The following is a 55,902-nucleotide window of genomic DNA, read 5'->3' as shown; positions in this document are numbered from 1 at the left end:
CGACCGCCTGCGGCCCGCGGAACGCGGTCACCAGCTCCCGGTACCGATCGGCCACCTCCAGCCCGACGATGTACGTGCCGTCCTCCCGGCGGATCACGTACCCCTCGTACGCCAGGGTGCGGACCAGGTGGTATGTGGTGGCCACGGTCAGCTCGCAGCGGCGGGCGATCTGCTTGACGGTGAGTCCCCTCGGCGCACGACCGACCGACTCGAGCACTCGAAGCGCGCGGGAGACACTTCGGATCAGGTCCGAAGGTTCCGCCAAGGGGTCGCGCACAACCACCTCCGCCGCCGGGGACTTACACCATATGAAAAACCGGCCGAGTGCGAAATGCCTGTTCGTATCGAGGATGCCAGATCAGTGGTGGCGGACCGTGTACCGACAGACACGATCAGCTGCCAAAACGTGACGGCGTAGGTTTGCCTGGAAATGACTGACACCGCGCTGCAGCCCTCGCCCCCCGCGTCCCAGGGAACCGTCCGCGCCAGCGCGGGCGCCATCGCCACCACGATCGCCTGCGTGCTGCCCGTCTTCCTGCTCGGCGGGCTCGCCGTGCAGATGGGCCACGACCTGCACTTCTCCCCCGCCGGCCTGGGCCTGGCCGTGTCGGTCTACTTCGGGATCAGCGCGCTCGCCTCGGTCCCCTCCGGCGTGCTCGTCGAGCGGTACGGCCCGGCCGTGGTGGCCCGCGCCGGCATCCTGCTCTCCGCCGGCTCGCTGCTGGCCGTGGCGGCGCTGGCCCGCTCGTACCCGGTGCTGGTGGTGCTGCTCGGGCTCAGCGCCGCCGCGAACGCGCTCGGCCAGCTCGCCAGCAACGCGGCGCTGGCCCGGCACGTCCCCGCCCACCGGCAGGGGCTCTCCTTCGGGGTGAAACAGGCCGCCATCCCGGTCTCCACCCTGCTGGCCGGCGCGGCGGTCCCGACCATCGCGCTGACCGCCGGCTGGCGCTGGGCGTTCGTGGCCGCCGCCGGGGCGGCGCTGGCCGCGCTGCCGGCCGTGCCCGAGCAGGAGCGCGACCAGGAGAGGACACCCGCCGCCGGTCGGGCGGGGCGGGCGACGGTGGCGCTGGTGGTGGTCGGCCTGGCCGCCACCCTCGCGGCGGCCGCCGCGAACACGCTGGGCACCTTCGTGGTGGACTCCTCGGCCGGGCGAGGCCTCTCCCCGGCCCTGGCCGGCCTCACCCTTACCCTGGGCAGCGCGGTCTGCGTGGTGGCCCGGGTCGGCGCCGGCTGGCTCGCGGACCGCCGGGAGAGCGGCCACGTCACGCTGATCGCCGGCATGCTCGTGGTCGGCGCCGTGGGGCTGGGCCTGCTCGCGCTGACCGGCTCCGGACCGCTGGTCGCGGGCGTGGTGCTCGGCTTCGGCCTCGGCTGGGCCTGGCCCGGGCTGATGAACTTCGCGGTGGTCCGGCTCCACCCGCAGGCCCCGGCCGCCGCCACCTCGATCACCCAGACCGGGGTGTACGCGGGCGGCTGCCTCGGCCCCCTCGGCCTCGGCGCCGTGGCCGCCCACCTCGACTACCCCACCATGTGGGCGGTGGCCGCGGTGTCCATGCTCCTGGCCGCCGTCCTCATGCTCACCGGCGCCCGCCTTCTGACCAGTCCGGCCTGACCCGCCCCTCCCGGCCCAGCTCCGGTGATCGCCGTGGCTCGGGCGGGCGGCGACGTGTGGGTCAGCCGGTGCGGTCGGCGATGTAGTCGCAGAGGGATTCGAGGGCGCGGCGGGCGGGGCCGTCCGGCAGGGGGGCGAGCTGTGCCCGCGCGTCCTCGGCGTAGCTGCGCACGGTCTCCCGGGCGCGCTTGAGCGCCGGGGACTCGCGGAGCAGGCCGAGCGCCTCGGCGTGCAGCGCGTCGTCGACCAACGGGCCGGTGGCCAGGATCTCCCGCAGCCGCACGCTCGCGGCGTCCGAGTCGTCGGAGGCCAGCGCGTAGAGCACCGGCAGGGTCGGTACGCCCTCCCGCAGGTCGGTGCCGGGCGTCTTGCCGGACTGCAGCGACTCGGCGGCGATGTCGAGCAGGTCGTCGGAGAGCTGGAAGGCCACGCCGATGATCTCGCCGTACCCGGCCAGGGCCTCGGTGTGCTCGGCGGACGCGCCGGCGAACATGCCGCCGAACCGGGCCGACGTGGCGATCAACGAACCCGTCTTCTCGGCGATGACATGCAGGTAGTGCGCGACCGGGTCGGTGCCGCGCGGGCCGACCGTCTCGGCGATCTGGCCGTGCACCAACCGGGCGAAGGTGCGCGCCTGCAGGCGGACGGCCTCGGGGCCCAGGTCGGCCGCGGTGCTCGCGGCCCGGGCGAAGACGTAGTCGCCGACCAGGATGGCGACCGAGTTGGTCCATCGGGAGTTGGCGGTCGGGGCACCCCGGCGCACCGCCGCCTCGTCCATGACGTCGTCGTGGTAGAGCGTCGCCAGGTGGGTGAGCTCCATCACCACGGCGGCCGGCACGACCTGTTCGTTGCGCGGGTCGCCGAACTGGGCGCCCAGCGCGACCAGCAGCGGACGGAACCGCTTGCCGCCCGCGTCGAGCAGGTGACGGGACGCCTCGGCGATGAGCGGGTCGGCACTGGCCACGGTGGCCCGCAGCTCGCTCTCGACGCGCTCCAGCAGGCCCAGCACAGACGCCTCGACGCGCGGGTCGGCGAGGTGCAGGCCGATCGCACCGAACTGACCCGTGCCGTCCGGACCCCGACGACCGCCGGAGCCGGTGGCACCTGAACGCTCACTAGCCGGAATCACCACGTGTTCAACCATGCCACACCCGTTCGACCTGCCCGGCGAGGGGGATACGGACCGGGGGCCGGTACGCCACGGCGTACCGGCCCCCGGTGGGACGACCTCGGTCATCGCACGAATTCGGCGGCCCCGTTGGCCAGGTCGAGCAGAGGCGCCGGGGCGACACCCAGGACCAGCGTGGCCAGCACGCCGATGACCAGAGCCGCCGAGGTGAGCGCACCCGGCACGGTGACCGTCGGGGTGGATTCGCCCGGCTCGGAGAGCCACATCATGACCACCACCCGCAGGTACGGGAAGGCCAGCACCATGCTGGTCAGCACACCGGCGATCACCAGCCACGCGTTCCCGCTCCCCCACGCCGGGCCGAAGACGGCGACCTTGCTCATGAAGCCGCTGGTCAGCGGGATACCGGCGAAGGCCAGCAGGATGAAGGTGAAGATTCCGGCGAAGAACGGCGAGCGGCGGCCCAGCCCGGCCCAGCGGGACAGGTGGGTGGCCTCCCCGTCGGCGTCCCGGACCAGGGTCACCACGGCGAACGCGGCGATCACCGAGAAGCCGTACGCGACCAGGTAGAACATCGTGCCGGAGAGCCCGTCCTTGCTCGGGGCCAGCACGCCGACCAGCAGGTAGCCGGCGTTCGCGATCGACGAGTACGCCAGCAGCCGCTTGATGTCCGTCTGGGTCACCGCGAGCACCGCACCGACCAGCATGGTCAGCACCGCCACCGTGCCGAGGACCGGGGTGAAGTCCCAGGCGGCCCCGGCGAAGGCGACGTGGAAGACCCGCAGCAGGGCGCCGAAGGCGGCGACCTTGGTGCAGGCGGCCATGAAGCCGGTCACCGGGGTCGGGGCGCCCTGGTAGACGTCCGGCGTCCAGACGTGGAACGGCGCAGCGGCGGCCTTGAAGAGCAGGCCGATGGCGAGCAGCGCCATGCCGGCGTAGAGCAGCGTCGGGCTGGACGAGGAGTCCGTGACCGCGGCGTGCACGGTGGCGAAGTCGACGCCGGCCGGCCGGCCCGGGATGCCCGAGGTGAAGCCGTAGATCAGCGCCACCCCGAACAGGAAGAACGCCGAGGCGTACGCGCCGAGCATGAAGTACTTCAGCGCGGCCTCCTGGCTCAACAGCCGCCGGCGGCGGGCCAGCGCGCAGAGCAGGTAGAGCGGCAGCGAGAAGACCTCGAGCGCGATGAACATGGTGAGCAGGTCGTTCGCCGCCACGAAGATCAGCATGCCGCCGATGGCGAACGTGGCCAGCGGGTACACCTCGGTGGTGCCGCCGGCACCGTCGGCCTGCCGCCGGTCCTCCGCCGACTCGGCGGTGACCGCGGCGTGGGCCACGAAGGCTCCGCCGCGCTCCACCGAGCGCTCCCCGATGAGCAGCAACGCCATCGTGGCCAGGATCAGGATCGCGCCCTGAAGGAAGAGCGTCGGCCCGTCCACCGCGATGGCCTGGCCGGCGGTGAGCAGCCGGTCGTCGGCGTTGAGGATCACCATGGTCAGCGCGGCGAGCACCGCCAGCAGGGCGAGCGCGAGCTGCACCCCGTTGCGCAGGCGGCGCGGCACGAACGCCTCGACGAGGACGCCGACCAGGGCGGCGCCCAGCATGATCAGGATGGGAGCGAGCGCCGCGTAGTCGAGCGACGGCAACTTCAGCTCGGTCACTTTGCGGCCTCCTGGACGCTGCCGACCGTCGGAGCAGGGTCGGTCCTACCGACGTCCTGCATGGTCGCCTTGACGGCGGGGTTGATGACATCGGTGACCGGCTTGGGGTAGAAGCCGAGCAGCACGATGAGCGCGATCAGCGGGGCGACCACGATCTTCTCGCGCAGGGTCAGGTCACGACGCATGCCGTCGACCTCGGTCAGGGCCGGGTTGAGGGTGCCCTGGGTGGTGCGCTGCACCATCCACAGCACGTACGCCGCGGCCAGGATGATGCCGAGCGTGGCGATCACCGCGACCGGCTTGTTGGTAGTGAACGTGCCGATCAGCACCAGGAACTCGGAGACGAACGGCGCGGTGCCGGGCAGCGCCAGCGAGGCGAGACCGGCGAAGAAAAGCACCCCGGCCAGCACCGGGACCAGCTTGCCGGCGCCGCCGAAGTCGCTGATCAGGGCCGAGCCGCGGCGGGCGACCAGCATGCCCACCACCAGGAAGAGCAGGCCGGTGGCCAGCCCGTGGTTGAGCATGTAGAGCACCGCGCCGGTGCCGGCCTGGGTGGTGAAGGCGAAGATGCCGACCCCGATGAAGCCGAAGTGCGCGATCGACGTGTACGACACCAGCCGCTTGAGGTCGTTCTGCCCGACCGCCAGCAGCGCGGCGTAGATGATGCCGATCACGCCCAGCGCCAGCGCCCACGGGGCGAACCACTTCGACGCCTCGGGGAAGAGCGGCAGGCAGTAGCGCAGGATCCCGAAGGTGCCGACCTTGTCCAGCACGCCGACCAGCAGGGCCGCCGCGCCGGCCGGGGCCGCGCCACCGGCGTCCGGCAGCCAGGTGTGGAACGGGAAGAACGGCGCCTTGATCGCGAACGCGAGGAAGAAGCCGAGGAAGAGCCAGCGGGCCGTGTTGACGTCGATGTCCACCTGGCTCAGCGCCTGCCAGTCGAAGGTCTTCCCACCGACCACCCAGAGGCCGATCACCGCGGCGAGCATGAACAGACCGCCGACCAGCGAGTAGAGGAAGAACTTGACCGCCGCGTACTGCCGCTGGTGGCCGCCGTAGCTGCCGATGAGGAAGTACATCGGCACCAGCATGACCTCGAAGAACACGTAGAAGAGGAAGACGTCGGCGGCGGCGAAGACGCCGATCATCGTGCACTCGAGGACGAGCAGCAGCGCGAAGTAGACCGGCACCGAGCGCTTGGACGACTCGGCGTCGTGCCAGGACGCCAGGATCACCAGCGGCACCAGGATCGCGATCAGCATCAGCATGACCAGCGCGATGCCGTCCACCTCGAAGGTGAAGTTGACGCCCCAGCGCGGGATCCACGCGTACGACTCGCGGAACTGGAAACGGTCACCGTCGGCCTGGAAGGCGATCCACATCACCACCGACAGCACCAGCACCAGCAGCGACCAGCCGAACGCCACCAGCTTGGCCAGGTCCGGCCGGCGGCGCGGCAGCAGGGCCACGACCAGGGCGCCGACCAGCGGTGCCACGGTCAGCACCGAGAGGAACGGGAAGTTGGACATTATTCGGCCTTACCTCCGTCGTGACTGCGTGGCCCGCCGGCGGGGGCGGCCGCGTTCAGGTCGATCACGCCAGCCACCCCGCCTGCACCGCCAGGAACGCCGCCAGCACGAGCAGCGCGCCGGTGAGGATCGAGGTCGCGTACGACCGCACGAAACCGGTCTGCAGCCGCCGGAGCCGGCCGGAGCCCCCGCCCACCGCGGCGGCAAGGCCGTTGACCAGCCCGTCGACGCCCCGGTTGTCGAGGAAGACCAGCGCCCGGGTGAGGAAGATGCCCGGCTTCTCGAAGACCGCCTCGTTGACGGCGTCCGTGTAGAGGTTCTTGCGGGCGGCGGTGACCAGCACGCCGGCCGGCTGCGGCTCGGTGGCCGTGCCGTTGCGGAACAGCGTCCAGGCCAGCCCGGCGCCCAGCACGGTGACCACCAGCGAGAGCACGGTGATCAGCCAGTGCGCGAGAACGGGCTCGTGCTCCGCGTGCTCGCCGCCCAGGCCGGCGGTGGCGGTCAGCCAGTCCGGCACCGAACTCTTCATCAGGAAGCCGGCCGCGATCGAGCCGATCGCCAGCAGGATCAGCGGGACGGTCATCAGCCTCGGCGACTCGTGCGGGTGCTCGATGTCCTCGGTCCACCGCTTCGGGCCGTGGAAGGTGAGCACGAAGAGCCGGGTCATGTAGAAGGCGGTGAGCCCGGCGCCGAGCAGCGCGGCGCCACCGAACAGCCAGGACGTCCAGTCCCCCCGCTCGAACGCGGTCGCGATGATCGGCTCCTTGGAGAAGTAGCCGGACAGCGGCGGGATGCCGATGATGGCCAGCCAGCCCGTCATGAAGGTCAGCCAGGTGACCTTCATGTACTTCGACAGGCTGCCGAAGCGGCGGATGTCCACCTGGTCGTTCATGCCGTGCATGACCGAGCCGGCGCCGAGGAACATGTTGGCCTTGAAGAAGCCGTGCGCCAGCAGGTGCACGATGGCCAGCGCGTACGCGCCGCCGCCCAGGCCGACGCCGAGGAACATGTAGCCGATCTGGCTCACCGTGGACCAGGCCAGCACCCGCTTGATGTCGTCCTTGGCCGCGCCGATGAGGCAGCCCATCAGCAGGGTGATCGCGCCGACGCTGACCACCACGAGCTGGAGCGTCGTGTTGGCCGAGAAGATCGGGTTGGAACGGGCGATCAGGTAGACGCCCGCGGTGACCATGGTGGCCGCGTGGATGAGCGCGGAGACCGGGGTCGGGCCCTCCATCGCGTCCGGCAGCCACGCCTGGAGCGGGAACTGGCCGGACTTGCCGGTCGCGCCGAGGAGCAGCAGCAGACCGAGCACCAGGACGGTGGTCTTGCTCAGCTCACCGACGTTGCTGAACACCTGGTCGTACTGGGTGGTGCCGAGCTGGGCGAACAGTACGAAGATGCCGATGGCCAGGCCGGCGTCGCCGACCCGGTTCATCAGGAACGCCTTCTTGCCGGCGGTGGCCGCGCTCGGCCGGCCGTACCAGAAGGAGATCAGCAGGTACGACGCCAGACCGACGCCCTCCCAGCCGAAGTAGAGCATCACGTAGTTGTTGCCGAGCACCAGCAGCAGCATCGCGGCGACGAACAGGTTGAAGTACCCGAAGAACCGCCGCCGGCCCTCGTCGTGCGCCATGTACTCGACCGCGTACAGGTGGATCAGGAAGCCCACCCCGGTGATCAGCAGGACGAAGACGGCGGCCAGCGGGTCGAAGAGCAGACCGAAGTCCACCTTGAGGTCGCCGGTCGCGATGAACTGCCAGAGGCTCAGCTGGACCTGCTTGTTCGCCAGGCCGCGGAGCTGGAAGAAGTAGGTCAGGCCGAGCACGAAGGCGGCGCCGATGGCGCCGACCCCGAGCCAGTGGCCCCAGCGGTCGGCCCGGCGGCCGAGCAGCAGCAGGATCGCCGCGCTGACCAGCGGGATGGCCACCAGCAGCCAGACGCTGCCGAGGAGGCCACTGGCCGAAGCAAACTGCACAGTCTCTTCCACCGTAGGCCCCTCAGTACTTCAGCAGGTTGGCGTCGTCGACGCTCGCCGAGCGCCGGGTCCGGAAGATCGACATGATGATCGCGAGCCCGACCACGACCTCGGCCGCCGCGACCACCATCACGAAGAACGCCATGATCTGGCCGTTCAGGTCGCCGTTGATGCGGCTGAAGGTGACCAGCGTCAGGTTCGCCGCGTTGAGCATCAGCTCGACGCACATGAACAGGACGATCGCGTTCCGCCGGACCAGCACCCCGACCGCGCCGATGGTGAAGAGCACCGCGGCGAGGACCAGGTAGTAGGTCGGCTCGACCGAGAAGAACGAGTTCATTTCTTTTCCGTCCCCTTCAGGGAGGTCTCCTCAGCGGTCAGCTCCCGCGCCGGCAGGATCTCCGGGATGCTGCGCTCGGTCAGCCGGCCGTCGGGGAGGCGGGCCGGCGTGGCCACCGAGGTCGAGGTGGCGAAGACACCCGGGCCGGGCTTCGGGCCGGGGTAGCTGCCGGGGCGGAACCGGGCCTTCATGGTGGCGATCTGGTCCATCCGGTCCTGCTTGCGCCGCTCGACGTGTGCCAGCACCATCGCGCCGACGGCCGCCGTGATCAGCAGCGCCGAGGTCAGTTCGAAGGCGAAGACGTACTTGGTGAAGAGCAGTCGGGCGATGCCCTGCACGTTGCCCTCGGCGTTCGGCTTGTCCAAGCCGACGGCCCGGACGCCGTCGAGCGCCCGGTAGAGCCCCGTGCCGACCAGGCCGGCGAAGCCGAGGGCCAGCACGATCGCCGCCGTCCGCTGCCCGCGCAGCGTCTCGATCAGCGAGTCGGAGGCGTCCCGGCCCACCAGCATCAGCACGAACAGGAAGAGCATCATGATCGCGCCGGTGTAGACGATGATCTGCACCATGCCGATGAACGGCCCCGCCTGCAGGACGTAGAACACGCCCAGGCAGAGCATGGTCAGCACCAGCCAGAGCGCCGAGTGCACCGCGTTGCGCGCCCACACCATGCCGATCGCGCCGATCAGCGCCAGCGGGGCGAGAATCCAGAAGGTCACCGCCTCGCCGCCGCCGACCGAGGCCGCCTCGGCGAGCACCGTCTGCGTGGTCATGCCGTGTCTCCCTTGCCTGCCGCCGCCCGCTGGGCCGCCTGCTCGGCGCCGGGGAACGTCACGCCGGGGTGCTCGTCCACCTGGTACCGGCCGGGGCCCATCGGCGAGCGCTCGGCACCGGCCGAGGTGCCCGGGTTGGTCAGCCCGCCGACGTAGTAGTCCTTCTCGCTGTCACCCAGCCGCATCGGGTGCGGCGGCTGCTCCATCCCCGGCAGCAGCGGCGCGAGCAGCTGCTCCTTGGTGAAGATCAGGTCCTGCCGGTTGTCCCGGGCCAGCTCGTACTCGTTGCTCATGGTGAGCGACCGGGTCGGGCAGGCCTCGATGCAGAGCCCGCAGAAGATGCACCGGGCGTAGTTGATCTGGTAGACGCTGGCGTACCGCTCACCGGGGGAGAAGCGCTGCTCCTCGGTGTTGTCGCCACCCTCCACGTAGATCGCGTCCGCCGGGCAGGCCCAGGCGCACAGCTCGCAGCCGATGCACTTCTCCAGCCCGTCCGGGTGCCGGTTGAGGATGTGCCGCCCGTGGTAGCGCGGCGCCGAGACCGGCGGCTTGAACGGGTAGTCGGTGGTGACGACCTTCCTGAACATGTGCGAGAAGGTGACCCCGAAGCCCTTGAACGTTCCGGTGATCGCGCCCACGTCACACCTCCCTGGAGTCCGGGCCGGCGACGACGTTGGCCGGCTCCCGCTCGGCGACCACGCGCCTGGTGCGCGGGCTCGGTGGTACCTGAAGATCCATCGGCGGCAGCGGGAAGCTGCCGTGCGGCCGGCTGTTGACCTGCTCCTGAAGCGACGGCTTCGGCTCCTTCTTCTTGCTCGGCCACAGCAGCGTGGCGAGCAGCAGCACGCCCGCACCGATCGCGGTGTAGGTCAGCCGGGACTTGGTGTCGAAGTGCTCGATCGAGCGCAGCCCGCTCAGCACGAGGATCCAGACCAGGTTGATCGGCAGCAGGACCTTCCAGCCGAAGCGCATGAACTGGTCGTACCGCAGCCGGGGCAGGGTGCCCCGCAGCCAGACGAAGACGAAGACCAGGATGATCACCTTGCCGAAGAACCAGAGCATCGGCCACCAACCCGAGTTGGCGCCCGCCCACAGGGTGATCGGCCAGGGGGCCCGCCAGCCGCCGAGGAAGAGCGTGGTGGTGACCGCGGACATGGTCACCATCGAGACGTACTCGGAGAGCATGAAGAGCGCGAACTTCAGCGAGCTGTACTCGGTCATGAAGCCCGCGACCAGCTCCGACTCCGCCTCGGGCAGGTCGAACGGCGCCCGGTTGGTCTCACCGACGGTGGCGATGAAGAAGATGATGAAGCTGGGCAGCAGCAGGATCGCGTACCAGCCCGGGGCCGGGATCTCGGTGCCGAACACGGTCAGCCGGGTGGCGTCGCCCTGAGCGGCGACGATCCCGCTGGTGGACATCGTGCCGGCGGTCATGAACACCGCCACGATGCTCAGCCCCATGGCGACCTCGTACGAGATCATCTGCGCGCTGGACCGGAGACCGCCGAGCAGCGGGTAGGTCGAGCCGGAGGCCCAGCCGCCGAGCACGATGCCGTAGATGCCCATCGAGGAGCAGGCAAGGATCACCAGCACCGCCACCGACACGTCGGTGACCTGCAGCGGCGTCCAGTGGCCGAAGATGCTCACCTTCGGGCCGAACGGCACCACCGACAGCGAGGTGACCGCGCAGATCACCGAGATGGTGGGCGCGAAGAAGAAGACGACCTTGTCGGCGGTCCGCGGGAGGATGTCCTCCTTGAAGGCCATCTTCAGACCGTCGGCGAGGGTCTGCAGCAGGCCGAACGGGCCGACCTGGTTGGGGCCGGGCCGCACCTGCATGTAGCCGACGACCCGGCGCTCGAACCAGACGCCGAGCAGCGTGGCCAGCAGACCGAAGGCGAAGGCGAAGACGATCTTCACGAGGACCAGCCACCACGGGTCCTTGCCGAAGTCGGCCAGCGTCGGGTCCTGCGCCGCGAGGTAGAGGTTCACTGCGCCCGCCTTTCGTTCGCGACTGCGGGGCTCACTCGCTCCGCTCGTTCACTCCTCGCGCTCACTGGGCACTCCCGGTGTTGAGGAGCGGACCCGCACGACCGGCCACGTCCGCGGCGAGCGGGGCGGCGGAGATCTTCACGATCTCGCCGGACGTCGCGCCGAGGCTGCGCCGGACGGTCGAGCCGGGTGAGTTGGTCGGCAGCCAGACGACGCCGTCCGGCATCTCGGTGATGGCCGCCGGCAGGGTGACCGCACCGCGGTCGGTGCCCACGGTCACCGGGTCGCCGTCGGCCACGCCGAGCGCCTCGGCCGTGCCCTTGCCCAGCCGGACCACCGGCGGGCGGGCGGTGCCGCCGAGGTGCTCGTCGCCGTCGGTGAGGCTGCCCAGGTCGATCAGCTGGTGCCAGGTGGCCAGCACGGCCTCGCCGGACCCGGGCTGCTGGACGGCGGCCGGCTCGACCGTGGGGACGGTCGGGCGATCCACCCGGGTCGGCGGCAGCGCGCCGAGCTCCCGGCGGACGCTCGGCACGTCGCCGGTGCCGAGCCGGACGTCGAGCTGCGCGGCCAGCGCGTCGAGTACCCGGCCGTCGGTCAACGCGTCGGTCTCCAGCACCGCCTCGAAGGTACGCAGCCGGCCCTCCCAGTCCAGGAAGCTGCCGGCCTTCTCGACCACCGGGGCGACCGGGAGGACCACGTCCGCCCGGCGGGCCACTGCGCTCATCCGCAGCTCCAGGCTGACCAGGAACGGCACCGCGTCCAGGGCCTGCTCGGCCAGGCGCGGGTCGGCCAGGTCGGCCGGGTCCACGCCGGCCACCACGAGGGCGCCGAGCTGACCGTTGGCGGCCGCGACGAGAATGCCGTCGGTGTCCCGCCCGGCCTGGCTCGGGATCACCCCGGCCGGGATGTCCCACGCCTCGCCCAGCTCGGCCCGGGCCGCCGGCTCGGTGACCAGGCGGCCGCCGGGGAGCAGGTTGGGCAGGCAGCCCGCGTCGACCGCACCGCGGTCGCCCGCGCGCCGCGGCACCCAGGCCAGCTTGGCACCGGTACGCCGGGCGACGTCCGCCGCGGCGGAGAGCCCGCCCGGCACCGCGCCGAGCCGCTCGCCGACGATCAGGATCGCCCCCGGCTGGCTCAGCGCCTCGGCCACCGTGGCGTGCTCGGCCAGCACGCTGGCCTCCTCGCCCGGCACCACTCGGGCCAGCTTGGCCCCGAGCTTCTCCAGGCCGCGGGTCGCGAACGGCGCGATCGCGTACACCGTGAGCGTCTTCTTCAGGTACGCCTTGCGCAGCCGCAGGAAGAGGATCGGGCACTCCTCCTCCGGCTCCAGGCCGACCAGCACCACCGCGGGCGCGTTCTCCACGTCCGCGTACGTCACGTCGGTGACCCCGGCGACGGTGCTGGCCAGGAAGTCGGCCTCCTCGCGGGAGACCGGGCGGGCCCGGAAGTCGATGTCGTTGGTGTGCAGCGCGACCCGGGCGAACTTGGCGTACGCGTAGGCGTCCTCGACGGTGAGCCGACCGCCGGTCAGCACCGCCGAGCCCGGCCCGCCGTCGCGGGCAGCCCGCAGCCCTTCGGCGGCCCGGGTCAGCGCCTCGCTCCAGGACGCCTCCCGCAGCTCACCGGTCTTCTCGTCGCGCACCAGCGGGGTGGTGAGCCGGTCGAACGCCCGGGCGTACTGGAAGCCCCACCGGCCCTTGTCGCAGTTCCACTCCTCGTTCACCGCCGGGTCGTCGCCGGCCAGCCGGCGCTGCACCTTGCCGCGCCGCCAGTCGGTGCGCTGGGCGCAGCCGGCCGAGCAGTGCTCGCAGACGCTCGGGGTGGAGACCAGGTCGAACGGGCGGGCCCGGAACCGGTACTGCGCGCCGGTCAGCGCGCCCACCGGGCAGATCTGCACCGTGTTCCCGGAGAAGTACGAGTTGAACGGCACGTCACCCGCGTCGCCCTCATCGCCGTACGCGTCGTCCCGGTAGATGTTGATCTCCTCGGCGGACGACCGGCCCATCAGGTCGATGAACTTGTCACCGGCGATCTCCTCGGAGAACCGGGTGCAGCGCTGGCAGAGCACGCAGCGCTCGCGGTCGAGCAGCACCTGGGTGCTGATCGGCAGCGGCTTCGGGTACTCCCGCTTGTGCTCGTGGAACCGCGAGTCGGTCCGGCCGGTCGACATCGCCTGGTTCTGCAGCGGGCACTCGCCGCCCTTGTCGCACATCGGGCAGTCCAGGGGGTGGTTGAGGAGCAGCAGCTCCATCACCCCCTCCTGCGCCTTCTTCGCCACCGGCGAGGTGAGCTGGGTCCGCACCACCATGCCGTCGGCGACCGTCTGCGTGCAGGAGGCGACCGGCTTGCGCTGGCCCTCCACCTCCACCAGACACTGCCGGCAGGCGCCGGCCGGGGCCAGCAGCGGGTGGTCGCAGAACCGCGGGATCTCGGTGCCCAACTGCTCGGCGACCCGGATCAGCAGCGCCCCCTTGGGCGCGGTGACCTGGACGCCGTCGATGGTGAGCGTGACGGTCTCGGTCTGCTTGGCTACGTCGGTCATCAGTGCGCTCCCACCAGCTGCTTGTCCGACAGCTTCGGTGCGGTACGTCCCTCGATGTAGTCGAGGTAGTCCTGCTTGAAGTACTTCAGCGACGAGGTCACCGAGCTGGTCGCACCGTCACCCAGACCGCAGAACGAGCGGCCGAGGATGTTGTCGCAGGTGTCGAGCAGGGTGTCCAGGTCCTCATGGGTGCCCTGGCCGGCGAGGATCCGCCGGTAGACCCGGACCATCCAGTAGTTGCCCTCACGGCACGGGGTGCACTTGCCGCACGACTCGTGGTGGTAGAACTCCAGCCACCGGTAGGTCGCGTACACCGGGCAGTCCTGGTCGGAGAAGATCTGCGTGGCCGTGGTACCCAGGATCGAGCCGGCCGCCGCCACCCCCTCGAAGTCCAGCGGCACGTCGAGGTGCTCGGCGGTGAGCAGCGGGGTCGACGACCCGCCCGGGGTCCAGAACCTCAGGTTGTGCCCGGGCTGCATGCCGCCGGCCAGCTCGATCAGCTCGCGCAGGGTGATCCCCATCGAGCACTCGTACTGGCCCGGGTTGGCGATCCGGCCGGAGAGCGAGTAGATCATCGGGCCGGACGACTTCTCCGTCCCCATGGTCTTCCACCAGTCCGCGCCGCCGAGCACGATGTACGGCACGCTGGCGATGGTGCCGACGTTGTTGACCACGGTCGGGCTGGCGTACAGGCCGTGGGTGGCCGGGAACGGCGGGCGGAGCCGGGGCTGGCCCCGGAAGCCCTCCAGCGAGTCCAGCAGCGCCGTCTCCTCGCCGCAGATGTACGCCCCGGCGCCGGAGTGCACCACCAGCTCCAGGTCGAACCCGCTGCCGAGGACGTTCCGGCCCAGGTAGCCCCGGGCGTACGCCTCCTGGACGGCGTTGCGCAGCCGCCGGGCGGCGTGCACGGCCTCGCCGCGGATGTAGATGTACGCGCGGTTGGCCCGGATCGCGTACGACGCGATGATCACGCCCTCGACCAGCGAGTGCGGGTCGTGGGTCATCAGCGGCAGGTCCTTGCAGGTGCCCGGCTCGCCCTCGTCGGCGTTCACCACCAGATAATGAGGTCTTGCCGGCGGCTTTCCGTTTGGCTCCTGCGGGATGAAGCCCCACTTGAGACCGGTCGGGAAGCCCGCGCCGCCACGACCGCGCAGCCCGGAGTCCTTGATCAGCTGGATCAGGTCGTCCGGGTGGGCCTTGAGCGCCTTGCGCAGGGCGGCATAGCCGTCCAGCTTCTCGTAGGTGCCGATCCGCCAGGCGTCCGGCGACAGCCACCGCTTGGTCAGCACCGGCGTCAGCTTGGCCAGCGTCTCCGGCCGAGGAGTGGTCACTTCTGGACCCCCGTTTCGCTCGCGACCGCCGGGCCCGCGCCGTTGGCGCCCGCCCCGGCCTCCGCTTCCTTGAGGTTGCGCTGCTGCGCCCCGGCGTTGTCGCCAGCCGGCTTGCGGTCAGCGGCCGGCGGGTTGGCCGCCGCACCGGCCGCCTGGGCGGCCTTGGCGTGCTCGGCGGCCTTGTCGGCCTCGGCCTTGCTGCGGATCGGGGTGTGCGGGTCGAAGCCCGGCACCGAGATGCCGTGCTGCTCGGCCAGCCGCAGGCCGCGCAGGCTCGGCACGCCCGGCCCGCCGTCGGCGACGGCGCCCTCGCGCTCGTCGGCGAAGCCGGCGAGCTGGACGGCCATCTCCTTCAGCGTGCAGAGCCGGGCACCCCGGGTCGGCATCGGCCGGCCACCGGCGCGCAGGTCGTCGACCACGCCCACCGCGCCCTGCGGGTCGACGTTGTCGAAGAAGTCGTAGTTGACCGTCATCACCGGGCCGTAGTCGCACGCCGCCAGGCACTCGGCGTGCTCCAGGGTGATCTTCCCGTCCTCGGTGGTCTCGTCGTGCCCGACGCCGAGGTGCTCGGCCAGGGTGTCGTAGACCTCCTGACCACCCAGCACGTTGCACATGGTGTTGGTGCAGACGCTGACCAGGTAGTCACCGGTGGGCTTGCGCTTGTACATGGTGTAGAAGGTGGCCACCGCGCCGACCTGGGCCTTGTTCAGGCCGAGCACCTCGGCGCAGAACTCGACGCCGGCCGGGGAGACGTACCCCTCCTCGGACTGGACCAGGTGCAGCAGCGGCAGCAGCGCCGAGCGGGACCGGTCGGCCGGGTACCGGGCGATGATCTCCCGCGCCCGGGCCCGGGTCTCTTCGGTGAAAGTCGTCGTCATCGGTCACAACCACCCATCACGGGGTCCAGCGAGGCGCCACCGGCGATCACGTCGGCGATCAGGCCGCCCTCGGCCATCGCCGGGAGCGCCTGGAGGTTGACGAAGCTCGGCTCCCGGTAGTGCACCCGGTAGGGCCGGGTGCCGCCGTCGGAGACGGCGTGCACGCCCAGCTCGCCGCGGGGCGACTCGATGCCGACGTACACCTGGCCCGGCGGGACCCGGAAACCCTCGGTGACGAGCTTGAAGTGGTGGATCAGCGACTCCATCGACTGACCCATGATCTTGGCGACGTGCTCCAGCGAGTTGCCCATGCCGTCGACGCCGATGGCGAGCTGCGCCGGCCAGGCGATCTTCTTGTCGGCCACCATCACCGGGCCCGGCTTGGCCAGCCGGTCCAGCGCCTGCTCGACCAGCTTCAGCGACTCGCGGATCTCGGCGAGCCGGACCTGGTAGCGGCCCCAGACGTCGCCGTCCGGGTGGGTCGGGACGTCGAACTCGTACGTCTCGTAGCCGCAGTACGGCATGGTCTTGCGCAGGTCCCAGGCGAGACCGGCGGAGCGCAGGACCGGGCCGGTGACGCCGAGCGCCAGGCAGGCGGTCGCGTCGAGCACCGCGACGTGCTTGGTGCGCTCGACCCAGATCGGCTGACCGGAGAGGAGGTCCTCGTACTCCTTGAGCTTTTTCGGCATCATCTTGAGGAAGTTCCGGATCTTGACGATCGCGTCGTCCAGCACGTCCTGCGCCACCCCGCCCGGCCGCACGTACGCGTGGTTCATGCGCAGGCCGGTGATGGTCTCGAAGATGTCGAGGATGTACTCCCGCTCGCGGAAGCCGTACAGCATGATCGAGATCGCGCCCAGCTCCATGCCGGTGGTGGCCAGCCAGACCAGGTGCGAGGAGATCCGGTTGAGCTCCATCATCAGCACCCGGATGGTGGTGGCCCGCTCGGTGATCTCGTCGGTGATGCCGAGCAGCTTCTCCACCGCCAGCGCGTACGCCGTCTCGTTGAACAGCGGGGAGAGGTAGTCCATCCGGGTCACGAAGGTCGAGCCCTGAACCCAGTTGCGGTATTCGAGGTTCTTCTCGATGCCGGTGTGCAGGTAGCCGATGACCGAGCGCGCCTCGCGGACCGTCTCACCCTCCAGCTCGAGGACGAGCCGGAGCACGCCGTGCGTGGACGGGTGCTGCGGGCCCATGTTCACGACGATCCGCTCGTCGTTGATCGGGTCGGTACCGGAGACGACCTGGTCCCAGTCCCCACCGGTGACGGTGAAGACCTTGCCCTCGGCGGTCTCGCGCTCGGTCGCGTAGTTCGACGTCGTCACTGGTACGACCTCCGCTTGTCCGGCGGCGGGATCTCCGCGCCCTTGTACTCGACGGGCACGCCGCCGAGGGGGTAGTCCTTGCGCTGCGGGTGCCCCTCCCAGTCGTCCGGCATGAGGATCCGGGTCAGGTTGGGGTGGCCGTCGAAGACGATGCCGAACATGTCGTACGTCTCCCGCTCCTGCCAGTCGGCGGTCGGGTAGACGCTGGTGACGCTCGGCAGGTGCGGGTCCTCGGTGGAGACGGCGGCCTCCAGCCGGACCCGACGCCGGTAGGTCATCGAGGTGAGCTGGTAGACGACGTGCAGCCGACGCTCGTCCGCGCCCAGGTAGTCCACACCGGACACCGAGGAGCAGAGCTCGAAGCGCAGCGCCAGGTCGTCGCGCATCACCTGGCAGACCTCGGCGATCCGCTCCGGGCGCACGTGCAGGGTCAGCTCGCCCCGATCGACCACGACCTTCTCGATCGCGTCACCGAACCCGGGGTACGCCTCCTCCAGCGCGTCCCGGACCTCGTCGAAGTAGCCGCCGTACGGCCGAGGGCTCTCCTCGATCGGCTTGCGCGGGCGGACCAGGCCGCCGAAGCCGGAGACGTCGCCGCTGCCGTGCACGCCGAACATGCCACGGCCGGCCGGGCTGGCCGGCGGGTACTCGGCCGGCGCACCGCTGGTGGCCCCGGCCGGGGCCACCGGGACCGGTACGCCCCCGTTGGTGTTGTCGTTCGGTGCGGTCACCGCGCCTGCCCTCCGTTCGCGACTGCGGGGCTCCGCTTCGCTGCACTCCTCGCGCTCACTTCGGCCCCCGCTGCGACTGGAGGTGGTTCTGCGCGTTCATCCAGTTCTCGATCCGCAACTGCTCCTCGCGGCCTTCGCGGACCGCCTTGGTCCACTCGGCGCGCCGGGCCTTGTCGTTGCGGTACGACGACGGCATCGAGCCGTACGGCACCACGGGCACGTCACCGCGCTCCGTGCGGGCCTCCAGCATCTTGCGGCCGTTCGGGCCCAGCGGCTCGTACATGATCTTCTCGCGGAGCTTGAGGATCGCGTCGATGAGCATCTCGGGCCGGGGCGGGCAGCCCGGGAGGTACATGTCGACCGGCACGACGTGGTCGACGCCCTGCACGATGGCGTAGTTGTTGAACATGCCGCCGCTGCTGGCGCAGACGCCCATGGAGAGCACCCAGCGGGGCTCGGCCATCTGGTCGTAGATCTGGCGCAGGACCGGGGCCATCTTCTGGCTGACCCGGCCGGCCACGATCATCAGGTCCGCCTGCCGGGGCGAGGCCCGGAAGACCTCCATGCCCCAACGACCCATGTCGTAGTGCGGGCCACCGGCCGCCATCATCTCGATGGCGCAGCAGGCCAGGCCGAAGGTGGCGCCCCAGACGGACGACTTCCGCGACCAGTTGACCAGCTTCTCGACGGTGGTGAGCAGGACGCCGGAGGGAAGTTTCTCCTCGATGCCCATTGCCGTACCTCCCTCAGTCCCAGTCCAGGCCGCCGCGCCGCCAGACGTAGGCGTAGGCGACGAAGACCGCGACGATGAACAGGACCATCTCCACGAAGCCGAAGATCGGCAGGGCGTCGAAGGAGACCGCCCAGGGGTAGAGGAAGATGATCTCGATGTCGAAGACGATGAAGAGCATCGCCGTCAGGTAGAACTTGACCGGGAACCGGCCGCCGCCGACCGGCTGCGGGCTCGGCTCGATGCCGCACTCGTACGCCTCGAGCTTGGCCTTGTTCAGGCGCCGGGGACCGGCGAATCGGGCAGCGGCCACGGAGAACAGCGCGAACCCCGCGGCGAGGGCGAACAGCCCGATGATGGGTGCGTAAGGAGAGAGCGTCATCGTTGTCTCCTGCTCGTCCTTCCCTGACCTCGGTGGTTGGCAAAAATCACACTATTCACGTCCCTCACGACCTCGGCCGGCGGGGGTCGATCTTTGTCGGTCCGGGGGCGACGGCGCCCCCGGACCGGTGGTCTACACGGCCGGAGCCACCTTGGTCATCGCGTTGATGACCCGGTCCATCGCGTCCCCGCCCCGGGGGTCGGTCAGGTTGGCCAGCAGCTTGAGCACGAAGCGCATCAGCATCGGGTGCGGCATGCCGTGCTTGGTGGCCAGCCGCATGACCTCCGGCCGGCCGATGAGCTTCACGAAGATCCCGCCGAGCCGGTAGTAGCCGCCGAAGCGCGCCTTCAGCTCCTGCGGGTAGGCCATCAGCGCCCGCTCCCGCTCGGCGCCGGCCGGCCGGGCGAGCGCCTGCACCGCCACCTCGGCGGCCAGCTCGCCGGACTCCATCGCGTACGCGATGCCCTCGCCGTTGAACGGGTTGACCATGCCGCCCGAGTCGCCGACCAGCAGCACCCCGCGGGTGTAGTGCGGGACCCGGTTGAAGCCCATCGGCAGCGCGGCGCCGAGGATCGGCCCCTCCGCGTTGGCCTCGTCGGTCATCCCCCAGTCCTCGGGGGTGTTGGCCAGCCAGTCGGTGAGCAGCCGGCGGTAGTTGGTCCGGCCGAAGGCGGCGGAGGAGTTGAGCACGCCCAGGCCGACGTTGACCCGGCCGTCGCCGAGGCCGAAGATCCAGCCGTAGCCGGGGAGCAGCGCGCCGCTGCCCTTGGCCCGCAACTCCAGCCACGACTCCAGGTAGTCGTCGTCGTGCTTGGCGGGCGAGCGGTAGTAGCGGCGTACCGCCACGCCGATCGGCCGGTCCTCCCGCTTGGCCAGCCCGAGGGCGAGCGGGAAGCGGCCGGACACACCGTCCGCCGCGACCACGAGCGGGGCGTGGAAGGTGGCCGGCTCCTTGTCCGGGCCCACTTCGGCCTGCACGCCGATCACCCGGTCGTCGGCGTCGAGCACCGGACCGATCACGTTCACGCCGGTCCGCAGCTTCGCCCCGGCGGCGACGGCCCGCTGGGCGAGCAGGTCGTCGAAGTCGAGCCGGGTCCGGACCAGGCCGTAGTTGGGGAAGCTGGCCAGATCGGGCCAGTCCAGTTCCAGGCGTACCCCGCCGCCGATCACCCGGAGGCCCTTGTTGTGCAGCCAGCCGGCCTCGGGCGAGGTGTCCACGCCCATCCGGATCAGCTGCCGTACGGCCCGGGGGGTGAGCCCGTCGCCGCAGACCTTCTCCCGGGGAAATTCGGTCTTCTCCAGCAGCAGCACGCGTACGCCGTGCTGCGCCAGGTGGTACGCCGTCGCCGATCCTCCGGGACCGGCGCCCACGACGATCACCTCGGCGTCGTTCTCCACCGCGGTCATCTGCGCCTCCTCCCGCATGCTCGTGAAATGCTTCACAAGCCGATCGGGTTGGAGTCTATGACCGGGGTTACACCTGTAGGCGGTGAGGGGTACCTAACTTCACAGAAACGTGCCGGTAGGAGTCGACTTCGGGCGTCACGGGTGCGCCGGAGTGGCAGGTCCGAGCCCGGCGTCGACCCGGATCGTCTCCGGCAGGTGCTCGCGCAGCGCGCCTCCGGCGGCCCGATCGAGCGCGGCCAGCACCTCGGCCACCACCTGCCGGACGTCGGCCGGGTCCGCGCCGGCCAGCTCCTTGAGCTGCGCGATGAGCTCCGCGGCGTCGTCGTCCGTGGTGGCGTGCTCTGCTCCCGTCATGGGGCAGAGCGTACGGGGCAAAGTGGAGCAAAAACGGATATTCACGAAAGAGGCTGGTTTAGCCGGTCCAGCCCGGCCCGACCTCAGTCCCGGACCGCGCGGTGCAGCGCGACGACGCCGCCGGTCAGGTTCCGCCACGCCACCCGGCCCCAGCCGGCCGCCCCGATCCGCGCGGCGAGCGCCGCCTGGTCCGGCCAGGCCCGGATCGACTCGGCCAGGTAGACGTACGCGTCGGGGTTGCTGGAGACCGCGCGCGCCACCGCCGGCAGCGACCGCATCAGGTATGACAGGTAGACCGTGCGGAAGGCCGGGTTGACCGGGGTGCTGAACTCGCAGACCACCAGCCGGCCGCTCGGCCTGGTGACCCGGGCCAGCTCGCGCAGCGCCGCGTCGGTGTCGTTCACGTTGCGCAGCGCGAAGGAGATGGTGACCGCATCGAAGCTGGCGTCGGCGAAGGGCAGCCGCAGGGCGTCCCCGGCCAGCAGCGGCACCTGCGGACGGGTGCGCTTGCCGGCGTGCAGCATGCCCAGCGACAGGTCGGCGCCGACCGCGTACGCCCCGGAGTGGGCCAGCTCCTCGGTCGAGACACCGGTGCCCGCACCCACGTCCAGCACCCGCTCGCCCGGGCGCAGCCCGAGCGCCGCCCGGGTGGCCCGCCGCCACAACCGGTCCTGACCGAAGGAGAGGACGGTGTTGGTCAGGTCGTAGCGGGCCGCCACGCCGTCGAACATCGCGGCTACCTCGTGCGGCTGCTTGTCCAGGCTGGCGCGCTGGCCCTGAGGAGTACGGCTCACCCCTCCACTCTGCCAGCCGGCCGCCGCCCGCTTCTCCCCGGGTACGCCGGCGTGCCGACGACGGTCAGCCCGCCGGCGGCGAGCAGGACCAGGCACGTCCACAGCGGAACGGGAGACAGCAGGGGCGGGATGGTTGGACCATCCCGCCCCTGCTGCCGTGCGTTATGTGAACGGCCCTCCCGGGCCGATGGAGGACGACCGTCAGGCGGTCGGCTTCTCGTCGCCCGGGGTCACCAGGACCACCCGGCGCCGGCGGGCGACCAGGAACATCGCCCCACCCGCGGCGAGCACCGCCACGCCGACGCCGCCGATCAGACCGGCCTTGGCGCCGGTCACCGGCAGGCCACCCTCGTCGCTGCCGCCCCCGCCACCGCCGGTGCCGCCCTTGGCGGCCACGACCACGGCGTAGCCGTCGGTGTTGTCGCTGCCGTCCACATCGGGAGCCTCGACCGGGGTCATGTTGTCGGGCGCGTTCTTGATCTCGGTCGACTGGGCCTTGAGACCCGGGGCCGGCAGGAGCGGCGTGACCTCGACGGTGCCGCCGGTCAGAGCGCCGGCCTTGACGTCCTTGCTCACCGAGAGCAGGTGGAAGAACGCACCGCCCGGCGTCTCGTCCTCGTTCTTCGGCTCCTGCGTGAGCGGGATGAACGGCAGGTTCGGGTAGGTGCAGACCAGCGAGGCCTTGTCCGCGGCGTACTCGCACTCGTCCTCGGTCTCGGTGAAGGTCACGCCCGTGGGCAGCTTGACCGAGACCTTGAAGCCGGCGGTGGTGACGTCGCCCTGGTTCCAGACCGTGTAGATGAGCTGCGCGGTGTCGCCCGCGTGCAGGTCACCGGCGAGCTGGATCTTGCCGTTCTTGACCGTGACGGCGTTCTTCACGTCGTCGGCCAGCACGGCCAGGTCCGGACCGCTCTCCTTGGAGAAGTCCACATTGACGGTCTTGGTGTTGTTGTCCGCGGTGGTGTCGTCCTTGGAGATCAAGGTGACGGTCAGCGGGATGGTGACGGCCTGCTCCAGCTTCTGCTCCGCCTTGAGGACCAGCAGCGGCAGGTCCGTGGTCTCGCCCGGGCCCGGCAGGCCCTCGCTCGTGGCGTGACAGGTGAAGACGGTCGGCTTCGTGTCGTTGTCGACATCGCAGTCGGCGTCCGGGAAGACGGCGAACTGGTCGAAGTCGACCTTGGAGACGTCGATCTTGAGGGCCAGCTCGGACGGGGTGTTCTCGCCCTTGTTGGTCACCTTGGCGTAGGCAAGCTTGCCGGCGGCGCCGTCGGCGACCTTGGTGCCCACCACGTCGAGCGACAGGTCGGTCTCGGTGCCTGCGGCGTGGGCCGGCGCACCGAAGATGGTGAACGCGCCGGAGGCGAGCAGCGCGGCGGCGCCGAGCCGTACCAGCGGTCGGTTTCGGAAGATCATGACGGGAATCCCCCCGCGGGATGGGATGGGAAAGGTGACGAGCGGGCACGTTAGCGGCCCACGATCACCTGCGCCACCCCACGCGCCACAAGTGCCCCACCTGCAGCGCTAAGAATTCGTTAAAGATTGCCCGGATTGATGGGTCTTGTTGCGTTCAGCCCGGACGCCCGTCCGGCGAACAGGTAAGCGGAAACAACCGGTCAACGGCCAACCATTGGCCGTTCGGTGGACCGACCCGCAGGTCAGGCCGGCCACGGAGCGTACCGCAGACTTCGCAGCCGGTCGATGGAACGGGTTCAGTTGACCTCGACCAGCGGCAGCGACTTCCCGACCCCGCCGCCCGGCAGGGCGATCGAGGAGAAGTGCGAGACCACCCGGTCGTCGCTCGGGTCGTCGGCCGGGGTCCGGTGCACCGCGAGTCGGTTGTAGAGGGTGTCCCGCTGCGCGGGGATCCGGTCGGCGGTGCGGATCATGCCGATCAGCTCGTGCAGGTTGGACCGGTGCCGGGCGCCGGCCGAGGAGATGACGTTCTCCTCCAGCATGATGGAGCCCAGGTCGTCCACGCCCATGTGCAGGGCGAGCTGGCCGACGTCCTTGCCGGTGGTCAGCCAGGACGCCTGCAGGTGCGGCACCGTCTCGAAGAAGAGCCGGGCCACCGCGACCAGCCGCAGGTACTCCATGGTGGTCGCCTGGGTCCGGCCCTTGAGGTGGTTGTTCTCCGGCTGGTACGTCCACGGGATGAACGCCCGGAAGCCACCGGTGCGGTCCTGCACGTCGCGGATCATCCGCAGGTGCTCGATCCGCTCGGCGTTGGTCTCGCCGGTGCCCATCATCATGGTCGCGGTGGACTCGAGCCCCTGCCGGTGCGCCAGCTCCATGACCTCCAGCCAGCGCGCGCCCGACTCCTTCAGCGGCGCGATCGCCTGGCGCGGCCGGTCCGGCAGCATCTCCGCGCCGGCGCCCGCGATCGAGTCCAGGCCGGCGGCCTTGATCCGGGCGATGGCCTCGTCCAGGCTCACCCCGGAGACCTTGGCCATGTGCAGGATCTCGCTCGGGCCGATCGAGTGGATGGCGAGCTGTGGGTACGCCGTCTTGACCGCGGAGAAGAGCTCCTCGTAGTACTCCACGCCGTAGTCCGGGTGGTGGCCACCCTGGAGCATGACCTGGGTGGCGCCCAGCTCGACCGCCTCGCCGCAGCGACGCAGGATCTCCTCGGTCGGGTGGGTCCACCCTTCCTTGTGCTTGGGGGCCCGGTAGAAGGCGCAGAACTTGCACGCCGTCACGCAGACGTTCGTGTAGTTGATGTTGCGGTCGATCAGGTACGTGACGATGTTGTCCGGGTAGCGCCGCCGGCGCACCGCATCCGCCGCCTCGCCCAGCGCGTGGAAGGGCGCCTCGGTGTAGAGCAGCAGCGCCTCCTCGGGCGTGATCCGCCCGCCGTCCGCGCCGCGCTGCAGGATGTCGTCGATCTCCCGGCTCACCGTCACGCCCCCGAGCCTACGTCGCCCGTCCGGACGCCGGCACGCCGCTCCACCCACGGTGACGATCGCCCCATCGCCTGGGCTCAGGTCATGCCAGGGCTGGCCACCGGAAGGTCGACGCCCTTCGCCGCGTCCAGCAACCGCCGGTCGTAGGTGACGAAGGCGACGAAGTCGGAGCCTGCCTGCCGGGCCAGGATCTGCGCTGTGGCAAGGTGGATGGCGTCCAGGCTGCGCAGCAGCGGCTCGGCGTAGGCACCCGCAGCCGCGCGGACGGCGGCGTCGATCTCCACGCGGTAGAGCCGCGCCAGGACCGACGGGACGCCCACCAACGCCTGCGGCGCCGCCCGGCGGAGGGCGCGCGGCACCTCCACCTCGACCAGGGCCGACGAGACGAGCGACGTACCAGCCCGATCGTTCAGCCAGCCGACGAGGTCCGCAGTCTCCTGTTCGCGGCGTAGGAGCTTGATGACCGCTGCGGAATCAAGGTAGATCACCAGCGCTCCTCGTCCCGCGATTCGGCGAGGACGGCCGCGACGTCCACCGTGGGATCGCCGAGGACGGGCGGCAGCGGCAGCGGTCCGATCGACGTCGGCGCCGCCGCACGCCCCTCGGCCACCATGCGACCGAGCAGTGCGTCCCCCGCCAGGATCGGGACCAGGCGGGCGATCGGCTCACCCCGGTCCGTCACCTCGACCGTCTCGCCAGCACGCACCCGTGCCAGCACCCTGCTCGTGTGCTGATTGAGCTCCCGAACCGCGATCTGCTCCATGACCCGAGTGTAGAACGAAATGTTCTACATGTCGCGTGTCCGGTCCGCGACCGCGCCCAGGGTCGAGGGGGCACCGCGGACAATGATCTTCGCCTATCGTGCGTTGTCCCACTCCGCCGACAAGGAAGAGCCGTGACCGCACCGATCACCGACCCGCCCCCGGTTCCACTCCCGCCACCGGCGCCGACCGGACCCGCCACCACCGCCCTCACCTGCCGCTTCTGCGGATCGATCCCGGCGATCAACGCTGCACGGCCACCAGGGCTTCATCATCTTCATGCGCGTCCTCACCCAGCACGGTCCGTTCTGCAGGTCGTGCGGGATCGCTGTCTGCCGGGACATGAGCGCGAAGACTCTCTGGCAGGGCTGGTGGGGCTTCCTCTCCATGATCATCACCCCGCTGGTCCTGATCGGGAACCTCGTCACCCGCGTCCGGCTCGGCCGCCTCGGCGAGCCGGTACCGGGCGCTCCGGGCACGCCCGCAGCGCCCGGCAAGCCCCTGTTCAAGCGGGCCGCAGCGCTCGGTCTTGTTGCGCCCGTGGTGATCGTCTCCGCGATCGCCTGGGGCGTCTCCAGTGACCCGGCCTATGCCGAGGTCGGCGACTGCGTCCGTGCCGAGGGCACGAGCACGAACCCGGATGTCAGCGTCGTCGACTGCGGCGACCAGGCCGCCAGCTACCTCGTCATCGGCAAGGTCGAGGACACCACCGACGACGCGAGGTGCGCGCAGTTCCCCGGCACGGTCGCGAGCTACACCGAGCAGCGAAAGTCGCGGGAGCTGCTGCTCTGCCTCGGCGAAAACGGCTGACGGTCCTTCCGCCCGGCACGCGGCGTGGCCTCAGGCGTCGTAGTCGACCGTGAGCTTGTCGGTCACCGGGCTGGACTGGCAGGTCAACACGTACCCGGCCGCCACCTCGTCCGGCTCCAGCGCGTAGTTGCGGGCCATGGTCACATCACCCTCGACGACCTTGGCCTTGCAGGTCGAGCAGACCCCGCCCTTGCAGGCGTACGGCAGCTCGCCGCGCACCTTCAGGGCCGCATCCAGCACCCGCTCGTCGCGCCCCATGGTGAAGCTCGACGACCGCCCGTCCAGCACGATGGTGACCTCGGCACCGGCGCCCGGCTCGTCGGCCGGGCGGCGGACCGGCTCCGGCGGGGCGTCGACGTGGAACAGCTCGGTGTGCACCGCCGCCTCCGGCAGGCTCCGGCCGGCCAGCACCGCCTTGGCGTCCACCACCATCGCGTACGGGCCACAGAGGAACCACTCCTCGATGGCGTCGCCGGGGACGACGGTGTCGAGCAACCGGGTCAGCCGGTCGGCGTCGATCCGCCCGGAGAGCAGCGGTGACTCGCCCTGCTCCCGGGAGAGCACGTGCACCAGGTGCAACCGGGTCGGGTACCGGTCCTTCAGGTCGGCCAGCTCCTCGGCGAACATCACCGAGTTCGCCGTGCGGTTGCCGTACACCAGGGTGAAGGTGCTGGCCGGCTCGACGGCCAGCGCGGTCGCGGCCAGCGACAGCACCGGGGTGATGCCGGAACCGGCGACCACCGCGCCGTACCGGCGGGCCCGGTCCGGCGCGAACGCCGTGGTGAAGTGCCCCAGCGGGGGCAGCACCTCGACGGTGTCTCCGCCGCGCAGCGCACCGCAGGCGTACGCGGAGAAGGCCCCGCCGGGGATCTCCCGCACCCCGATCCGCAGCCGGCCGTGCCGGGCCAGCTCCTCGGCCGTGGAGCAGATGGAGTACGACCGGCGCACGTCCTCGCCGTCCGCGCCGGCGCGCCGGACGGTCAGGTGCTGGCCGGCGGAGAACGCGAAGGTCTCGCGCAGCTCCTCGGGCACGGCGAAGGTGATCGCCACGGCGTCGTCGGTGAGCCGGTCGACGGCGGCGACGGGCAGCGGGTGGAAGGCCGGCCGGCGACGTACCGGTCGGGTGATCGTGACAGTCACAGCGCCTTCAGGTGGTCGAAGGGTTCGGAGCAGGAGCGGCAGCGCCAGAGGGCCTTGCAGGCGGTGGAACCGAAGCGGCTGACCTGCTCGGTCTCCGGCGACCCGCAGCGCGGGCAGCGCACGGCGAGGGTCAGCGGCACCACGTTGCCGCCGCGCGGGGCCGGCGCGGGCGGGGCGATGCCGGCGGCGGCGAGCTTGGCCCGGCCGGTCTCCGAGATCCAGTCGGTGCTCCACGCGGGGCTGTAGACCGTACGGACCTCGGCGTCGGGGTGACCGGCGGCGGCGAGCGCGCGGCGGATGTCCGCCCGGATCACGTCCATCGCCGGGCAGCCGGTGTAGGTGGGGGTGATGGTGACGACGACCCGGCCGGTGGTCGGGTCCGCGTCGACCGACCGCAGGATGCCGAGCTCGTCGATGGTGATGACCCGGATCTCGGGGTCCACCACCACCGCCGCGGCCGCCCTGGGGTCACTCACCACTTTGCTCCCGGGTGGGCGCGGTGCAGCACCTGCATCTCGGCCAGCAGGTACGAGAGGTGTTCGGTGTGGACGCCGTCCCGGCCGCCACCGGGCGTCCAGCCGTCCGCCGGGCGGGTCAGCGTCGCCTCGTCCAGCACTGCGCTGACGATGGCGTCGAAGTCGGCCCGCAGGGTGGCCGGGTCGACCGGCGCCGCCGGATCCGCCGTGAACGGCTCGTGGGCGTACGGCCAGAGCTGGTCCACCGCGTCCTGCATGCGACGGTGCGACTCCTCGGTGCCGTCGCCGAGCCGCTTCACCCAGAGCGAGGCGTGGTCGAGGTGGTACGTGGACTCCTTGCGCGCCTTCGCGCCGATCGCGGCGAGTCGCTCGTCGGCGCTGCCGGCCAGCGCGGTGTAGAGCGGGAGCTGGTACGCGGCCAGGAAGAACAGCTTCGCCATGGTGACCGCGAAGTCCCCGTTGGGCAGCTCGACCAGGAGGCAGTTCCGGAACTCCCGATCGTCGCGCAGGTAGGCCAGCGCGTCCTCGCCGCGGCCGGCGCCCTCCAGCTCGCCCGCGTAGGTGAGCAGGAGGCGGGCCGCGCCGAGCTGGTCGAGGGCGATGTTGGCCAGCGCGATGTCCTCCTCCATCTCCGGGGCGCGGGAGGTCCACTCGCCGAGCCGCTGCGCCGCGATCAGCGCGTCGTCGCCGAGGCCGAGGGTGAAGTCGAACAGGGTGCTCACAGGTGGGCCACCCCGTCCGGCACCTCGTAGAAGGTGGGGTGGCGGTAGACCTTGTCGGCCGCCGGGTCGAAGAAGGCGTCCTTCTCGTCCGGGCTGGACGCGGTGATCGCGCTCGCCGGCACCACCCAGATGGAGACGCCCTCCTGCCGGCGGGTGTAGAGGTCCCGGGCGTTGCGCAGGGCCAGCTCGGCGTCGGGCGCGTGCAGGCTGCCGACGTGGGTGTGCGACAGCCCGCGCCGGGCCCGCACGAAGACCTCCCACAGAGGCGAATGATCCTTCGCGCTGAGCCGGTCGGTTCGCTCGCTCCGCTCGCTCACGCCGCCACCTTCTCCTTGTCCCGTTGCTTGGCCGCGTACGCCGCGGCGGCCTCGCGTACCCAGGTGCCCTCGTCGTGGGCACGGCGGCGCTGTTCCATCCGCTGCCGGTTGCACGGCCCGTTGCCCTTGATCACCCGCATCAGCTCGTCGTAGTCGGGCTGGGTGTAGTCGTACGCCTGCCGCTCGTCGTTCCAGCGCAGGTCCGGGTCGGGGATGCTGAGGCCCAGGATCTCCGCCTGCTGCACACACATGTCGACGAAGCGCTGCCGCAGCTCGTCGTTGGAGAAGCGCTTGATCTTCCAGGCCATCGACTGCGCCGAGTGGGTCGAGTCTCCGTCCGGCGGGCCGAACATCGCCAGTGACGGGTACCACCAGCGGTCCAGCGCGTCCTGGGCCATCGCCTTCTGCTCCGGGGTGCCGTGGGCGAGGGTGTGCAGAATCTCGTAGCCCTGGCGCTGGTGGAACGACTCCTCCTTGCAGACCCGGATCATCGCCCGGGCGTACGGCCCGTAGGAGCAGCGGCAGAGCGGGACCTGGTTGACGATCGCCGCGCCGTCCACCAGCCAGCCGATCGCGCCCACGTCCGCCCAGGTCAGGGTGGGGTAGTTGAAGATCGAGCTGTACTTCTGCCGGCCGTTGAGCAGCAGCTCCACCAGCTCGTCGCGGCTGACGCCCAGGGTCTCGGCCGCGGCGTAGAGGTAGAGGCCGTGGCCGGCCTCGTCCTGCACCTTGGCCAGCAGGATCGCCTTGCGCTTGAGCGAGGGGGCCCGGCTGATCCAGTTGCCCTCCGGCTGCATGCCGATGATCTCGGAGTGCGCGTGCTGGGCGATCTGCCGGATCAGGGTCTTCCGGTACGCCTCGGGCATCCAGTCGCGCGGCTCGATCTTCTGATCCGCGTCGATCACGTCCGCGAAGTACGCCTCGAGGTCCTCGTCGGGGGCCGGACCGCCGCGCCGGGCCCGCGCCGCGGCCTCCCGCAGCGCCGTCTCCGCCGCCTCCACCTCGCCGAGCAGGCCGCCGCCCGGACCGTCCTCGGGCGGGGCGAAGTCGTTGCCATACATGGGGCCAGTGTTACAGCTCGCGACCGATGACACCAGAGGGTGTAACAGGTTTCCAGACACACCTTCCGCACCCGATGACCGCTTGCAGTCGGAAGCTCTGACCTGCGTGAACATGTGACATCGGCCACGCGCGAAAGGTGAATCCTCTCAAGCGCGGCATAGCGGGTCATTGTCCCGCCTTCTCAGCGAGCCGACCGGCTTCAGGTTCTGGCGTCCAGCCTGTCCGGAAGTAGACTTCCCCCGGCACACCGATCGGCTGCTGACGATCGCCACCAACTCCCGGCCATTTCCCCCCGGCCTCGGCGATCAGGCCGTACCCATACGGAACAGCCGGATCCCCCCGGCCTTACATCTGGAGTTCACCCACTCATGCGACCTCGCGTGACCATGGTGCTCGCCATCGTGGCGGTGCTCATCGGTGGCGTCATGCTGGTGCCCACCGCGTACGCCAAGCTCTCCGGCGGCCACGCGCTGCCCAGCATCGGTGGCATCGGCGGCGGTGTGGAGCAGGTACCCGCGCCGACGCCCACCGCGCCACCCCCGCCGACCCTGGCCGCCGGCCCGGTCTCGGTGAACTTCCAGGGCAAGTTCTTCTCCTGGGCGCTGATGGACCGGAAGACCGGCAAGATCAGCGGTGCCCCGAACATGACGTCGACCAACTCGACCGAGTCGATGATCAAGGCGTGGATCGTCTCCGACTACCTGCACCAGCTCGGCGACAAGCAGCCCAGCGCGACCCGCAAGAAGCAGGCCGACACCGCCATCCGGGACAGCAACGACATCTCAGCCGAGGCGCTCTACAACGCCGGCGGGCGCAAGCCGGTGCTGGAGCGGCTGATCAAGACATGCGGGCTGACCGACACGAAGATTGAACCGACCCGGGCCAAGTGGGCGTACACCCAGATGTCGCCGCGGGACGCGGTGCGCATGGGCGACTGCATCGGCGACGGCAGGGCCGCCGGGCCGAGGTGGACGAAGTGGGTGCTCAACGAGATGGCCAACGTGCGCGGCAGCGTCAAGGACCAGAAGTCCGACGCCGTCCAGGGTGGTCGCTGGGGGATCATCGACGGCCTGCCCGACTCGATCAAGTCGCAACAGCAGGTCAGCATCAAGAACGGCTTCACCATGCTCTGGGCCGACGGCCAGTGGCACGTCAACTGCCTCGCGGTGACCGACGACTGGACCCTGGCCGTGATGATGCGTTATCCCGGCAGCGGCAACACGAAGGTCCCCTCGTACGGTGCGAAGGTCTGCGCCAGCGTCGCCACCCAGCTGGTGACCCCGCAGCCCGGCGCCGCCCTCAAGGTGCCGCAGCAGCCGGTCGGGAAGCTCTGATGGCCGGCAACCGCCGCCGGCCGGGCAGCAACCAGCGCCCACTGGCGTTCAGCGCCGTCGCCGTCATCCTGGTCGGGCTGGTGCTCGTCTCGCTCCGGTTCGTGCCCGGCTCCCCGCTGAACCGCACCTCCGCCTCGCAGGCGGCCACCCCGGGCGGCCGCTCCACGGGTGCGCCCAGCGACCGCAGCTCCCGCACCCAGCCGTCCCCGTCGCCGTCGCCGTCGCTGGAGCCGCTGCCGTTCCAGCCCCAGGAGCTCGACCTGGACATCAAGGGCTGGTACGCCTGGAGCGTCCTGGACAAGCGGACCGGCAAGATCATCGGCTCGAAGAACATGGGCGAGACCAACACCACCGCGTCGATGATCAAGTCGTGGATCGTGGCCGACTACCTGCGGCGCGCCGACGAGAACGGGCAGACCCCGAGCGACGCGAAGCTGGCCGACGCCACGAAGATCATCCGGGACAGCGACAACACCCGGGCCGAGCAGTTCTACAACAGCGTCGGCCGGTCCGCCTCGATCAAGCGGCTGATCAAGACGTGCGCGCTGACCGACAGCAAGGTCGCCAGCGACGGCGGCTGGAGCCGAACGATGCTGTCCCCTCGGGACACCGCGCGCCTCGGCCTCTGCATCGACGACGGCCGCGCCGCCGGGCCGAAGTGGACCAAGTGGCTGATCAACGAGATGCGGCTGGTCCGCGGGGTCGGCGACTTCGGCATCCGCAAGGCCTTCCCGGCCAAGGTGCAGAAGACCATCGCCATCAAGAACGGCTGGATCGACCGGCAGCGCGAGCAGGAGATGCACATCAACTGCCTGGCGATCGGCGACACCTGGACGATGGGCGTGATGGCCCGCTACCCGATCAACATGGGCTACCAGTACGGCATGGACAACTGCGAGAAGATCACCGAGGCGTTGCTCCGCCCGGCGACCTGATCCCACCCGCTGCGGGAAGCGGCGGTGTCCCGGTCCACCGGGCACCGCCGCTTCGTCGTCTTCCCCCGGGGGCCTCAGCCCTGGAAGAACTCCGGCCCGTTCGCGGGCAGGGCGGGCACCTCCCCGATCGCGGTCGCCCGGCGCGCGAACTCGCGCAGCCCGGCCACCTGCCGGTCGCCCAGGGAGAAGTCGAGGGTGCGGAAGTAGGTCGCCAGGGTCGCCGCGTCGAACGGCTCCCAGCGGGCCGCCGCCTCGGCCACCTGGTCCAGCTCGGCCAGGCAGAGGTCGCGCGAGCGCAGGAACGCCTCGTGCACCTCCTTGACCAGGCCGGGGTGGGCGGCGGCGAACTCGCGACGGACCGCCCAGACGGCGAAGACCATCGGCAGTCCGGTCCACTCCCGCCAGGCCTGCCCGAGGTCGGTCACCTCGAGGCCCTTGCGGGGCGCCTCGTAGAGGGCGCGCAGCGCCACGTCGCCGATCAGCACGCCGGCGTCGGCCTCCAGCAGCATCTGGGTCAGCTCCGGCGGGCAGCGGAAGTACTCGGGGCGGACGCCGTACCGCTCGCCGAGCAGGAGTTGGGCCAGCAGCACGCCGGTACGCGAGGTCGAGCCGAGCGCCACGCGGGCGGCGTCCAGTTCGGCGAGGGGCTTCGTGGAGACCACGTTGACCGAGAGCACCGGGCCGTCGCTGCCGACCGCCAGGTCCGGCAGGAGCAGCAGTTCGTCGGCGTGCCGCAGGTACTCCACGAGCGAGATCGGGCCGATGTCCAGGTCACCGGCGACCAGCGCGGCGTTCAGCCGGTCCGGTGAGTCCTTGTACAGGTCAACGTCGATCAGGGCGCCGGACCGCATCAGGCCCCAGTAGATCGGCAGGCAGTTGAGGAACTGGATGTGCCCGACCCGGGGGCGGGCGATGCGGTCAGCCATGCCCTGACGGTATCCCCGCCCGCTGGCGCCGGCTCACCGGGAGGGCACCGGAGTGGCCAACTCCGCACCGGTCGCCGGCTCCGCCGGCGCCGCCGAGGGATCGGTGGACCGGGCCCGGTCGTCGCCCTCCACTGCCCGCTCGGCCCGGATGGCCCGGGTGACCGGCGGCACGACCAGCGCGATCACCAGCAGCCCGGCGACCCCGCAGGCGGCGACCAGGAACCGGGGACCGGCGACCTCCAGGAGCAGACCGCCGAGCAGGAAGCCGACCATCGAGGCGCCCTGGACGGACCCACTGAGTGCGGCGTACGCCCGGCCGCGCGCCGCCTCGGGAACCCGGCGGGCCAGCAGCACGTTGTCGAAGACGTTGGCGCCGCCGTTGCCCACGCCGCCCAGCAGCCAGACGGGTACCAGCAGCAGCGCGGTGGGCACCGCCGCGGAGAGCAGGATCATCAGGCAGCACCCGCCGAGCAGGGCGAGGTAGCCGACGAGCAACCGCCCGTCGTCGGTCAGCCGCCGGGCCAGCCGGGCGAACAGCCACGCCCCGACCAGGATGCCGAGCGTCCAGGAGCCGGTTACCAGGCCGTACATGGTGGTGGAGCTGCCCAGGGTCTCGCGGATGAAGAAGACCTCGACCACGTTGATCGCCCCGACCGCGGCGATCACCCCGGCGATGGTGGCGACCATGGCGACCAGCAGCGGGTCCCGGCGCAGCCGCCACGTGACGGTCGGCGGGGCGCCGACCGTGCCGGCGGTCGTCACCCGTCCCCGGCTGCCGCCCCGCCGGGTTCTGATCAGCAGCCCGGCCGCGACCAGCGCGAGGTAGCTGCCGGCGTCCAGGAGCAGAGGCAGCCGGGCACCGAACTCACCGACCAGCACCCCGGCGAGCGCCGGTCCGGCCAGCGCCCCGAGCGTGCCGGCGGTCTGGTTGAGCGCGCTGGCCCGGGGCATGTCCTCGGTCCGGACCATGGCGGGCACCAGCGCGGAGAGCACCGGCTGGGTGACCGCCAGGCCGGCGGCGAGCAGCGCCACCAGGGCGATGACCAGGACCGGGTGCCCGGCGTACGCGAGCGCGAGGCAGATCGCGGCCTGGGCCAGACCGGCGACCACGAGCAGGAGACGGCTGTCCACCCGGTCCGCGAGCCGGCCGGTCAACGGGGCGAGCGCCACCAGCGGCACGGTGGCGGCGAGCATCAGCCCGGACACGGCGAGGCCGCCCGCGCCGGCGGACTGGAGAGCCAGCGTCAGGGCGCTGGCCGCGAGGAAGTCCCCGCAGGTGGAGGTGCCTCGGGCGGCGGTGACGAGCCAGACGTCGGACCAGCGCGACGGGCCAGATGCGAAGGACATATTTCGAAAATAATCCTTCACACCTGGCCGGCGCAAGCCCGTCAATCGATGGGCAGCGCCCGGTACTGCACCGCGACGCTCCGGGCCCCTTCGGGTGGGTCGGTCCGCAGCCGCCGCCGGTAGGGGTCGATCAACTCCTGGATCGCGTTGTTGAGCCCAACCAGTTCCTCGGCGGTGAGCAGCAGCATGCTGTCGCTCAACCAGGCGGCCTGGTACCACTCGTGCGGCTCGTCCGGCGAGCGCCGGATCCAGTCCCGGACCCGCTGGCTGTCCCGGGCCATGTGGGCCTCGACCAAAGCCGCCTCGGCGGCGCGGGCCTCGGAGTCGGCGTCCGGACCCGAATCGACGTAGTACGACGGGCTGAACGCCCGCCAGACCCGCTCCCGGGCGTCGCCTCGGCTGGGCGCCGCCTCGATCAGGCCGAACTTCGCCAACTCCCGCAGGTGGTAGCTGGTCGCGCTCGGCGAGAGACCGGCGATCTCGGCGCACTCGGTGGCGGTCGCGCCGCCCTCCACCGTGCTGAGGTGCTCCATGATCGCCATACGGGCCGGGTGGGCCAGGGCCCGCATCACCTGCGGATCGCTGATCGTCACCCGACGCTGTTCGGGATGCGCCTCGGTCATGCCCCCATGATTCCGCCCCGGCGGCGGCCCGGCGAAATTCGATTGCCCGGCTCGCCGGGCGGAGTAAGCTACTTTGTCCCGCCCGACGGCCGTGGTGAGTAGCACCGCACAGGACGTCTCCGCGCCGACCCGAGGTCGGACACGCGAGCGGCAGCGTTTTTCCCCGTGACTGAGGAGTACGTGGATGACCCTGCACGCCCCCGAACAGACCCTGGACGCCGAACTCGGCGCCGAACGCGACCACCTGGCGGCGTCCCGCGCCGCCCTGGGCCGGATGCGCGAACGCGCCGAGGCCCTCTTCGCCACCGGCGATAAGGTCGCCGGGGACGCGTACACCGCCGAACAGCTGGGCCGGCACATGGCCCGGCGGGTCAAGGAACTGGCCGACGACCCGACCACTCCGCTCTTCTTCGGCCGGCTGGACTTCGGCGGGACCACCGACGGCCGGCACAGCGGTGACGCCGACGACGAGGTCGGCGGGGTGTACCACGTCGGGCGGCGACACGTCACCGACGACCTCGGCGAGCCGCTGGTGCTGGACTGGCGCGCCCCGGTCTCCCGCTCGTTCTACCAGGCCAGCGCCCGCGACCCGCAGGGCGTCGCCGTCCGGCGCCGCTTCGGGTTCAGCACCGGCGTGCTGACCAGCTTCGAGGACGAGCACCTGGACCGGGGTGAGGAGCTGGGCACGGCCAGCCGGATCCTCACCGCCGAGATCGAGCGCCCCCGCGTCGGACCGATGCGGGACATCGTCGCCACCATCCAGCCGGAGCAGGACGAACTGGTCCGGGCCGACCTGGCCGACTCGATCTGCGTCCAGGGAGCGCCCGGCACCGGTAAGACGGCGGTCGGGCTGCACCGCGCCGCGTACCTGCTCTACCTGCACCGGGAGCGGCTGCGCCGGTCGGGGGTGCTGATCGTCGGGCCGAACCGGGCCTTCCTGTCGTACATCGCCGCGGTGCTGCCCGCGCTCGGCGAGGTGGAGGTCGAGCAGGCCACCGTCGAGGACCTGATCGCCCGGGTGCCGGTACGGGCGGTCGACGACCCCGCCGTCGCCACCCTCAAGCACGACATCCGGATGGCCGAGGTGCTGCGCCGCGCGGTCGACGGGCACATCGGCACGCCCTCCGAGCCGATCATGGTGTCCGACGGCTCGTTCCGCTGGCGGATCGGCCTCGACCCACTGCACCGGATGGTCGAGGAGACCCGCCGGGAGGGGCTGCCGTACGCGACCGGCCGGGAGCGCGTCCGGGCCCGGGTGGTGGGGCTGCTGCAACGCCAGGCCGAGGCCCGCCGGGCCGAGTCGCCCAGCGACGCCTGGCTGCGCCGGATGGGCAAGGCCAAGCCGGTCACCACCTTCCTCGACGCGGTCTGGCCGGCGCTCACCCCGGAGGGGCTGCTGCACGCGCTGCTCACCGACCCCGAGGCGCTCGCCACCGCCGGCGACGGCCTGTTCAGCGCCGAGGAGCAGGAGCTGCTCCGGTCGGGGCGGCCGGGCCGCACCCCGAAGGCGACCAGGTGGACCGCCGCGGACGCGGTGCTGATCGACGAGGCGGCCGGGCTGATCGAGCGGCCGGCCGGCTTCGGGCACGTGGTGGTCGACGAGGCGCAGGACCTCTCCCCGATGCAGTGCCGGGCCATCGCCCGGCGCAGCGAGCACGGCTCGATCACCCTCCTCGGCGACCTGGCCCAGGGCACCGCGCCCTGGGCGGCCACCGACTGGCGGGAGTCCCTGGTCCACCTCGGGAAGCCGGGCGCGGCCGTGGTGCCGCTGAGCGTCGGCTTCCGGGTGCCGGCGGCGGTGGTCGCGTTCGCGAACCGGCTGCTGCCGGCGCTGGCCGTCGACGTGCCCCCGGCCGAGTCGCTGCGCCGCGACGGGTCCCTCGACGTGCGTACCGTCGAGGACCTGACGGCGGCGACGGTGGCCGAGGTACGGGCGGCGCTCGGCCACGACGGTTCGGTCGGCGTAATCGCCGCCGACGACGCGGTGGACCGGCTTCGCGCGGCGCTCGCCGACACGGGCGTCGAGACCGCGACCGCCGACGACGTGGAGGCCGCGGCGCGGGTCACCGTGGTCCCGGCGACGCTGGTCAAGGGCCTGGAGTACGACCACGTGGTGGTCGTGGAGCCGGCCGCGATCGTGGCGGCCGAGCCGCGCGGCCTGCACCGCCTCTACGTGGTGCTGACCCGGGCGGTCTCCCGGCTCGCGGTGCTGCACCGGGAACCGCTGCCCGCTCCCCTGGTCGGCTGACCGGGCGGCCGCCCGGCACCCGCGAGTGGTGGGTTCAGCCGGTGAGGGCGGCGGCGATCGCGCGCAGCGGGCGGCCCGACTCGGCGATCGGCACGGTGAAGGCGAGCCAGGAACCGTCGGCGAAGTCGACCCGCAGCCGCTTCGGGTTGAGCCGGTGCCAGCCCACCCGGGCGGACGCCACCTCGGCCCGCGGCACCGCCCAGGCGATCCGGGTCTCGGCCAGCGACCGCTCGTCGTCCTCCCGGCTGGACAGCACCTTCACCGGGCCGGTCACGCAGACCAGCAGCCGCCGGTCGGTGACCGCGAGCAGGGTGTGCCGCAGCTTCCCGTCCGGGCGGGCCGGGTTGACCGCCCGGTGCAGCCGGGAGGCGGCCGACCCGGGCGCGCCCCGGCCGGCGATCCCCCAACCGATCAGGTCCACCAGCCGGTCCCCGCGGTCCCAGGTGGCCAGCGGGGCGAGCAGGTTGAGCAGCACCGACGAGACGGTGGCCCGGCCTGGGGTCTCGGGGACCGCCTCGTCGGGCGGCGGCGGGGGCGTGAGGCCGCCGCCGACCTCGGCCTTCGCGTGGGCCTGCACCCGCTCGCCCGGCTCGACAAGCTGGCCGATCCGGTCGAGGTACCTGGTCTCGTCCATCGGCTCAGTATCGGTCGTAGCCGTAGCCGTCGTCGGTCCGGCGCTCCGCGGCCGGCGCGTTCCCCATCACCTCGCCGACGATCTCGCGGACCCGGGCGGCCGCGGCCTCCTGCGCCCGGTTCGCGGCGGCGGTGAACTCCTCGGCCAGGGTGTACGAGTCCAACCGCATGGCCCGGGCGTTGATCTCGGCGGAGAGGATCCTGCCGTCGGCCGCCGCGGTCACCGTCACCAGGCCGGAGTCGCTCACCCCCTCGGCGCTGCTCTGCTCCAGCTCGGCCATCCGCGCGCCGAGCTCGCGCTGCCACCCGTCCAGGTTGCGGGCCAGCGCCTCGATCCGGTCCAGGGCGGGGAAGGTCATGGCTGCCTCTCAGTTCACGATCGAGTCGAAGACGTTCTGCACGCCCTTGGTGTACGGGCCCAGGTCCTCGGAGTACGTGCCGTCCACCAGGTAGTTGCGGTCCTTGTGACCGTCGGAGACGTCGTACATGCCGACGCCGGTGTCCAGCAGGGCGCCGCCGATGCCGGGCACGTTCACCGGCGAGACGTGGTTGATCGCGTACCGGCCGGGGAAGAGGATGGCGGTCCGTCTCAGCTTGAACTGCAACGCCTCCTTGGTGTACCCGGACTTGTTCCACGCCCGGTACGCCTTCTTGGCCTTGCGCAGCTCCATCACCAGCTTGCGGTACTTGGTCAGCAGCTCGGCGACCTTCTCCAGCTTGGTGACCAGCTTGGTGAGGATCTCCGCGAACCGGGCCACGATCTTGACCATCCGGCCGACCGTGGTCGCCAGTCGGGCCAGCACCCGGACCACCGTGGCGGCCAGCGTCACGCCCGCGCTGAGCACGGCGGCCACCGCCGCGATGATCACCTCGGTCAGGAACCAGAGCAGGAACTCCAGGATCAGCTCGACCAGCAGGTTGAACGCGTCGACCGCCGCATTCGCCGCGTCGACCAGCACCTCCTTGGTGCCGTCCAGCCCCTTGGCGAGCTCCTCGATCGCCTCCTCGACGGCCGCCATCGACTCGTGGAACTTGTCCGCCGCGTCGCCGTCCCAGGCGCCGCGCAGCCGGGCCCGGTCGGCGATCTGGTCGCCGGCGATCTGCCGGACCGCCTCGCCGGTGGTCAGGGCGAGCTGGGCCGCCTGCATCAGGTCGTCCGGCTCACCGGCAACCAGTTCCAGCAACTGCTCGAACGGCCAGAGCACGGCCTGGGAGAGCGGCTTGAACGGGTCGGGCGTGCCCGTCACGATCTGCTCGAAGTAGGTCTTGTTGCGCTGCAACGCCTCGGTGCTCATCCCGCCCCCTCAGGCACCCGGTGCGAACAGGTCGGTGCTCGCCACGTCGGTCCCGGTGTAGGCGTCGGCCGTGTCGCTGATCCCCTCGGCGATGTCGGCCATCACCTCAGCGCCCTCCTCCAGCCCCTGCAGGCACGCCTCGAACTGCTCGGCGTACGCGGCGGCGAGGCTGAACGACGCCGGCATGATCCCGAAGGCGTGCCGGGGCACGTGCCCGTCGTGGAACCGCTGGCGCAGCTCACGGAACTGGGCCGCCCGGCCCCGGGAGGTGGCGGCGAAGGCGGTCAGCGCCTCCGGTTGGACCTCCAGGTTCCTGCTCGGACTCGTCAACGGACCCTCCCCAGTGTCCAGTCGGCAGCCGTGCACCGCCAGCGTCGCAGCGCGGCGGAATACCACAGTAGGCGATCGGGGCCCGTCCGCGCGGGGCGGCGGGGCTCGACTCGACACGGTACACAGGGATCGCACGTTGCCCCGGACCGCAGCCGGAGAAGGAGTCCCCATGATGCTGGCCCGCGCCGACCAGGTCAGCCGCCGCTACGGCGACGTGCTGGCCCTGGACCGGGTCGACCTGACCGTCCACGCCGGCGAGTTGGTCGGCCTGCTCGGCCCGAACGGCGCCGGCAAGAGCACCCTGATCAACCTGCTGGTCGGGCTGCGCCGCCCCACCGCCGGCCGGGTGGAGCTGTTCGGCGGCGACCCGCGCGACGCGACCAACCGGCGGCAGCTCGGCGTGACCCCGCAGGAGACCGGCCTCCCCGGCACGCTGCGGGTCGGCGAGGTGGTCGACTTCGTCGCCGCTCACTTCCCCGACCCGATCCCCCGGGCCGAGCTGCTCGACCGGTTCGGCCTCGCCGACCAGGTGCGCCGGCAGACCGGCGGCCTCTCCGGCGGGCAACGCCGCCGGCTCGCCGTGGCCCTCGCCTTCGTCGGGCGGCCGAGGCTGGTCGTCCTCGACGAGCCCACCACCGGGCTGGACGTGGAGGCCCGGCGTGCTCTCTGGGAGGCGATCCGGGCCTTCCACGCCGACGGCGGCACCGTCCTGTTGAGCAGCCACTACCTGGAGGAGGTGGAGGCGCTCGCGCAGCGGGTGATGGTGATCGGCCACGGCCGGGTGCTCGCCGACGACACGGTGGAGGCGGTCCGCGGCATCGTCGGCGTACGCCGGGTGAGCCTGGTCGCCGACGACCTGCCGCCGCTGCCCGGCGTGGTGGCGACCGAACACGTCGAGGGGCGCACCGACCTGCTCACCACCGACGCCGACCAGCTCGTCCGCGACCTGGTCACCGCCGGGGTGGCGTTCCGGGAGCTGGAGGTCCGGCCCACCTCGCTGGAGGAGGCGTTCCTCGCCATCACCGCCGACGACCGGCCCACCACCGTCACCGCCTAGGAGCTCCTCCGATGCCCCTCGCCCTGGTCCACGCCCGCTACCAGCTGCTGGAGACCGTCCGGATCCCGATCGCGATCTTCGGCAGCGCGTTCTTCCCGGCCGCCACGATGCTCTTCTTCGTGGTGCCGTTCGCCGGCGACGACCGCACCGGCGCCACCTACGCCACCGCCGCGATGGTCACCTTCGCGGTGATGAGCGCCAACATCTTCCAGTACGGGATCGGCGTCGCGGAGGACCGCGACCAGCCCTGGAACCCGTACACCCGAACGCTTCCCGCCGGGCCCGGGCCGCGCTTCGCCGGTCGGATCCTGGCCGGCCTGGCGCTCACCTACTTCTCCATGCTTCCGGTGGTGGTGATCGCGGCGGTGGCCACCGCGGCCCAGGTCACTGTGACGCAGTTCCTGCTGGCCATCGGCGCGGTCGCGGTCACCTCGGTGCCGTTCACGCTGCTCGGGCTGGCGATCGGCTACTCGCTGCCGAGCAAGGCCGCGATCGTGGTCGCCCAGCTGATCTTCTTCCCGCTCGCCTTCGGCGGCGGGCTGCTCTTCGGTCCGGACAACGCGCCCGGCTTCGTCAACGCGATCGCCCCCTACCTGCCCACCCGGGGCGCGGTGGAGCTGATGTGGGCGGCCGTGACCGACTGGCGGCCGAACCCGGTCTCCATGGTCATGCTCGCCGTCTGGATCGTGGTGCTCGCCGCGATCGCCGGATGGGCGTACCGGCGGGACGAGGGACGCCGCTTCAGCTGACGTTTCGTCCGTTTACGGCCCGGCGGGCCACGGGACGGTGCCACGATGCCGGCAGGGCTGCCAGTCCGGCCGCCCATCGGCGAGAGAGGGGTCACCGTGAACGGCGTCGAGCCCGGCACGCCCTGCTGGGCCGACCTGGCCACGCCCGGGCTGGAGGACGCGAAACGGTTCTACCCGCAGCTCTTCGGCTGGACCGGGCGGGTCTCCGCAGAACCCGCGGCGGGCGGCTACACGGTCTTCCTCAAGGACGGCCGGGCGGTCGCCGGGGCCGGGCCGCCGGCCAGCCCGGACCAGGTGCCGATCTGGTCGACGTACGTGGCGACCGACGACGCGGACCTGGTAGCCACCCGGGTGGAGGCCGCCGGCGGCCAGGTGTTGGTCGCCCCGTTCAAGGTCTTCGACCAGGGTCGGATGGCGGTCCTCGCCGACCCGGCCGGGGCGGCGTTCAGTGTCTGGCAGCCGATGGCGATGCGTGGGGCGGAGCTGTTCAACGAGCCCGGGTCGATGTGCTGGAACGAGCTGGTCACCCCGGACCCGGAGCGGGCGAAGGACTTCTACGCGCTGGTGTTCGGCTGGCAGCCGGAGGAGCGGTCGACCGGCCCGGTCCCCTACACCGGCTGGCGCTGCGGGGCCCGCATCGTCGCCGGCATGATGCCGCAGCTGAAGGAGCTGCCCGGCGACCTGCCCGCGTACTGGTCGGTCTACTTCGCGGTGGCCGACCCCGACGCCACCGCCGCCCGGGCCGCCGAGCTGGGCGGCACCATCCTCGTCCCGCCCCGGGACAATCCGGCGGGCCGCGGCGCCGCCCTCCGCGACCCGCAGGGCGCCCTCTTCTCGATCACCACCCTGCGCTGACCCCGGCGCGCTGGCTCAGCGGGGGCGGACCGGGACGACGAGCGGGCCGTGCTCGCCCTGGACCACGCGGACGTGGGCGCGGTAGTGGGTGGCGAGCAGCTCCTCGGTGAGCACGTCGTGCGGGGGACCGGAGGCGGCGACCCGGCCGTCGGCGAGCAGCACCATCCGGTCGGCGTACTCGCCGGCCACGGAGAGGTCGTGCATCGTGGCGAGGACGGTCAGGTCGTGCTCGCGGCGGAGCTGGTCGACCAGCTCCAGCACCTCCTGCTGGTGCCCGATGTCCAACGCGCTGGTCGGCTCGTCGAGCAGCAGCAGGGTGGCGCCCTGGGCCAGCGCCCGGGCCAGGAAGACCCGCTGCCGCTCGCCGCCGGAGAGCGTGGCCAGCTCACGGCGCCCGAACGCGCCCAGGTCGAGCCGGTCCAGCACCTCGTGCACCGCGGCCAGGTCAGCCGCCGACTCCCGGCCCAGCGGCGCGATGTAGGGGGTGCGGCCGAGCAGCACGTAGTCGAAGACGGACATGCCGGCCGGCACGACCGGGGACTGGGCCACGGTGGCGACGATCCGGGCGCGGTCGCGACGGCGGAGGGCCTGGATCGGCGTACCGAAGAGGGCGACCGCGCCCGGCGCGGGCAGCAGGCCACCGACGGCGCGCAGCAGGGTCGACTTGCCGGCGCCGTTCGGGCCGATCACGGTGACCCACTCGCCCACGGCGACGGTCAGGTCCACGCCGGCCAGGATCGGCACGCCGCCCAGCTCGACCCGCAGGCCCCGCACCTCGACGGCGGTCATGTGAACACCCGCCGGGAGGTCCGCAGGACCAGGACGAAGAACGGGCCGCCGAGCAGCGCGGTGACCACGCCGATCGGGATCTCGGCGGGGGCGGCGACGGTCCGGGCGACCACATCGGTCAGCGCCAGGAACGCCCCGCCGAAGAGCATCGACAGCGGCAGGATCACCCGGTAGCTGGCCCCGGCGAGCAGCCGTACGGTGTGCGGCACGATGATGCCGACGAAGCCGATCAGGCCGGACGCGGAGACCGCGGCGGCGGTGCCCAGCGAGGCGGCGGCGATCAGCAGGTAGCGGGAGCGCTGCGGGTGCAGCCCGAGGCTGGTGGCCTCGTCGTCGCCGACGGAAAGCACGTCCAGCTCACGCCGGTGCAGCAGCACCACCACCGCGGTGAGCACGAAGTACGGCAGGACCAGCCGGACGTCGTGCCAGCCGGCGGTGGCCAGTCGCCCGAGCAGCCAGGAGTAGACCTGCTGGATGCTCTCCGAGTGCCGTTGCAGCAGGTAGGTCTGCCCTGCGGCGAGGAACGCCGACACCGCCACCCCGGCCAGGATGAGCGTGGCCGGTGAGCGGTCGCGCCCGCCGGCCGCGCCGAGCCCGTAGGTCATGGCGACCGCGCCGAGCGACCCGACGAACGCCGCGAGCGGGATGGTGACCGGCATGCCGCTCAACGCCCCGCCCGCGCCGGCGCCGAGCGCGATCACGGCGGTCACCGCGAGCCCGGCGCCGGCCGCCACGCCGAGCAGGTACGGATCGGCCAGCGGGTTGCGGAAGACGCCCTGGTAGCAGCCGCCGGCCAAGGCGAGCAGCCCGCCGACGAGCAGGCCGAGCACCACCCGGGGCAGCCGCAGCTCGGTGACGATGGCGATCTCCCGCTCGGTGAGCCCGCTGTCCAGGTGCACCCCGGGCAGCAGGTTGAGCAGTTCGGCGGCCACGCTGCCGGGCGGCAGGCTGACCGGGCCCAGGGACACCCCGGCGAGCAGGGCGACCAGCACCGCGCCGATCCCGGCGACCAGCCAGCGCGTGCGCAGCCCGGCCGGCCGGACCATCGCACCCGGTCCGGCGGCGGGCCGCCCGCCCGCGGTCCGGTGGCCGGCCGAGCCGGGCCCGGACACGCCCGACGGCCGGGACGCGTCGGGCGTCCCGGCCGGCCGGTCGGCGGATTCCGCTGGTCGCACGGTCAGGTTCAGGCCGGGACCTTGGCGGTGGCGTCGACGATCGACCTGAGCAGGTCGACCACGCGCGGGCCCCACCGGGAGGCGATGTCGTCGTCGAGGGCGACGATCTGGTTGTTCTTCACCGCGGTGACGCCGGCCCAGCCGCTGCGGGCCTTGACGGTCTCCGGGGTCTGCTTGCAGCACTTGGTGTCGGCCAGGAAGACGAAGTCGGGGTTCGCCTTGACGATGACCTCCTGGGAGAGCTGCGGGTAGCCGCCGTTCTTGCCGTCGGCGTCCGACGGGTCGGCGATGTTCTCCAGCCCGGCGAGGGCGTAGATCGAGCCGATGAAGGTCTTGCTGGTCGCGCTGTACAGCTCCGGGCCCAGCTCGTGGTAGTAGGTGAGCTTCTTGCTCCGCTGCGGCAGGTCCTTGGTGAGGGCGGCGATGTCGTCCTTCATCTTCTTGGTGACGGCGTCCGCCTCGCCCGGGTGGCCGGTGAGCTTGCCCAGGTCGGTGATCTGCTGGTACGTGTCGTCGAGCGTGGTCGCGGCCGGGGTGAGCAGCACCGGGATCTTCAGCGTGGTGAGCTGGTCGATGATCTTGTTCATGTCGTTGGCAAGCACCACCAGGTCGGGGCTCTTGCCGGCGATCGCCTCGGCGTTCGGCTGGAACCCCGAGAGGTCGCTCTTCGGCGCGTCCGGCGGGTAGTTCGACTGGTCGTCGACGGCGGTGACCTGCTTGCCGGCGCCGATGGCGAAGAGCATCTCGGTCGCGCTCGGCGACAGCGAGACGATCTTCTCGGGGCGCTTCTCCAGGGTCAGCTTGCCGACGGTGACCGGGAACGCGGCGGCCGCGGAGCTACCGCCTGCGGCATGGGTGTCGGTCGAGGTCTTCTCGGCGCAGCCGCCGAGGAGCAGCGCGCCGACCGCGAGGGCGGCGGCGAAGAGCCGGGGGGTACGTCTGGACATGGGTCCTCCTGTCGGTCGAGGATCGTGGTGCTTCGCCGACAGGGAGCGCCGGAGCGGACCCGTCCGCGAGGCGCCCTTCCTCGAGAGCGCGTGTCGCGACCGTGCCGCAGGCGACCTGGCTCGTCCCCACGGTCGTCGACACCGGCCGGAGGCCGACGTCGCGTGCGGGGCATCACAGTTGCGGGACAGCACCGGTTTCACACCGGCTTCGCTGCGGGTTGGTCGGTGCCACGGTAGCGCATGACCAGCGGAGATCGTCCGGACGGGAGGGTGGGGTGGGGCACTGCGAGGGTGGATCGGGGTCCCCCCGGGAATCGGGTCAGCAGTGCCGGCTCTGCGTGCCGATCGTGTAGCAGCCGCCCCCGGGGACGAGCCCGGGTGCATCTCGACGATGCCTCGGCAATGATTTTCCATGCGTCGACCTCTGGCGAAACTTCCTTCCGGGCGCGACAGTGAACGGCAACGATGCCGTTCACCCATGGAGCTGCCATGGCACTCACCTCCCTGCGCGCAGTCGCCGTCGCCGGCGTCACCGCGCTCGCCATCCTCGCCACCACCGCCCCCGCCGACGCCGGCCGGCCGGCCGGCGGGACCACCACCGTCACCCACGACGAACAGATCACCTGGCAGGGCTGGTCCGGCGCCGGCTGGTCGGCCGGGACCACCGCGGGCGCCACCGTCACCGCCGGCGGCCTCGCGCTGAGCACCCCGGTCGGCACCACCGTCTACAAGGACCCGCACACCAACACCAAACGCACCTGGGCGTACGGGACGTGGACCTCGCCGCTGACCGAGGTCGGCTTCGGGGCCACCGAGCTGGTCGCCTCCTGGAACGCCGACACCCCGGCCGGCACCTGGCTCCAGGTCGAGCTCCAGGGCACCTACACCACCGGCACCCGGACCCCCTGGTACGTCATGGGCCGCTGGGCCGCCGGCGACGGCGACATCCGCCGGACCAGCGTCGACAAGCAGAGCGACAAGACCTCCAGCGTCTGGACCGACACCTTCGCCGTCAACGACCCGGCCGCCGGGGTGCTGCTGCGGGCGTACCAGCTCCGGGTGACCCTCTACCGCGACCCGGCGCTGACCGTCTCACCCGTGGTCCGGTCCGTCGGGGCGATGAGCTCGAACGTGCCGGACCGGTTCACCGTGACCCCGAGCGCCGGCCACATCGCCTGGGGCACCGAACTGGCCGTGCCGCGCTACTCGCAGGAGATCCACGCCGGGCAGTACCCCGAGTACGACGGCGGTGGCGAGGCCTGGTGCTCCCCGACCTCCACGGAGATGGTGGTCGAGTACTGGGGCCGGAAGCCGTCGCCGGCCGACACGTCCTGGGTGGACCCGACCTACGCGGACCCGACCGTGGACCACGCCGCCCGGATGACCTACGACTACCAGTACCAGGGCGCCGGCAACTGGCCGTTCAACACCGCGTACGCGGCCAGCTTCCCGGGGCTCGAGGCGAAGGTGACCCGGTTGCACTCGCTGGACGAACTGGAGCACTTCATCGCCGCCGGCATCCCCGTGGTGACCAGCCAGTCCTTCCTCGCCAGCGAGCTGGACGGGGCGGGCTACGGCACCGCCGGGCACCTGATGGTGGTGGTCGGCTTCACCGCCACCGGTGACGTGATCGCCAACGACCCGGCCTCCCCCACCGACGCCGCCGTACGCCACGTCTACCGGCGCGATCAGTTCGAGCAGATCTGGCTCCGGACCAGGCGGACCACCGCCAACGGCGGCACCGGCAGCGGCTCCGGCGGCATCGTCTACCTGATCAAGCCCACCGAGGTGGCCTGGCCCTCCGTGGCCGGCTCCACCAACTGGTGACCCATCCCATCCCTACCTACGGAGTTCACATGGCCAGACCAAGCCTGCGCGCGGTCGCGCTCGCCGGCGTGACCGCGCTCGCCCTCCTCGGCACCACCGCACCCGCCCACGCGGACAACAACCTTCCGGTCGTCGCACACGACGAACAGATCACCTTCCAGGACTGGTCGAAGTATCCCGACTGGCGTACCGGCACCCACCAGGGCACGTACGCCATCCCCGGGTACCGCACCGGAATCACCATCGGCCAGCCCGCCGGCACCACCGAGTTCACCGACGAGCACACCGGCGCCACCCGCACCTGGGAGTACGCCACCTGGACCTCGCCGGAGCGGCAGGTCGGCTTCGACGCCACCGAACTGGTCGCCTCGTGGAACGCCGCCACCCCGGCCGGCACCTGGATCCAGGTCGAGCTGCACGGCACCTACAACACCGGCCAGCAGACGCCCTGGTACGTGATGGGCCGCTGGGCCTCCGGCGACCAGGACATCAAGCGGGCCACCCTGGACGGTCAGGGCGACCCCTGGTCCACCATCTGGACCGACACCTTCTCCATCGACAACGCCAAGAACGGGGTGCTGCTCCGGTCGTACCAGCTCCGGCTGACCCTGTACCGGGCGCCGGGGCAGGCCGCCTCGCCGCGGGTCTGGATGCTCGGCGCGATGAGCTCGAACGTCCCGGACCGGTTCACCGTCACCCCGAGCGAGGGCGGGATCGCCTGGGGCACCGAGCTGCCCGTGCCGCGCTACTCGCAGAACATCCACGAGGGGGAGTACCCCGAGTTCGACGGCGGCGGTGAGGCCTGGTGCTCGCCCACCTCCACGGAGATGGTGGTCGAGTACTGGGGCCGGCAGCCCTCAGCCGGCGACACCGCCTGGGTCGACCCGAGCTACGCCGACCCGACCGTCGACCACGCCGCCCGGATGACCTACGACTACGAGTACGAGGGCGCCGGCAACTGGCCGTTCAACACCGCGTACGCCGCCAGCTTCCCGGGCATGGACGCCCGGGTCACCCGGCTGCACTCGCTGGACGAGGCGGAGCGCTTCATCAAGGCCGGCATCCCGGTCGTCACTTCGCAGTCCTTCCTCGCCAGCGAGCTGGACGGGGCGAACTACGGCACCTCCGGGCACCTCTTCGTGATCGTCGGCTTCACCGCCGACGGGGACGTGATCGTCAACGATCCCGCCTCCTCCTCGAACGAGGCGGTCCGCAACGTGTACAAGCGGGCGCAGTTCGAGCAGATCTGGCTGCGGACCAAGCGGCACCGGGCGAACGGCACCGTGGCCTCCGGCTCGGGCGGGATCGCGTACCTGATCAAGCCGGCCGACCGGTCCTGGCCGGTGGTGCCGGGCTCGACCAACTGGTGACAGCACGGGCCCGGCGCCGCTCTCCCTGCGGAGGTGGCGCCGGGCCCGTCGGTACGGTCCTGGGTAATCAGCGGGACGGGGCGAACGAGGCCGGCGGGGCGGACGGCTCCGCCCGCTTACGGGGACCACGGATCGCCCGGACGATGATCACGACCCAGGCCACCAGGGCGACCACGCCAGCCAGGGCGAGCCCGGTGACCAGCAGGTACGTCGACCCACCGGCGGCGGAGAAGACGCCCTTGCGGGCACCACTGTCGCGGGCCGGGGCGGTGGCACCGGCGGTCAGCCCGTCGGGCGCGTCGTAGAGGATCACGTCGGCGCGCCGGGCGGCGCCCTCGGCGGCGACGAAGGTCCCGTGCCACTCACAGTTACGCCGGCCGCATTCCTCGTTCACCGCGGTGAACGTGCCCGGCGTACCGCCACCGTTCTTCGCCTCCCAGGCGGGGGCGAGGTCGGTGACGCTCAGCATCAGTCCAATGGCGGCGATGACCGGCAGACCGATCCAGAGGAACACCTTCGTCCGCCACCCGTTGATCGTGCTGAGGGAGCTCACGGCGGTCGACCTTAGCGGCCCGGGGCCCGATCGCGCTATCGCGGTGCACGCCGACGCCGGCCTTCGCCAGCCCCAGCCTCGGCGCGCATCCGCCCTGCCCGGGCTACCCAGCTCAGCCCTCGCGGCGCTGCTCGCCCTGCTCGGGCTGGTCCTCGCCAGCGAGGGCGGAGCGCAGCCGCTCCTTCTCGGCGCGGCGCCGCTCCGACGCCTCGGACATCTCCCCGGCCATCTCGTCCCGCCAGCCACGCAGCAGGAAGAACGAGAGCGCGGCCGAGAAGACCAGCGCCAGCATCAGCCGCAGGAACGGGTTCATGTCGACGAACCAGAGGGCCGCCAGCACGCCGACAAACAGCCCGATCCGGCCCAGTGTGTACTTGACCGCCGCGCTCACGTCCGTACTCCGTTCTCCGTCATCGATCAGCCCATGCGCCGGGCCAGCCAGCGCACCCCAGGAAACCAGACCACCGCGTAGACCACGGTGAAGACCGCCGCGGCCAGCGCGCCGGAGACCAGCGGCGGCAGCCCGGCGGTCAGGCCGGCCGCGAGCAGCCCGGCGAACACCCCGACCACGAGGCCGGCCAGCGCCGCCAGCACCCGGGCGGCGCCGAACTCCCAGGCCCGGAAGTCGTCCCAGAAGAGCCAGACCGGCAGGATCACCGCCAGCCAGCCGTTGGTCCGCCCGAACCCGCCAGCGCCCAGGGTGGCGAACGCCCACTCGAAGAGCACCAGCGCCAGCACCCCGATCACCAGGCCGGCGAGGCTCACCCCGAGCAGGTCGCCCAGGGTGGCGATGCGCCCCTCGGCGTCCCGCCGGGGGAAGCTGCGCTGCGGCTGCTCCACGGTGTTCATCGGTGGGGTCAGGCCCAGACCTGCTGCGGCTCGGCCCGGCGCTCGGCCAGCGACGGCGCCGCGTCGTACTCGCGGACGATCTCGTAGCGGGTGTTCCGCTCGACCGGGCGGAAGCCCGCGTCCCAGATGAGGTGCAGCAGGTCGTCCCGGTGCATGGTGTTCGGCGTGCCGTACGAGTCGGCATCGTGGGTGATCTTGTATTCCACGACGGAGCCGTCCAGATCGTCCACACCGAAGTTCAAGGACAGCTGGGCCACCGAGAGACCGTGCATCACCCAGAAGCACTTCACGTGCGGGACGTTGTCGAAGAGCAGCCGGGAGACCGCGAAGGTCTTCAGCGACTCGGCCGGGGAGGCCATCGTGGTCCGGGCCTGGATCCGGTTACGGATCTTGCCGTCCGCCGAGTCGACGAAGTCGTGCTGGTAGCGCAGCGGGATGAAGACCTGGAAGCCGCCCGTCTCGTCCTGGAGCTCGCGCAGCCGCAGCACGTGGTCGACCCGGTGCCGGGGCTCCTCGATGTGGCCGTAGAGCATGGTCGACGGGGTCTTCATGCCCTTCGAGTGGGCCAGCCGGTGGATCCGCGACCAGTCCTCCCAGTGGCAGGCGTGGTCGACGATGTGCTGCCGGACCTGCCAGTCGAAGATCTCCGCGCCGCCGCCGGTCAGCGACTCCAGGCCGGCGTCCATCAGCTCGTCGAGGATCTCGTCGGCGCTCAGGCCGCTGATCTTCTCGAACCACTGCACCTCGGTCGCGGTGAATGCCTTGAGATTGACCTTCGGCAGCGCGGCCTTCAGCTCGCGCAGCACCTTCGGGTAGTAGCGCCAGGGCAGCGTCGGGTGCAGGCCGTTGACGATGTGCAGCTCGGTGAGCTGCTCGTCCTCCATCTCCTTGGCCTTACGGACCGCCTCGTCGATGCGCATCGTGTAGGCGTCCTTCTCGCCGGGCTTGCGCTGGAAGGAGCAGTACGCGCACGAGGCGGAACAGACGTTGGTGAGGTTGAGGTGCCGGTTGACGTTGAACATCACCCGCTCGCCGTTCATCTCGGTGCGCTTGTGGTGGGCCAGCCGCCCGAGCCAGGCAAGGTCGTCACTCTCGTAGAGGGCGACCCCGTCCTCGCGGGTCAGCCGCTCCCCCGCGTAGACCTTCGCTTCGAGCTCGCGCTTGAGTCCGGCGTCCATCGAAAGCCACGTCCCTTCCACCTGCGATCCCGGTCGAGCGTACGTCCCTCCTCCGACGGGCCGACCGCCCGGTCAACCGCAGCGACCCTCTTCACCGGACTCTCAGCCGGTCGTTACTCTCCGCGCATCGACATCCCTCGCCATGTGAGGTAAGACAAGATGGGGCGGAACACACACTGATAGCGTCCCGGTTCACCTGCGCCCACCGAGCGCGGGAGGCACCAGACCGGACGGGGAGCGGAATGGTCGACAGCAGCACCAAGGGCCGACGGCGACGACGCGGGATCCCCCTGATCTCCCCAGTGCTCCGCCCGAAGCTCTGGTCCGCCCTGCTCGGCCTGGTGGCGGCCGCCGCGATCACCACCCCCGCCTGGGCCGACCCGCTGCCCGACAGGATTCCCTCCACCGGCTCCCGCCCGCCGGTCGCCGGCCTGCGGCTGCCCGGCGCGGTCCCCGGGCTGCCCGGGCAGTTCCCGGGTGGGCTCGGCAGCACGCCCGGCATCGTCAACCCGGCCGACGGCCCGCTCATCGCGCAGATCAACCAGGCCGACGCGCTGGCCGCCCAGCTCGGCGACGCCCTGCTCAAGGTCAAGGGCGAGCGCGATGACGCGCAGGGCCAGCTCGCCGTCGCGGCCACCGCCCACCAGCAGGCCCAGGACGCGCTGGCTCAGGCCCAGGAGAAGGCGAAGAGCGCCGCCGCGGACGCGGTCAAGGCCGCGGCCGCGATCCCGCCCGGCGAGTTCGGCGCCGACCTGCACGACCTCACCGCCCTCCAGCGGATCACCCGCGGCGACAAGGCGGACGGGGCGACCACCGCGGTCGCCGGCGAGGTCGCCCGGGCCACCGCCGCCGAAAAGATCGCCCAGGAGGCGTACGCCGCGGCGGAGCAGCGCGCCACCGAGAAGGCCGCCGAGTACGTCCGGGTCGAGGCCGACCTGCACCGGCAGGAAACCGCGCTGCTCAAGCTGCGGAAGGACAACGCCGCGCTGCTGCTCGACATCGAGCGGCGCCAGGACGCCGCCGAGCAGCTGCTCGGCAGCTCGTACGTCGCCAACCAGAGTGTCAGTGGGCTGGTCGCCGACCCGAAGGCGCTGGCCGCCGTGCGCTACGCCCTCGACCAGCTGGGCGACCGCTACCTGTGGGCGGCCGAGGGGCCGGACCGCTTCGACTGCTCCGGCCTGGTGCTGGCCTCCTACCAGTCGGCGGGCTACCACGGCCTGCCCCGGGTCTCCCGGGACCAGTACTACGCCACCCGCTCCCGGACCGTGAGCCCGAACGCGCTGCTCCCGGGCGACCTGCTCTTCTTCGCCTCGGGCAGCAACTGGACGAGCATCCACCACGTCGCCATGTACATCGGCAACGGCAGGATGGTCGAAGCGCCGCGCACCGGGGACGTCGTCAAGATCTCGGTGGTCCGTTGGAGCAACCTCTACGCGGCCACCCGGGTGATCGGCGGGGTGCCCGCCCCGACCACGCCCGCGCCGGCTCCGACCACCACGCCCAAGCCGACGCCGACGCCGAAGCCCACCCAGACGCCCAGTCCCAGGCCGACCCGGACGCCGACCCCGGGACCCACCACGTCGAGCCCGAGCCCGACGCCGAGCACCTCCCCCACGCCGTCGCCGACACCCAGCCCGTCCGACTCGCCGACCCCGTCGCCGACCAACACGACGAGCAGCGTGCCGAGCGCGACGACCAGCGGCGTCGACCCGTCGGGCGGCGCGGCGGTTTCCGGCTCGTCCAGCCCGAGCGCCGGGAGCTGACCCAACCGTCCACTCCGACTGTGCTGCCGGGCCGGAATGTGGCACGGTGAGATCCAGGCATTCCCGGCCGACGCCACGGCCCGGGGGCGAGCGCGGGCGTGGAGGGGCGAGCATGGGCGAGCGAGAGGTTCCGGCGGAGACGGTCCACCCCGGATCCGCGCCCGACCCCGCCGACCGGCCGGCCGATCCCGGCGTCGAGGAGCGCGGAAATCAGGCCGCCGCCGTGGTGGCCCGGGCCCGGGTCAGCGTCGCCGCGGCCGCCGTACCGCCGTCGGACGGGGACCGGGCGGAACCGCCGGCCAGCGCCACCACCTACCGGGCGGGGGGTCCGCCGCAGCCCGCCGCGCCCCTGGACCGGCGCCAGCCCGGTGCCACCGTCGCCCCGTCGACCTGGTCCGCCTTCGCCGCCGCCGAACGTTCCCCCGACCCGGAAGTCCCGGCCGAACCGGCCGGCACCGACGAGGCCGCCGCCGAATCACCGGCGCTGCCCACCCCGCGTACCGCCCCGGGACAGGCCCGGGCCAGCGCTTCCGTCCCCGGCCCGAGCCGTGTCTCGCCGGACGAGGTCGCCGCTGCGGGGGCGGCGAAGGGCGGTGCCGCCAAGGTCTACCGCGCGGGTCCGGTGAATCCGGAGCCGCCCGAGCCGGCGCAGCCGCCGGAGCCGGCACAGCCCCCGAAGCCACCCGCCCCGGAGCCGGAGCCGGCGCCGACCCCGGTGCCGGGTCCGACCCCGCCGTCGCCGGCGCCCCCGGTGCCGGAGCCGGAGCCGCCGCTCCGGCCGGCGCCGCCGCCGGTCCCCGCCCCGCCGCCCGGGCCGGTCCCGCCGACCCCCGCACCGCCGCCCGGGCCGACCCCGCCGGGGCCGGTGCCGCCGCTTCCCGGGCCGCCGGTACCGCCGCCGGCCCCGCCGGTGCCACCGCCCCCGCCGCCGCCGGGCCCGATGCCGGCTCCGCCGTTCCCGCCTCCGCCCGCCATGGCCAGCCCGGCGGGCGGGCCGGTTTCCGCGCCCCCGGCGGGACGGCCGGTGGCCAGGGCGGCGGTCCCCGTCTCCGCCGGTCCGGCCACCCCCGGGCCGGTCTCCGCCCCGCCCGTGGTGCCGGCACCCGCGCTGCCGAACTGGCCCCCGTCGAGCAACATCGCGCACGGCGACGGCGGCCGGACGTACCCGATGAGCGGGGCGGCGGCGGGGCGCCCGGCCCAGCCGGGCGGTCCCGACCCGGCCGGCGCGGTCTACGGCGGCACCGACGGGCCCGGCTTCGCCACGGTCTCGTTCCCGCAGGGCAACCCGCTGGAGAACTCCGGCTCGCTGACCGGGCACATCCTGGCCCAGGGCTGGGCCGAGGATCCACCGGCGACCCGGTCCAGCAACACCAAGGTGGTGATCGTGCTGGCCCTGTCGCTGGGCCTGCTGATCGCCATCAGCCTGCTGGTGGTCTTCCTGGCGAACGACGCGCTGAGCGGGCTGACGGGCAACATGATCAGCAAGTGACGGGGTGAGTCCGCCCACTACGGGTTCGCGGCAAGCGGCCGACCCCGCCGCGCCGCCGTACACTTGTGGAGATCATTGACCCGGCGCGCCGATCGCGCGCCCATGGGCGATCTTGCGGGCGAATCGGCGGCGTACGGCGCTGCGGCGGGCCATCGCGAAGATGCGCCCCGCTCGAAAGGCATTTCTTGACCACCTACGCTGCCCCCGGCACGTCCCCGTCCGTCGACCCGGCCCCGACGCCGGAGCTCCCGGCCACCGACACCACTCCCGACTTCGCCGCGCTGGGGCTGCCCCGCCAGCTCGTCGACGCGCTGGCCCGACAGGGCATCACCACCCCGTTCGAGATCCAGCGGGCCACCCTGCCGGACGCCCTCGCCGGACGCGACGTGCTGGGCCGGGGCCAGACCGGTTCCGGCAAGACGCTGGCCTTCGGCCTGCCGGTGATCGCCCGGCTCGCCGACCGCAACCGGGCCCGGCCGTTGCACCCGCGCGCCCTGGTCCTGGTGCCCACCCGCGAGCTGGCCATGCAGGTCAACGACGCGCTGATGCCGCTCGGCAAGGCCGTCGGCATCTTCCTCAAGACCGCCGTCGGCGGCGTCCCGTACGACCGGCAGATCGACGCGCTGCGCCGCGGCGTGGAGATCGTGGTGGCCACCCCGGGTCGGCTCGGCGACCTCATCGAGCGCGGCGTCTGCAACCTGGACGACGTCGAGATCACCGTGCTGGACGAGGCCGACCAGATGGCCGACATGGGCTTCCTGCCCGAGGTCACCGAGCTGCTGGCGAAGACGCCGGCGGACGCCCAGCGGCTGCTCTTCTCGGCCACTCTGGACAACGACGTCGACACGCTGGTCACCCGGTTCATGACCGAACCGGTCACCCACTCCACCGCGCCGCCGACCGCCGCCGTGTCCACCATGGACCACCACATGCTGCTGATCCCGCCGCACGACAAGTTCGCCGTCGCGGCGTCCATCGCGGCCCGGGACGGCCGCACCATGCTCTTCGCCCGTACGCAGCTCGGCGTCGACCGCCTGGTCGAGCAGCTCGCCGCGGTGGGCGTGCGGGCCGGCGGCCTGCACGGCGGCAAGACCCAGCGGATGCGTACCCGGACCCTGGCCGAGTTCCGCGAGGGCCGGATGAACGTGCTGGTCGCCACCGACGTGGCGGCCCGCGGCATCCACGTGGACGGGGTGTCGCTGGTGCTGCACATCGACCCACCGAAGGACCCGAAGGACTACCTGCACCGGGCGGGGCGTACCGCCCGGGCCGGGGAGTCGGGTGCGGTGGCCACCCTGGTGCTGCCGAAGCAGCGCCGGACCACCCTGGCCATGCTGGAGAAGGCGGGGGTCGAGCCGGCCCAGACCCGGGTCCGCGCGGGCGACCCGGCGCTGGCCGAGCTGACCGGTGCCCGCGAGCCCAGCGGGGTGCCGGTCCGTGACGAGCCCGAGCCGCGCCGGCACGGCGATCGGCCGTCCGGCTCCCGTCGCTTCGGTGACCGCGAGGGCCGCGGCGAGCGCCGCTTCGGCGACCGCGGCTTCTCCGACCGGGGCGAGCGCGGCGCGTTCGACCGCGACGGACGCGAGCGGCGCTTCGGCGACCGCGGCTTCTCCGGGCGCAGCGAGCGGGGCTCGTTCGACCGGGACCGGCGCTTCGGCGACCGGGACGAGCACCGTTCCGGGGAGCGGCGCGAGCGTGCCGAGGACCGGGAGCGGCGCTCCGCCGACCGCGACGACCGGGGCTTCGGCCGGCCTTCCGGCGAGCGGCGCTTCGGCGACCGGGGATCGTTCGACCGGGAGCGCGGCGAGCGGCGCTTCGGCGACCGCCCGGCCGGCGAGCGCCGGTTCACCGACCGCGACGGCCAGGGCGAGCGCCGGTTCACCGACCGCGACGGCCAGGGCGAGCGCCGGTTCACCGACCGCGACGGCCAGGGCGAGCGCCGGTTCACCGACCGCGACGG

55 protein-coding genes and 1 riboswitch (1 of these 56 cut by a window edge) are annotated in these 55,902 nt (G+C 71.9%); of the genes, 13 read left to right on the top strand and 42 right to left on the bottom strand.

Going from position 1 to position 55,902, the window contains the following annotated elements:
- On the bottom strand, positions 1-277 hold the 5' portion of the coding sequence (locus tag ACFYOS_RS18085; protein WP_387142376.1) for an IclR family transcriptional regulator. The gene continues 506 nt to the left of window position 1, outside the view; the window shows 277 of its 783 coding nt (coding positions 1-277); the start codon lies at positions 275-277; its stop codon lies off the left edge, out of view.
- Between the two features lie 153 nt (positions 278-430).
- Between ACFYOS_RS18085 and ACFYOS_RS18080 the strand changes: the two genes are divergently transcribed.
- Positions 431-1,612, top strand: a complete 1,182-nt coding sequence (locus ACFYOS_RS18080) for an MFS transporter (protein WP_387142373.1) — start codon at positions 431-433, stop codon at positions 1,610-1,612.
- A gap of 61 nt (positions 1,613-1,673) precedes the next feature.
- Here the strand turns inward: ACFYOS_RS18080 and ACFYOS_RS18075 are convergent, their stop codons facing one another.
- The 22 genes from ACFYOS_RS18075 to ACFYOS_RS17970 form a co-directional block, all read right to left on the bottom strand.
- Complete coding sequence (locus ACFYOS_RS18075) at positions 1,674-2,756, bottom strand: polyprenyl synthetase family protein (protein WP_387142370.1); 1,083 nt, start codon at positions 2,754-2,756, stop codon at positions 1,674-1,676.
- A gap of 89 nt (positions 2,757-2,845) precedes the next feature.
- Positions 2,846-4,399 carry an NADH-quinone oxidoreductase subunit NuoN gene (nuoN, locus tag ACFYOS_RS18070; protein WP_387142367.1) on the bottom strand — a complete coding sequence of 518 codons (1,554 nt, stop codon included), beginning with the start codon at positions 4,397-4,399 and terminating at the stop codon, positions 2,846-2,848.
- Positions 4,396-5,928: an NADH-quinone oxidoreductase subunit M gene (locus tag ACFYOS_RS18065; RefSeq protein WP_387142364.1), complete on the bottom strand. Its 1,533-nt coding sequence runs from the start codon at positions 5,926-5,928 to the stop codon at positions 4,396-4,398. Before ACFYOS_RS18065 ends, nuoN begins: the two co-directional genes overlap by 4 nt.
- A gap of 64 nt (positions 5,929-5,992) precedes the next feature.
- Complete coding sequence (gene nuoL / locus ACFYOS_RS18060; RefSeq protein ID WP_387142361.1) at positions 5,993-7,918, bottom strand: NADH-quinone oxidoreductase subunit L; 1,926 nt, start codon at positions 7,916-7,918, stop codon at positions 5,993-5,995.
- Positions 7,919-7,928: 10 nt separating this feature from the next.
- Positions 7,929-8,246 (bottom strand): NADH-quinone oxidoreductase subunit NuoK, encoded by a 318-nt coding sequence (gene nuoK, locus ACFYOS_RS18055; protein ID WP_091668688.1) that lies wholly within the window; start codon positions 8,244-8,246, stop codon positions 7,929-7,931.
- Positions 8,243-9,016: an NADH-quinone oxidoreductase subunit J gene (locus ACFYOS_RS18050; protein ID WP_387142358.1), complete on the bottom strand. Its 774-nt coding sequence runs from the start codon at positions 9,014-9,016 to the stop codon at positions 8,243-8,245. The genes nuoK and ACFYOS_RS18050 overlap by 4 nt, the downstream gene beginning before the upstream one ends.
- Positions 9,013-9,654 carry an NADH-quinone oxidoreductase subunit NuoI gene (gene nuoI / locus ACFYOS_RS18045; protein WP_387142355.1) on the bottom strand — a complete coding sequence of 214 codons (642 nt, stop codon included), beginning with the start codon at positions 9,652-9,654 and terminating at the stop codon, positions 9,013-9,015. The genes ACFYOS_RS18050 and nuoI overlap by 4 nt, the downstream gene beginning before the upstream one ends.
- A gap of 1 nt (position 9,655) precedes the next feature.
- Complete coding sequence (nuoH, locus tag ACFYOS_RS18040; protein WP_387142353.1) at positions 9,656-11,008, bottom strand: NADH-quinone oxidoreductase subunit NuoH; 1,353 nt, start codon at positions 11,006-11,008, stop codon at positions 9,656-9,658.
- A 61-nt stretch (positions 11,009-11,069) separates the two neighbouring features.
- Positions 11,070-13,550, bottom strand: a complete 2,481-nt coding sequence (locus ACFYOS_RS18035) for an NADH-quinone oxidoreductase subunit G (protein WP_387142350.1) — start codon at positions 13,548-13,550, stop codon at positions 11,070-11,072.
- On the bottom strand, positions 13,550-14,881 hold the full coding sequence (nuoF, locus tag ACFYOS_RS18030; RefSeq protein WP_387142347.1) for an NADH-quinone oxidoreductase subunit NuoF: 1,332 nt from the start codon (positions 14,879-14,881) through the stop codon (positions 13,550-13,552). The genes ACFYOS_RS18035 and nuoF overlap by 1 nt, the downstream gene beginning before the upstream one ends.
- Positions 14,878-15,759: an NADH-quinone oxidoreductase subunit NuoE gene (gene nuoE, locus ACFYOS_RS18025; RefSeq protein WP_387142344.1), complete on the bottom strand. Its 882-nt coding sequence runs from the start codon at positions 15,757-15,759 to the stop codon at positions 14,878-14,880. Before nuoE ends, nuoF begins: the two co-directional genes overlap by 4 nt.
- Positions 15,756-17,084 carry an NADH-quinone oxidoreductase subunit D gene (locus ACFYOS_RS18020; protein WP_387142341.1) on the bottom strand — a complete coding sequence of 443 codons (1,329 nt, stop codon included), beginning with the start codon at positions 17,082-17,084 and terminating at the stop codon, positions 15,756-15,758. Before ACFYOS_RS18020 ends, nuoE begins: the two co-directional genes overlap by 4 nt.
- Entirely contained in the window at positions 17,081-17,815 is a 735-nt protein-coding gene (locus ACFYOS_RS18015) for an NADH-quinone oxidoreductase subunit C (RefSeq protein ID WP_387142338.1), read from the bottom strand. The genes ACFYOS_RS18020 and ACFYOS_RS18015 overlap by 4 nt, the downstream gene beginning before the upstream one ends.
- Positions 17,816-17,870: 55 nt before the next feature.
- Complete coding sequence (locus tag ACFYOS_RS18010) at positions 17,871-18,548, bottom strand: NuoB/complex I 20 kDa subunit family protein (protein WP_387142335.1); 678 nt, start codon at positions 18,546-18,548, stop codon at positions 17,871-17,873.
- 13 nt (positions 18,549-18,561) lie between these two features.
- Positions 18,562-18,927 (bottom strand): NADH-quinone oxidoreductase subunit A, encoded by a 366-nt coding sequence (locus ACFYOS_RS18005; protein ID WP_355638086.1) that lies wholly within the window; start codon positions 18,925-18,927, stop codon positions 18,562-18,564.
- Between the two features lie 132 nt (positions 18,928-19,059).
- Complete coding sequence (locus ACFYOS_RS18000) at positions 19,060-20,334, bottom strand: geranylgeranyl reductase family protein (RefSeq protein ID WP_387142332.1); 1,275 nt, start codon at positions 20,332-20,334, stop codon at positions 19,060-19,062.
- Positions 20,335-20,469: 135 nt separating this feature from the next.
- Positions 20,470-20,688 carry a hypothetical protein gene (locus tag ACFYOS_RS17995; protein WP_387142329.1) on the bottom strand — a complete coding sequence of 73 codons (219 nt, stop codon included), beginning with the start codon at positions 20,686-20,688 and terminating at the stop codon, positions 20,470-20,472.
- Positions 20,689-20,771: 83 nt separating this feature from the next.
- On the bottom strand, positions 20,772-21,482 hold the full coding sequence (locus ACFYOS_RS17990) for a demethylmenaquinone methyltransferase (RefSeq protein ID WP_387142326.1): 711 nt from the start codon (positions 21,480-21,482) through the stop codon (positions 20,772-20,774).
- A 201-nt stretch (positions 21,483-21,683) separates the two neighbouring features.
- Entirely contained in the window at positions 21,684-22,895 is a 1,212-nt protein-coding gene (locus ACFYOS_RS17985; protein WP_387142323.1) for a cell wall anchor protein, read from the bottom strand.
- A 296-nt stretch (positions 22,896-23,191) separates the two neighbouring features.
- Positions 23,192-24,382 carry a cyclic dehypoxanthinyl futalosine synthase gene (gene mqnC / locus ACFYOS_RS17980; protein ID WP_387142320.1) on the bottom strand — a complete coding sequence of 397 codons (1,191 nt, stop codon included), beginning with the start codon at positions 24,380-24,382 and terminating at the stop codon, positions 23,192-23,194.
- A 77-nt stretch (positions 24,383-24,459) separates the two neighbouring features.
- On the bottom strand, positions 24,460-24,870 hold the full coding sequence (locus ACFYOS_RS17975) for a type II toxin-antitoxin system VapC family toxin (protein WP_387142317.1): 411 nt from the start codon (positions 24,868-24,870) through the stop codon (positions 24,460-24,462).
- Positions 24,867-25,145: a type II toxin-antitoxin system Phd/YefM family antitoxin gene (locus ACFYOS_RS17970; RefSeq protein ID WP_387142315.1), complete on the bottom strand. Its 279-nt coding sequence runs from the start codon at positions 25,143-25,145 to the stop codon at positions 24,867-24,869. The genes ACFYOS_RS17975 and ACFYOS_RS17970 overlap by 4 nt, the downstream gene beginning before the upstream one ends.
- A 340-nt stretch (positions 25,146-25,485) precedes the next feature.
- On the opposite strand from ACFYOS_RS17970, the gene ACFYOS_RS17965 reads away from it, so the two are divergent.
- Positions 25,486-25,953, top strand: a complete 468-nt coding sequence (locus ACFYOS_RS17965; RefSeq protein ID WP_387142312.1) for a hypothetical protein — start codon at positions 25,486-25,488, stop codon at positions 25,951-25,953.
- A gap of 30 nt (positions 25,954-25,983) precedes the next feature.
- Here ACFYOS_RS17965 and paaE read toward each other — a convergent pair whose 3' ends face one another.
- The 5 genes from paaE to paaA are packed head-to-tail and all read right to left on the bottom strand — an operon-like array spanning position 25,984 to position 29,669.
- Positions 25,984-27,093 carry a 1,2-phenylacetyl-CoA epoxidase subunit PaaE gene (paaE, locus tag ACFYOS_RS17960; RefSeq protein WP_387142309.1) on the bottom strand — a complete coding sequence of 370 codons (1,110 nt, stop codon included), beginning with the start codon at positions 27,091-27,093 and terminating at the stop codon, positions 25,984-25,986.
- A complete protein-coding gene (gene paaD, locus ACFYOS_RS17955; RefSeq protein ID WP_387142306.1) occupies positions 27,090-27,569 on the bottom strand; it encodes a 1,2-phenylacetyl-CoA epoxidase subunit PaaD in 480 nt (159 codons plus the stop codon). Before paaD ends, paaE begins: the two co-directional genes overlap by 4 nt.
- Complete coding sequence (paaC, locus tag ACFYOS_RS17950) at positions 27,566-28,291, bottom strand: 1,2-phenylacetyl-CoA epoxidase subunit PaaC (RefSeq protein ID WP_387142303.1); 726 nt, start codon at positions 28,289-28,291, stop codon at positions 27,566-27,568. Before paaC ends, paaD begins: the two co-directional genes overlap by 4 nt.
- On the bottom strand, positions 28,288-28,608 hold the full coding sequence (gene paaB / locus ACFYOS_RS17945; RefSeq protein ID WP_387142300.1) for a 1,2-phenylacetyl-CoA epoxidase subunit PaaB: 321 nt from the start codon (positions 28,606-28,608) through the stop codon (positions 28,288-28,290). Before paaB ends, paaC begins: the two co-directional genes overlap by 4 nt.
- A complete protein-coding gene (paaA, locus tag ACFYOS_RS17940; RefSeq protein WP_387142297.1) occupies positions 28,605-29,669 on the bottom strand; it encodes a 1,2-phenylacetyl-CoA epoxidase subunit PaaA in 1,065 nt (354 codons plus the stop codon). Before paaA ends, paaB begins: the two co-directional genes overlap by 4 nt.
- 369 nt (positions 29,670-30,038) lie before the next feature.
- Between paaA and ACFYOS_RS17935 the strand changes: the two genes are divergently transcribed.
- Both ACFYOS_RS17935 and ACFYOS_RS17930 read left to right on the top strand, forming a co-directional pair.
- Positions 30,039-31,004: a hypothetical protein gene (locus ACFYOS_RS17935; RefSeq protein ID WP_387142295.1), complete on the top strand. Its 966-nt coding sequence runs from the start codon at positions 30,039-30,041 to the stop codon at positions 31,002-31,004.
- Entirely contained in the window at positions 31,004-31,939 is a 936-nt protein-coding gene (locus tag ACFYOS_RS17930) for a hypothetical protein (protein ID WP_387142293.1), read from the top strand. The genes ACFYOS_RS17935 and ACFYOS_RS17930 overlap by 1 nt, the downstream gene beginning before the upstream one ends.
- Before the next feature lie 74 nt (positions 31,940-32,013).
- Here ACFYOS_RS17930 and ACFYOS_RS17925 read toward each other — a convergent pair whose 3' ends face one another.
- Genes ACFYOS_RS17925 through ACFYOS_RS17915 form a run of 3 tightly spaced genes read right to left on the bottom strand, consistent with a single transcriptional unit; the run spans position 32,014 to position 34,835 of the window.
- On the bottom strand, positions 32,014-32,865 hold the full coding sequence (locus tag ACFYOS_RS17925; RefSeq protein ID WP_387142290.1) for a menaquinone biosynthetic enzyme MqnA/MqnD family protein: 852 nt from the start codon (positions 32,863-32,865) through the stop codon (positions 32,014-32,016).
- A gap of 33 nt (positions 32,866-32,898) precedes the next feature.
- Entirely contained in the window at positions 32,899-34,212 is a 1,314-nt protein-coding gene (locus ACFYOS_RS17920) for an MFS transporter (protein ID WP_387142287.1), read from the bottom strand.
- A gap of 41 nt (positions 34,213-34,253) precedes the next feature.
- Positions 34,254-34,835 carry an ArsR/SmtB family transcription factor gene (locus ACFYOS_RS17915; protein WP_387142284.1) on the bottom strand — a complete coding sequence of 194 codons (582 nt, stop codon included), beginning with the start codon at positions 34,833-34,835 and terminating at the stop codon, positions 34,254-34,256.
- A 184-nt stretch (positions 34,836-35,019) separates the two neighbouring features.
- Here ACFYOS_RS17915 and ACFYOS_RS17910 point away from each other — a divergent pair, with 184 nt between their 5' ends.
- Positions 35,020-37,083: a HelD family protein gene (locus ACFYOS_RS17910; protein WP_387142282.1), complete on the top strand. Its 2,064-nt coding sequence runs from the start codon at positions 35,020-35,022 to the stop codon at positions 37,081-37,083.
- 34 nt (positions 37,084-37,117) lie between these two features.
- Here the strand turns inward: ACFYOS_RS17910 and ACFYOS_RS17905 are convergent, their stop codons facing one another.
- The 4 genes from ACFYOS_RS17905 to ACFYOS_RS17890 are packed head-to-tail and all read right to left on the bottom strand — an operon-like array spanning position 37,118 to position 39,341.
- Positions 37,118-37,717, bottom strand: a complete 600-nt coding sequence (locus ACFYOS_RS17905; RefSeq protein ID WP_387142279.1) for a hypothetical protein — start codon at positions 37,715-37,717, stop codon at positions 37,118-37,120.
- A 4-nt stretch (positions 37,718-37,721) separates the two neighbouring features.
- On the bottom strand, positions 37,722-38,075 hold the full coding sequence (locus ACFYOS_RS17900) for a YbaB/EbfC family nucleoid-associated protein (RefSeq protein ID WP_387142277.1): 354 nt from the start codon (positions 38,073-38,075) through the stop codon (positions 37,722-37,724).
- 9 nt (positions 38,076-38,084) lie between these two features.
- Entirely contained in the window at positions 38,085-39,011 is a 927-nt protein-coding gene (locus tag ACFYOS_RS17895) for a WXG100 family type VII secretion target (RefSeq protein ID WP_387142274.1), read from the bottom strand.
- Between the two features lie 9 nt (positions 39,012-39,020).
- Positions 39,021-39,341 (bottom strand): hypothetical protein, encoded by a 321-nt coding sequence (locus tag ACFYOS_RS17890; RefSeq protein ID WP_387142271.1) that lies wholly within the window; start codon positions 39,339-39,341, stop codon positions 39,021-39,023.
- Between the two features lie 169 nt (positions 39,342-39,510).
- Between ACFYOS_RS17890 and ACFYOS_RS17885 the strand changes: the two genes are divergently transcribed.
- From ACFYOS_RS17885 to ACFYOS_RS17875, 3 genes are read left to right on the top strand one after another with little or no spacing between them, the layout of a single operon-like run.
- Entirely contained in the window at positions 39,511-40,398 is an 888-nt protein-coding gene (locus tag ACFYOS_RS17885) for an ABC transporter ATP-binding protein (protein ID WP_387142268.1), read from the top strand.
- A gap of 11 nt (positions 40,399-40,409) precedes the next feature.
- Entirely contained in the window at positions 40,410-41,147 is a 738-nt protein-coding gene (locus tag ACFYOS_RS17880) for an ABC transporter permease (protein WP_387142265.1), read from the top strand.
- A 45-nt stretch (positions 41,148-41,192) separates the two neighbouring features.
- Entirely contained in the window at positions 41,193-42,002 is an 810-nt protein-coding gene (locus ACFYOS_RS17875) for a VOC family protein (protein WP_387142262.1), read from the top strand.
- 15 nt (positions 42,003-42,017) lie between these two features.
- Here ACFYOS_RS17875 and ACFYOS_RS17870 read toward each other — a convergent pair whose 3' ends face one another.
- The 3 genes from ACFYOS_RS17870 to ACFYOS_RS17860 all read right to left on the bottom strand — a co-directional run bounded on the left by ACFYOS_RS17870 (position 42,018) and on the right by ACFYOS_RS17860 (position 44,913).
- Entirely contained in the window at positions 42,018-42,791 is a 774-nt protein-coding gene (locus tag ACFYOS_RS17870) for an ABC transporter ATP-binding protein (RefSeq protein WP_387142260.1), read from the bottom strand.
- Entirely contained in the window at positions 42,788-43,837 is a 1,050-nt protein-coding gene (locus tag ACFYOS_RS17865; protein ID WP_387142449.1) for a FecCD family ABC transporter permease, read from the bottom strand. Before ACFYOS_RS17865 ends, ACFYOS_RS17870 begins: the two co-directional genes overlap by 4 nt.
- 137 nt (positions 43,838-43,974) lie before the next feature.
- On the bottom strand, positions 43,975-44,913 hold the full coding sequence (locus ACFYOS_RS17860) for an ABC transporter substrate-binding protein (protein ID WP_387142257.1): 939 nt from the start codon (positions 44,911-44,913) through the stop codon (positions 43,975-43,977).
- A gap of 114 nt (positions 44,914-45,027) precedes the next feature.
- Positions 45,028-45,120: riboswitch (cobalamin riboswitch) on the bottom strand.
- Positions 45,121-45,402: 282 nt separating this feature from the next.
- On the opposite strand from ACFYOS_RS17860, the gene ACFYOS_RS17855 reads away from it, so the two are divergent.
- Entirely contained in the window at positions 45,403-46,740 is a 1,338-nt protein-coding gene (locus ACFYOS_RS17855; protein ID WP_387142255.1) for a C39 family peptidase, read from the top strand.
- Between the two features lie 29 nt (positions 46,741-46,769).
- On the top strand, positions 46,770-48,110 hold the full coding sequence (locus ACFYOS_RS17850; protein WP_387142252.1) for a C39 family peptidase: 1,341 nt from the start codon (positions 46,770-46,772) through the stop codon (positions 48,108-48,110).
- Between the two features lie 67 nt (positions 48,111-48,177).
- Here the strand turns inward: ACFYOS_RS17850 and ACFYOS_RS17845 are convergent, their stop codons facing one another.
- From ACFYOS_RS17845 to mqnE, 4 genes are all read right to left on the bottom strand, one after another.
- Positions 48,178-48,663: a hypothetical protein gene (locus ACFYOS_RS17845; protein WP_387142249.1), complete on the bottom strand. Its 486-nt coding sequence runs from the start codon at positions 48,661-48,663 to the stop codon at positions 48,178-48,180.
- A 112-nt stretch (positions 48,664-48,775) separates the two neighbouring features.
- Positions 48,776-49,054 (bottom strand): DUF4229 domain-containing protein, encoded by a 279-nt coding sequence (locus ACFYOS_RS17840; RefSeq protein ID WP_387142246.1) that lies wholly within the window; start codon positions 49,052-49,054, stop codon positions 48,776-48,778.
- Between the two features lie 26 nt (positions 49,055-49,080).
- Positions 49,081-49,512, bottom strand: coding sequence for a hypothetical protein (locus ACFYOS_RS17835; RefSeq protein WP_387142243.1), 432 nt, complete (start codon positions 49,510-49,512; stop codon positions 49,081-49,083).
- An 8-nt stretch (positions 49,513-49,520) separates the two neighbouring features.
- The gene (gene mqnE, locus ACFYOS_RS17830; protein WP_387142240.1) at positions 49,521-50,690 is read right to left on the bottom strand and encodes an aminofutalosine synthase MqnE; all 1,170 of its coding nucleotides are present in this window, start codon (positions 50,688-50,690) and stop codon (positions 49,521-49,523) included.
- A 242-nt stretch (positions 50,691-50,932) separates the two neighbouring features.
- Between mqnE and ACFYOS_RS17825 the strand changes: the two genes are divergently transcribed.
- The 3 genes from ACFYOS_RS17825 to ACFYOS_RS17815 form a co-directional block, all read left to right on the top strand.
- Positions 50,933-52,453, top strand: coding sequence for a C40 family peptidase (locus ACFYOS_RS17825; RefSeq protein ID WP_387142237.1), 1,521 nt, complete (start codon positions 50,933-50,935; stop codon positions 52,451-52,453).
- 112 nt (positions 52,454-52,565) lie between these two features.
- Entirely contained in the window at positions 52,566-53,942 is a 1,377-nt protein-coding gene (locus ACFYOS_RS17820; RefSeq protein WP_387142235.1) for a hypothetical protein, read from the top strand.
- A gap of 185 nt (positions 53,943-54,127) precedes the next feature.
- Positions 54,128-55,902 (top strand): DEAD/DEAH box helicase (locus ACFYOS_RS17815; protein WP_387142232.1); only part of this gene is annotated, 1,775 nt, incomplete at its 3' end.

It is taken from the genome of Micromonospora sp. NPDC005806 (assembly GCF_042871425.1).
GTDB lineage: Bacteria > Actinomycetota > Actinomycetes > Mycobacteriales > Micromonosporaceae > Micromonospora.
Note: the sequence above shows the minus strand (reverse complement) of the source record. Positions and strands in the feature narration are given on the sequence as shown.

Coding starts and splice junctions, on each gene's coding strand:
- ACFYOS_RS18080 (WP_387142373.1), top strand. CDS start 431: ATGACTGACACCGCGCTGCAGCCCTCGCCCCCCGCGTCCCAGGGAACC.
- ACFYOS_RS18075 (WP_387142370.1), bottom strand. CDS start 2,756: ATGGTTGAACACGTGGTGATTCCGGCTAGTGAGCGTTCAGGTGCCACC.
- ACFYOS_RS18065 (WP_387142364.1), bottom strand. CDS start 5,928: ATGTCCAACTTCCCGTTCCTCTCGGTGCTGACCGTGGCACCGCTGGTC.
- nuoK (WP_091668688.1), bottom strand. CDS start 8,246: ATGAACTCGTTCTTCTCGGTCGAGCCGACCTACTACCTGGTCCTCGCC.
- ACFYOS_RS18050 (WP_387142358.1), bottom strand. CDS start 9,016: ATGACCACGCAGACGGTGCTCGCCGAGGCGGCCTCGGTCGGCGGCGGC.
- ACFYOS_RS18035 (WP_387142350.1), bottom strand. CDS start 13,550: ATGACCGACGTAGCCAAGCAGACCGAGACCGTCACGCTCACCATCGAC.
- nuoE (WP_387142344.1), bottom strand. CDS start 15,759: ATGACGACGACTTTCACCGAAGAGACCCGGGCCCGGGCGCGGGAGATC.
- ACFYOS_RS18010 (WP_387142335.1), bottom strand. CDS start 18,548: ATGGGCATCGAGGAGAAACTTCCCTCCGGCGTCCTGCTCACCACCGTC.
- ACFYOS_RS18005 (WP_355638086.1), bottom strand. CDS start 18,927: ATGACGCTCTCTCCTTACGCACCCATCATCGGGCTGTTCGCCCTCGCC.
- ACFYOS_RS18000 (WP_387142332.1), bottom strand. CDS start 20,334: ATGACCGCGGTGGAGAACGACGCCGAGGTGATCGTCGTGGGCGCCGGT.
- ACFYOS_RS17995 (WP_387142329.1), bottom strand. CDS start 20,688: ATGACGGGAGCAGAGCACGCCACCACGGACGACGACGCCGCGGAGCTC.
- ACFYOS_RS17985 (WP_387142323.1), bottom strand. CDS start 22,895: ATGATCTTCCGAAACCGACCGCTGGTACGGCTCGGCGCCGCCGCGCTG.
- ACFYOS_RS17970 (WP_387142315.1), bottom strand. CDS start 25,145: ATGGAGCAGATCGCGGTTCGGGAGCTCAATCAGCACACGAGCAGGGTG.
- ACFYOS_RS17965 (WP_387142312.1), top strand. CDS start 25,486: ATGAGCGCGAAGACTCTCTGGCAGGGCTGGTGGGGCTTCCTCTCCATG.
- paaA (WP_387142297.1), bottom strand. CDS start 29,669: ATGTATGGCAACGACTTCGCCCCGCCCGAGGACGGTCCGGGCGGCGGC.
- ACFYOS_RS17935 (WP_387142295.1), top strand. CDS start 30,039: ATGCGACCTCGCGTGACCATGGTGCTCGCCATCGTGGCGGTGCTCATC.
- ACFYOS_RS17930 (WP_387142293.1), top strand. CDS start 31,004: ATGGCCGGCAACCGCCGCCGGCCGGGCAGCAACCAGCGCCCACTGGCG.
- ACFYOS_RS17925 (WP_387142290.1), bottom strand. CDS start 32,865: ATGGCTGACCGCATCGCCCGCCCCCGGGTCGGGCACATCCAGTTCCTC.
- ACFYOS_RS17920 (WP_387142287.1), bottom strand. CDS start 34,212: ATGTCCTTCGCATCTGGCCCGTCGCGCTGGTCCGACGTCTGGCTCGTC.
- ACFYOS_RS17915 (WP_387142284.1), bottom strand. CDS start 34,835: ATGACCGAGGCGCATCCCGAACAGCGTCGGGTGACGATCAGCGATCCG.
- ACFYOS_RS17910 (WP_387142282.1), top strand. CDS start 35,020: ATGACCCTGCACGCCCCCGAACAGACCCTGGACGCCGAACTCGGCGCC.
- ACFYOS_RS17905 (WP_387142279.1), bottom strand. CDS start 37,717: ATGGACGAGACCAGGTACCTCGACCGGATCGGCCAGCTTGTCGAGCCG.
- ACFYOS_RS17900 (WP_387142277.1), bottom strand. CDS start 38,075: ATGACCTTCCCCGCCCTGGACCGGATCGAGGCGCTGGCCCGCAACCTG.
- ACFYOS_RS17895 (WP_387142274.1), bottom strand. CDS start 39,011: ATGAGCACCGAGGCGTTGCAGCGCAACAAGACCTACTTCGAGCAGATC.
- ACFYOS_RS17885 (WP_387142268.1), top strand. CDS start 39,511: ATGATGCTGGCCCGCGCCGACCAGGTCAGCCGCCGCTACGGCGACGTG.
- ACFYOS_RS17880 (WP_387142265.1), top strand. CDS start 40,410: ATGCCCCTCGCCCTGGTCCACGCCCGCTACCAGCTGCTGGAGACCGTC.
- ACFYOS_RS17875 (WP_387142262.1), top strand. CDS start 41,193: ATGCCGGCAGGGCTGCCAGTCCGGCCGCCCATCGGCGAGAGAGGGGTC.
- ACFYOS_RS17870 (WP_387142260.1), bottom strand. CDS start 42,791: ATGACCGCCGTCGAGGTGCGGGGCCTGCGGGTCGAGCTGGGCGGCGTG.
- ACFYOS_RS17865 (WP_387142449.1), bottom strand. CDS start 43,837: ATGGTCCGGCCGGCCGGGCTGCGCACGCGCTGGCTGGTCGCCGGGATC.
- ACFYOS_RS17860 (WP_387142257.1), bottom strand. CDS start 44,913: ATGTCCAGACGTACCCCCCGGCTCTTCGCCGCCGCCCTCGCGGTCGGC.
- ACFYOS_RS17855 (WP_387142255.1), top strand. CDS start 45,403: ATGGCACTCACCTCCCTGCGCGCAGTCGCCGTCGCCGGCGTCACCGCG.
- ACFYOS_RS17850 (WP_387142252.1), top strand. CDS start 46,770: ATGGCCAGACCAAGCCTGCGCGCGGTCGCGCTCGCCGGCGTGACCGCG.
- ACFYOS_RS17835 (WP_387142243.1), bottom strand. CDS start 49,512: ATGAACACCGTGGAGCAGCCGCAGCGCAGCTTCCCCCGGCGGGACGCC.
- mqnE (WP_387142240.1), bottom strand. CDS start 50,690: ATGGACGCCGGACTCAAGCGCGAGCTCGAAGCGAAGGTCTACGCGGGG.
- ACFYOS_RS17825 (WP_387142237.1), top strand. CDS start 50,933: ATGGTCGACAGCAGCACCAAGGGCCGACGGCGACGACGCGGGATCCCC.
- ACFYOS_RS17820 (WP_387142235.1), top strand. CDS start 52,566: ATGGGCGAGCGAGAGGTTCCGGCGGAGACGGTCCACCCCGGATCCGCG.